The organism is Streptococcus tangpeifui (assembly GCF_011038795.1).
GTDB classification, from domain to species: domain Bacteria; phylum Bacillota; class Bacilli; order Lactobacillales; family Streptococcaceae; genus Streptococcus; species Streptococcus tangpeifui.
Window position 1 is genome coordinate 1 of record NZ_JAAKDU010000006.1, and the last position, 57,671, is coordinate 57,671.

General features: G+C 41.2%; 55 protein-coding genes, 1 other RNA gene and 3 pseudogenes. 44 read left to right on the forward strand and 15 right to left on the reverse strand.

The features are described 5' to 3' along the window. The first annotated feature begins 542 nt into the window (after window positions 1–542). The gene (locus G7Y32_RS06245) at window positions 543–1,010 is read left to right on the forward strand and encodes a CtsR family transcriptional regulator (protein WP_165212123.1); all 468 of its coding nucleotides are present in this window, start codon (window positions 543–545) and stop codon (window positions 1,008–1,010) included. Beyond that, window positions 1,003–3,444, forward strand: a complete 2,442-nt coding sequence (locus tag G7Y32_RS06250) for an ATP-dependent Clp protease ATP-binding subunit (RefSeq protein WP_165212125.1) — start codon at window positions 1,003–1,005, stop codon at window positions 3,442–3,444. Before G7Y32_RS06245 ends, G7Y32_RS06250 begins: the two co-directional genes overlap by 8 nt. A gap of 422 nt (window positions 3,445–3,866) precedes the next feature. Here G7Y32_RS06250 and G7Y32_RS06255 read toward each other — a convergent pair whose 3' ends face one another. Genes G7Y32_RS06255 through hslO form a run of 3 tightly spaced genes read right to left on the reverse strand, consistent with a single transcriptional unit; the run spans window position 3,867 to window position 6,643 of the window. Then, window positions 3,867–4,766 carry an SLAC1 family transporter gene (locus G7Y32_RS06255; protein ID WP_346773317.1) on the reverse strand — a complete coding sequence of 300 codons (900 nt, stop codon included), beginning with the start codon at window positions 4,764–4,766 and terminating at the stop codon, window positions 3,867–3,869. A gap of 37 nt (window positions 4,767–4,803) precedes the next feature. After that, window positions 4,804–5,784 carry a tRNA dihydrouridine synthase DusB gene (dusB, locus tag G7Y32_RS06260; RefSeq protein ID WP_165212127.1) on the reverse strand — a complete coding sequence of 327 codons (981 nt, stop codon included), beginning with the start codon at window positions 5,782–5,784 and terminating at the stop codon, window positions 4,804–4,806. Beyond that, the gene (gene hslO, locus G7Y32_RS06265) at window positions 5,771–6,643 is read right to left on the reverse strand and encodes an Hsp33 family molecular chaperone HslO (protein WP_165212129.1); all 873 of its coding nucleotides are present in this window, start codon (window positions 6,641–6,643) and stop codon (window positions 5,771–5,773) included. Before hslO ends, dusB begins: the two co-directional genes overlap by 14 nt. 185 nt (window positions 6,644–6,828) lie before the next feature. On the opposite strand from hslO, the gene yajC reads away from it, so the two are divergent. Beyond that, on the forward strand, window positions 6,829–7,176 hold the full coding sequence (gene yajC, locus G7Y32_RS06270; RefSeq protein WP_165212131.1) for a preprotein translocase subunit YajC: 348 nt from the start codon (window positions 6,829–6,831) through the stop codon (window positions 7,174–7,176). 37 nt (window positions 7,177–7,213) lie between these two features. Here the strand turns inward: yajC and G7Y32_RS10495 are convergent. Then, a pseudogene (locus tag G7Y32_RS10495) lies at window positions 7,214–7,459 on the reverse strand (hypothetical protein); the annotation flags it as partial. Between the two features lie 356 nt (window positions 7,460–7,815). Here G7Y32_RS10495 and uppS point away from each other — a divergent pair. The 21 genes and pseudogenes from uppS (at window position 7,816) to G7Y32_RS06375 (ending at window position 27,366) form a co-directional block, all read left to right on the forward strand. Next, complete coding sequence (gene uppS, locus G7Y32_RS06280; protein WP_165212133.1) at window positions 7,816–8,571, forward strand: undecaprenyl pyrophosphate synthase; 756 nt, start codon at window positions 7,816–7,818, stop codon at window positions 8,569–8,571. 12 nt (window positions 8,572–8,583) lie between these two features. Then, a complete protein-coding gene (locus G7Y32_RS06285; RefSeq protein ID WP_165212135.1) occupies window positions 8,584–9,378 on the forward strand; it encodes a phosphatidate cytidylyltransferase in 795 nt (264 codons plus the stop codon). A gap of 43 nt (window positions 9,379–9,421) precedes the next feature. Then, window positions 9,422–10,687, forward strand: coding sequence for an RIP metalloprotease RseP (rseP, locus tag G7Y32_RS06290; RefSeq protein WP_165212137.1), 1,266 nt, complete (start codon window positions 9,422–9,424; stop codon window positions 10,685–10,687). Between the two features lie 71 nt (window positions 10,688–10,758). Then, the gene (locus G7Y32_RS06295) at window positions 10,759–12,621 is read left to right on the forward strand and encodes a proline--tRNA ligase (RefSeq protein ID WP_206221359.1); all 1,863 of its coding nucleotides are present in this window, start codon (window positions 10,759–10,761) and stop codon (window positions 12,619–12,621) included. Window positions 12,622–12,747: 126 nt separating this feature from the next. Next, window positions 12,748–13,527, forward strand: a complete 780-nt coding sequence (locus tag G7Y32_RS06300) for an MBL fold metallo-hydrolase (RefSeq protein ID WP_165212139.1) — start codon at window positions 12,748–12,750, stop codon at window positions 13,525–13,527. Next, complete coding sequence (gene tadA / locus G7Y32_RS06305) at window positions 13,524–14,021, forward strand: tRNA adenosine(34) deaminase TadA (protein WP_165212141.1); 498 nt, start codon at window positions 13,524–13,526, stop codon at window positions 14,019–14,021. Before G7Y32_RS06300 ends, tadA begins: the two co-directional genes overlap by 4 nt. A gap of 41 nt (window positions 14,022–14,062) precedes the next feature. After that, an RNA gene (gene ffs, locus G7Y32_RS06310) (signal recognition particle sRNA small type) lies at window positions 14,063–14,143 on the forward strand. Window positions 14,144–14,538: 395 nt separating this feature from the next. Further along, entirely contained in the window at window positions 14,539–15,888 is a 1,350-nt protein-coding gene (locus G7Y32_RS06315; protein ID WP_165212143.1) for a glucose-6-phosphate isomerase, read from the forward strand. A 397-nt stretch (window positions 15,889–16,285) separates the two neighbouring features. Further along, complete coding sequence (locus G7Y32_RS06320) at window positions 16,286–17,086, forward strand: SDR family oxidoreductase (RefSeq protein ID WP_165212145.1); 801 nt, start codon at window positions 16,286–16,288, stop codon at window positions 17,084–17,086. Window positions 17,087–17,236: 150 nt separating this feature from the next. Further along, a complete protein-coding gene (locus G7Y32_RS06325; RefSeq protein ID WP_165212147.1) occupies window positions 17,237–19,102 on the forward strand; it encodes a BglG family transcription antiterminator in 1,866 nt (621 codons plus the stop codon). Next, entirely contained in the window at window positions 19,102–19,575 is a 474-nt protein-coding gene (locus tag G7Y32_RS06330; protein ID WP_165212149.1) for a transcriptional regulator GutM, read from the forward strand. The genes G7Y32_RS06325 and G7Y32_RS06330 overlap by 1 nt, the downstream gene beginning before the upstream one ends. Before the next feature lie 61 nt (window positions 19,576–19,636). Further along, complete coding sequence (gene srlA, locus G7Y32_RS06335) at window positions 19,637–20,182, forward strand: PTS glucitol/sorbitol transporter subunit IIC (RefSeq protein ID WP_165212151.1); 546 nt, start codon at window positions 19,637–19,639, stop codon at window positions 20,180–20,182. A 23-nt stretch (window positions 20,183–20,205) separates the two neighbouring features. Next, window positions 20,206–21,204 (forward strand): PTS glucitol/sorbitol transporter subunit IIB, encoded by a 999-nt coding sequence (gene srlE, locus G7Y32_RS06340; RefSeq protein WP_165212153.1) that lies wholly within the window; start codon window positions 20,206–20,208, stop codon window positions 21,202–21,204. Window positions 21,205–21,231: 27 nt separating this feature from the next. Further along, complete coding sequence (locus G7Y32_RS06345) at window positions 21,232–21,600, forward strand: PTS glucitol/sorbitol transporter subunit IIA (protein WP_165212155.1); 369 nt, start codon at window positions 21,232–21,234, stop codon at window positions 21,598–21,600. Window positions 21,601–21,787: 187 nt separating this feature from the next. Beyond that, window positions 21,788–23,356, forward strand: coding sequence for a BglG family transcription antiterminator (locus tag G7Y32_RS06350; RefSeq protein ID WP_165212157.1), 1,569 nt, complete (start codon window positions 21,788–21,790; stop codon window positions 23,354–23,356). A 26-nt stretch (window positions 23,357–23,382) separates the two neighbouring features. Beyond that, window positions 23,383–23,754: pseudogene (locus G7Y32_RS10395) on the forward strand (PTS sugar transporter subunit IIA); the annotation flags it as partial. A 90-nt stretch (window positions 23,755–23,844) separates the two neighbouring features. Continuing rightward, complete coding sequence (locus tag G7Y32_RS10400) at window positions 23,845–24,153, forward strand: PTS sugar transporter subunit IIB (RefSeq protein ID WP_004225481.1); 309 nt, start codon at window positions 23,845–23,847, stop codon at window positions 24,151–24,153. 26 nt (window positions 24,154–24,179) lie between these two features. Next, window positions 24,180–25,463, forward strand: a complete 1,284-nt coding sequence (locus G7Y32_RS06360) for a PTS sugar transporter subunit IIC (protein ID WP_165212161.1) — start codon at window positions 24,180–24,182, stop codon at window positions 25,461–25,463. A 32-nt stretch (window positions 25,464–25,495) separates the two neighbouring features. Further along, window positions 25,496–25,894, forward strand: coding sequence for a tetratricopeptide repeat protein (locus G7Y32_RS06365; RefSeq protein WP_165212163.1), 399 nt, complete (start codon window positions 25,496–25,498; stop codon window positions 25,892–25,894). Between the two features lie 2 nt (window positions 25,895–25,896). Then, window positions 25,897–26,754, forward strand: a complete 858-nt coding sequence (locus G7Y32_RS06370; protein ID WP_165212165.1) for a class II fructose-bisphosphate aldolase — start codon at window positions 25,897–25,899, stop codon at window positions 26,752–26,754. Between the two features lie 9 nt (window positions 26,755–26,763). Beyond that, window positions 26,764–27,366, forward strand: a complete 603-nt coding sequence (locus G7Y32_RS06375; RefSeq protein WP_165212167.1) for a P-loop nucleotide/nucleoside kinase family protein — start codon at window positions 26,764–26,766, stop codon at window positions 27,364–27,366. 462 nt (window positions 27,367–27,828) lie between these two features. Here the strand turns inward: G7Y32_RS06375 and galU are convergent, their stop codons facing one another. Beyond that, window positions 27,829–28,731 carry a UTP--glucose-1-phosphate uridylyltransferase GalU gene (gene galU / locus G7Y32_RS06380; RefSeq protein WP_165212169.1) on the reverse strand — a complete coding sequence of 301 codons (903 nt, stop codon included), beginning with the start codon at window positions 28,729–28,731 and terminating at the stop codon, window positions 27,829–27,831. A gap of 36 nt (window positions 28,732–28,767) precedes the next feature. After that, window positions 28,768–29,796: an NAD(P)H-dependent glycerol-3-phosphate dehydrogenase gene (locus tag G7Y32_RS06385; RefSeq protein ID WP_165212171.1), complete on the reverse strand. Its 1,029-nt coding sequence runs from the start codon at window positions 29,794–29,796 to the stop codon at window positions 28,768–28,770. Between the two features lie 462 nt (window positions 29,797–30,258). Between G7Y32_RS06385 and G7Y32_RS06390 the strand changes: the two genes are divergently transcribed. From G7Y32_RS06390 to G7Y32_RS06425, 8 genes are all read left to right on the forward strand, one after another. Then, window positions 30,259–30,705, forward strand: coding sequence for a dUTP diphosphatase (locus G7Y32_RS06390; protein ID WP_165212173.1), 447 nt, complete (start codon window positions 30,259–30,261; stop codon window positions 30,703–30,705). A gap of 24 nt (window positions 30,706–30,729) precedes the next feature. Next, the gene (gene radA / locus G7Y32_RS06395; protein WP_165212325.1) at window positions 30,730–32,094 is read left to right on the forward strand and encodes a DNA repair protein RadA; all 1,365 of its coding nucleotides are present in this window, start codon (window positions 30,730–30,732) and stop codon (window positions 32,092–32,094) included. Then, the gene (gene rlmB / locus G7Y32_RS06400) at window positions 32,091–32,828 is read left to right on the forward strand and encodes a 23S rRNA (guanosine(2251)-2'-O)-methyltransferase RlmB (RefSeq protein WP_165212175.1); all 738 of its coding nucleotides are present in this window, start codon (window positions 32,091–32,093) and stop codon (window positions 32,826–32,828) included. Before radA ends, rlmB begins: the two co-directional genes overlap by 4 nt. A gap of 354 nt (window positions 32,829–33,182) precedes the next feature. Continuing rightward, on the forward strand, window positions 33,183–33,695 hold the full coding sequence (locus tag G7Y32_RS06405) for an NYN domain-containing protein (protein WP_165212177.1): 513 nt from the start codon (window positions 33,183–33,185) through the stop codon (window positions 33,693–33,695). 150 nt (window positions 33,696–33,845) lie between these two features. Next, window positions 33,846–34,706: a DegV family protein gene (locus G7Y32_RS06410; RefSeq protein WP_004229784.1), complete on the forward strand. Its 861-nt coding sequence runs from the start codon at window positions 33,846–33,848 to the stop codon at window positions 34,704–34,706. 845 nt (window positions 34,707–35,551) lie between these two features. Beyond that, window positions 35,552–36,007: a hypothetical protein gene (locus G7Y32_RS06415; protein ID WP_165212179.1), complete on the forward strand. Its 456-nt coding sequence runs from the start codon at window positions 35,552–35,554 to the stop codon at window positions 36,005–36,007. Window positions 36,008–36,022: 15 nt separating this feature from the next. Then, entirely contained in the window at window positions 36,023–36,733 is a 711-nt protein-coding gene (locus tag G7Y32_RS06420) for a CPBP family intramembrane glutamic endopeptidase (RefSeq protein WP_165212181.1), read from the forward strand. A 34-nt stretch (window positions 36,734–36,767) separates the two neighbouring features. Then, on the forward strand, window positions 36,768–37,451 hold the full coding sequence (locus G7Y32_RS06425; RefSeq protein WP_165212183.1) for a CPBP family intramembrane glutamic endopeptidase: 684 nt from the start codon (window positions 36,768–36,770) through the stop codon (window positions 37,449–37,451). A 420-nt stretch (window positions 37,452–37,871) separates the two neighbouring features. Here the strand turns inward: G7Y32_RS06425 and proC are convergent, their stop codons facing one another. Then, on the reverse strand, window positions 37,872–38,642 hold the full coding sequence (gene proC, locus G7Y32_RS06430) for a pyrroline-5-carboxylate reductase (protein ID WP_165212185.1): 771 nt from the start codon (window positions 38,640–38,642) through the stop codon (window positions 37,872–37,874). 62 nt (window positions 38,643–38,704) lie between these two features. Next, window positions 38,705–39,770: pseudogene (gene pepA, locus G7Y32_RS06435) on the reverse strand (glutamyl aminopeptidase). 99 nt (window positions 39,771–39,869) lie between these two features. Here pepA and G7Y32_RS06440 point away from each other — a divergent pair. From G7Y32_RS06440 to G7Y32_RS06455, 4 genes are all read left to right on the forward strand, one after another. Continuing rightward, window positions 39,870–40,160, forward strand: a complete 291-nt coding sequence (locus G7Y32_RS06440; RefSeq protein WP_165212187.1) for a DUF4651 domain-containing protein — start codon at window positions 39,870–39,872, stop codon at window positions 40,158–40,160. Then, entirely contained in the window at window positions 40,153–40,470 is a 318-nt protein-coding gene (locus G7Y32_RS06445; protein ID WP_165212189.1) for a thioredoxin family protein, read from the forward strand. The genes G7Y32_RS06440 and G7Y32_RS06445 overlap by 8 nt, the downstream gene beginning before the upstream one ends. A gap of 21 nt (window positions 40,471–40,491) precedes the next feature. After that, window positions 40,492–41,118: a YtpR family tRNA-binding protein gene (ytpR, locus tag G7Y32_RS06450; protein WP_165212191.1), complete on the forward strand. Its 627-nt coding sequence runs from the start codon at window positions 40,492–40,494 to the stop codon at window positions 41,116–41,118. A gap of 377 nt (window positions 41,119–41,495) precedes the next feature. Next, window positions 41,496–41,891 carry a single-stranded DNA-binding protein gene (locus G7Y32_RS06455; protein WP_165212193.1) on the forward strand — a complete coding sequence of 132 codons (396 nt, stop codon included), beginning with the start codon at window positions 41,496–41,498 and terminating at the stop codon, window positions 41,889–41,891. 204 nt (window positions 41,892–42,095) lie between these two features. Here the strand turns inward: G7Y32_RS06455 and G7Y32_RS06460 are convergent, their stop codons facing one another. Genes G7Y32_RS06460 through G7Y32_RS06475 form a run of 4 tightly spaced genes read right to left on the reverse strand, consistent with a single transcriptional unit; the run spans window position 42,096 to window position 45,906 of the window. Then, window positions 42,096–43,715: an ABC transporter transmembrane domain-containing protein gene (locus G7Y32_RS06460; RefSeq protein WP_165212195.1), complete on the reverse strand. Its 1,620-nt coding sequence runs from the start codon at window positions 43,713–43,715 to the stop codon at window positions 42,096–42,098. Between the two features lie 45 nt (window positions 43,716–43,760). Then, on the reverse strand, window positions 43,761–44,783 hold the full coding sequence (locus G7Y32_RS06465; protein WP_165212197.1) for a hypothetical protein: 1,023 nt from the start codon (window positions 44,781–44,783) through the stop codon (window positions 43,761–43,763). Continuing rightward, window positions 44,776–45,294, reverse strand: coding sequence for a hypothetical protein (locus G7Y32_RS06470; RefSeq protein ID WP_165212199.1), 519 nt, complete (start codon window positions 45,292–45,294; stop codon window positions 44,776–44,778). The genes G7Y32_RS06465 and G7Y32_RS06470 overlap by 8 nt, the downstream gene beginning before the upstream one ends. Before the next feature lie 27 nt (window positions 45,295–45,321). After that, window positions 45,322–45,906, reverse strand: a complete 585-nt coding sequence (locus G7Y32_RS06475; protein WP_346773318.1) for a hypothetical protein — start codon at window positions 45,904–45,906, stop codon at window positions 45,322–45,324. Between the two features lie 169 nt (window positions 45,907–46,075). Here G7Y32_RS06475 and G7Y32_RS06480 point away from each other — a divergent pair, with 169 nt between their 5' ends. The 4 genes from G7Y32_RS06480 (at window position 46,076) to groL (ending at window position 50,032) form a co-directional block, all read left to right on the forward strand. Then, the gene (locus G7Y32_RS06480; protein ID WP_165212201.1) at window positions 46,076–46,672 is read left to right on the forward strand and encodes a TetR/AcrR family transcriptional regulator; all 597 of its coding nucleotides are present in this window, start codon (window positions 46,076–46,078) and stop codon (window positions 46,670–46,672) included. A gap of 297 nt (window positions 46,673–46,969) precedes the next feature. Further along, entirely contained in the window at window positions 46,970–47,761 is a 792-nt protein-coding gene (locus G7Y32_RS06485) for a Cof-type HAD-IIB family hydrolase (RefSeq protein ID WP_165212203.1), read from the forward strand. A gap of 163 nt (window positions 47,762–47,924) precedes the next feature. Then, window positions 47,925–48,209: a co-chaperone GroES gene (groES, locus tag G7Y32_RS06490; RefSeq protein ID WP_165212205.1), complete on the forward strand. Its 285-nt coding sequence runs from the start codon at window positions 47,925–47,927 to the stop codon at window positions 48,207–48,209. 197 nt (window positions 48,210–48,406) lie between these two features. Then, the gene (gene groL / locus G7Y32_RS06495; protein WP_165212207.1) at window positions 48,407–50,032 is read left to right on the forward strand and encodes a chaperonin GroEL; all 1,626 of its coding nucleotides are present in this window, start codon (window positions 48,407–48,409) and stop codon (window positions 50,030–50,032) included. 386 nt (window positions 50,033–50,418) lie between these two features. On the opposite strand, the gene G7Y32_RS06500 is transcribed toward groL, so the two are convergent. Together G7Y32_RS06500 and G7Y32_RS06505 are read right to left on the reverse strand one after the other, a co-directional pair. Beyond that, window positions 50,419–51,117 carry a DUF975 family protein gene (locus G7Y32_RS06500; protein WP_165212209.1) on the reverse strand — a complete coding sequence of 233 codons (699 nt, stop codon included), beginning with the start codon at window positions 51,115–51,117 and terminating at the stop codon, window positions 50,419–50,421. Between the two features lie 186 nt (window positions 51,118–51,303). After that, complete coding sequence (locus G7Y32_RS06505) at window positions 51,304–52,176, reverse strand: RluA family pseudouridine synthase (RefSeq protein WP_165212211.1); 873 nt, start codon at window positions 52,174–52,176, stop codon at window positions 51,304–51,306. Window positions 52,177–52,244: 68 nt separating this feature from the next. Here G7Y32_RS06505 and pbp2a point away from each other — a divergent pair, with 68 nt between their 5' ends. From pbp2a to secE, 3 genes are all read left to right on the forward strand, one after another. After that, window positions 52,245–54,590: a penicillin-binding protein PBP2A gene (gene pbp2a, locus G7Y32_RS06510; RefSeq protein WP_165212213.1), complete on the forward strand. Its 2,346-nt coding sequence runs from the start codon at window positions 52,245–52,247 to the stop codon at window positions 54,588–54,590. 180 nt (window positions 54,591–54,770) lie between these two features. Beyond that, complete coding sequence (gene rpmG / locus G7Y32_RS06515; protein ID WP_081478736.1) at window positions 54,771–54,923, forward strand: 50S ribosomal protein L33; 153 nt, start codon at window positions 54,771–54,773, stop codon at window positions 54,921–54,923. A 26-nt stretch (window positions 54,924–54,949) separates the two neighbouring features. Next, on the forward strand, window positions 54,950–55,138 hold the full coding sequence (gene secE / locus G7Y32_RS06520) for a preprotein translocase subunit SecE (protein ID WP_165212215.1): 189 nt from the start codon (window positions 54,950–54,952) through the stop codon (window positions 55,136–55,138). Window positions 55,139–55,309: 171 nt separating this feature from the next. On the opposite strand, the gene G7Y32_RS06525 is transcribed toward secE, so the two are convergent. Next, window positions 55,310–56,389 carry a hypothetical protein gene (locus tag G7Y32_RS06525; protein WP_165212217.1) on the reverse strand — a complete coding sequence of 360 codons (1,080 nt, stop codon included), beginning with the start codon at window positions 56,387–56,389 and terminating at the stop codon, window positions 55,310–55,312. A gap of 199 nt (window positions 56,390–56,588) precedes the next feature. Here G7Y32_RS06525 and nusG point away from each other — a divergent pair, with 199 nt between their 5' ends. Beyond that, complete coding sequence (nusG, locus tag G7Y32_RS06530; RefSeq protein WP_004227945.1) at window positions 56,589–57,131, forward strand: transcription termination/antitermination protein NusG; 543 nt, start codon at window positions 56,589–56,591, stop codon at window positions 57,129–57,131. The last annotated feature ends 540 nt before the right edge of the window (window positions 57,132–57,671 follow it).

A 57,671-nucleotide genomic window follows, 5' to 3' on the forward strand; every position in this document is an offset into this window, starting at 1 on the left:
TGGTAGTAGCGCATGACTGTTAATCATGATGTCGTAGGTTCGAGTCCTACTGGTGGAGTAGAGATGTGACTGGAGGGAGTTCTTAAGGGAACTCTTTTTTTATTTATTAGACTTGCTTGGACAGGTCTCGGCTCTTTGTCAACTGTAGTGGGTGACTTATAGTCTGGTATGGGAGGAAGACTAAGCTCACCTTCTTTTTGTCAAGTGAATGAGAAGAGAAGCTACCAATTTCGATGAAGATGAAAGGGATTTTAGAGTCTTTTTAAAAGCCGTATTTGATCCGTTTGTGGGGTGATTTGTATATTCTTGGAATGCTAAGGTATAACTATTCTTGTTCAAACTATAATCTTTATTTAGCCGTTATACATGTTAATGCTTGCTCTCAGAGAAGTGAAAAAGGAATGAGTCAATGGAGAGAGATAATAGGGGCATCTTTCTTTTGGGGTGGTTTTCCTCTTGTTGAGTTCTTGCTTTTAGCTTTTAAAATTTTCTCTTTTAAGGTATAATAGTCAAAGTTAGTCAAAGATAAGGAAGGGGAGTCTATGCCTGTAAAAAATACTTCGGATAGTATCGAAGAATATATTAAAAATATTTTGGCCCAGTCGGGGATTGTGGAGCTTAAACGTTCTCACTTAGCGGACTCTTTCGATGTTGTTCCTAGCCAGATTAACTATGTTATCAAGACTCGTTTTACTGAAAGTCGTGGCTATGTGGTTGAAAGTAAGCGGGGTGGAGGCGGTTATATCCGTATTGCTAAAGTTGCTTTTTCGGATAAACACCACCTACTTAATGCTCTGGCCAATTCTATTGGAGAAGCTATCAGCAGTCAAGTCTTTGATGATCTTATCCAACAGCTCTATGATCAAGGAATTATTAGCGAGCGAGAAGGAAATATTATCCTGGCTTCATCCTCTGATGATGTCCTAGGTGCTGATGCTCCACAAATTCGCGCCCGGATGCTTAAGAAAATTATTCAACGAGTAGATAGAAAAGGAAATCCAGATGACTGATTATTCTCTTAAAATGCAAGAAATCTTTAGCCGAGCTCAGTATCAAGCCACTCGTTTTCAAAGTCGATTTTTGGAAACTTGGCATGTTTTTTTGGCTATGGTCGATACTGATGAGACGGTGGCTCACCTGGCTTTGATGGATTTTGCTGATCAAATTGATTTAGACGAGTATGAGGATGCAGCTGTCTTGGTGATCCGCCGCAAGCCCCTTAAAACTGTCAAGGTCCAAGAGCTTTTACCAGCTTCAAGAGCCTTGGAGCGTGTTTTGGCTTATGCTGGTCGGATTGCTCGAGCGGTTAAGGCACCTGAAATTGGCAGTGAGCATGTTCTTTTATCTATGATGTTTGGCCGCGATAATCTAGCAGCGCGGATTTTAGAGCAGGTTGGCTTTCGTTTTCAAGACGAAGGTAAAGATACACTGCGTCTGATTGATCTGCGTAAGGTCTTAGAGCGTTATGCTGGTTTTTCTAAGGAAGATGTTAAAGCCATTTTTGACTTGGCTAAGCCTAAGAAATCTGGTAATAACAACTTTAGTAATATGATGGGTCCTCAACCCACTGCTGGTGATTTAGCTGATTTCACAAGAGATCTGACAGCTTTGGCCAGTCAAGGTCAATTGGATAGAGTTGTAGGCCGTGATGAAGAAATTACTCGTATCTTACAAATTCTCAGCCGTAAAACTAAAAATAATCCTGTTTTAGTCGGTGATGCTGGTGTTGGTAAAACAGCCTTGGCTTACGGTCTAGCGCAGAGAATTGTTGAGGGAGAGGTCCCTTATGAACTAGCTGAATTCCGAGTTTTAGAATTGGATATGATGTCAGTTGTAGCGGGCACCCGTTTCCGAGGCGATTTCGAAGAGCGGATGAATCAGATTATTGCTGATATCGAAGCAGATGGTCATATTATCCTCTTTGTTGATGAAGTCCATACTATCATGGGATCTGGAAGCGGAATTGATAGCACTTTAGATGCTGCCAATATTCTCAAACCAGCACTTTCAAGGGGAACCCTCCACATGATTGGAGCAACGACTCAGGAGGAATATTCTAAGCACATTGAAAAAGATGCCGCCCTTTCGCGTCGTTTTGCCAGAGTTTTAATTGAAGAACCTTCAGTTGATGAGGCCTATCAGATTCTTTTGGGACTTAAAGGAAGCTATGAGGTCTACCACAATGTTATCATCTCTGAACAAGCTATTTTGACGACTGTAAAATCGGCCCATCGCTATTTAATCAGCAAGAATCTTCCGGATTCAGCTATTGATTTACTGGATGAGACCAGTGCCATGGTGCAAAATACGGTTAAACGTTCTCTGCCAACATTCCTAAGTTCAGCCGACCAAGCCCTCTTATCGGGAGATCTAGGAGCAGTTGCAGATCTACTTCGTGCGGAGGATAAGCAAAAGATTCGTAAACCTGTTGTTGTCGGAGAAGAAGACATTCTGCGGACCCTTAGTAAGCTGTCTGGTATTCCGCTAGAGAAGATGACTCAGGCTGACAACCAGCGCTACCTCAATCTAGAAAGGGAACTCCACAAACGGGTTATTGGTCAAGAGGATGCCGTATCTGCTGTGTCTAGAGCGATCCGCCGGAACCAATCGGGCATTCGAACAGGTAAGCGTCCAATCGGCTCTTTTATGTTCTTAGGGCCAACTGGGGTTGGTAAGACTGAGTTGGCCAAGGCTCTAGCTGAGCTCCTCTTTGATGATGAGTCGGCTTTGATTCGCTTTGATATGTCTGAGTACATGGAAAAATTTGCTGCCAGTCGCCTCAACGGGGCTCCTCCGGGTTATGTTGGCTATGAAGAAGGTGGCGAGTTGACTGAAAAAGTTCGGCAGAAACCCTACTCTGTTCTCCTTTTTGATGAGGTAGAAAAGGCCCATCCAGATATTTTTAATGTTCTCTTGCAAGTTTTGGATGATGGGGTATTAACTGACAGCCGCGGCCGTAAGGTTGATTTTTCTAATACTATCATCATCATGACTAGCAATCTGGGAGCAACTGCCTTGCGTGATGATAAGACTGTTGGGTTTGGGGCCAAAGCCATTAGTCATGACTATGAAGCTATGCAGAGTCGGATTATGGAAGAACTCAAGAAAACCTACCGTCCGGAATTCATTAATCGAATTGATGAGAAGATTGTTTTCCATAGTTTGACACCAGATCACATGCGTCAAGTTGTTAAGTTGATGATTAAGCCGCTGGAAGTTACTTTGGCTGAAAAAAATATCGTTCTAAAGGTTCAGCCGTCTGCTCTCAAACTTTTGGCAGAGCATGGTTATGACCCTGAAATGGGAGCTCGTCCGCTACGTCGGACCATCCAAATAGAAATTGAAGATAAGTTATCTGAATTGCTCTTGTCTGGCCAATTAAAACCAGGTGCAAACCTGAAAATTGGCAGCCATAAAGGAGTCTTGAAATTTAATCTGGTATGAGATAAAAAAACCAACCTAGAAGTTTAATTCTAGGTTGGTTTTAGTCTATAGAGTTTAAATGACTAGTTTCACTCCTTTTAGTTATCGGCGAGTCGCTCTAGCCTATATATATAAAAGTACCGAGTCATGTAGGCGACTCATTTGTTTGTACTAGCTCCGGCATAATTAAGAAATAATCAGAGTGAAGGTGCTTGTGGTGAATTTTACTCTCCCTCTGAATGTGAGTAGTAAAAGGGGGCCTGTGTGTTCCCGTTGAACCTTTTTCCCAGACCACGACTCTTATATAAAGATTTAAAAAACTGGATATGAGATAAATGATGGTTAAAAGAAGATAAGGGTTACGATTACAGTCAAAGTCATACCATTAAGCCACGAACTATGCTATTCCTATAAATCGAGTAGAAATTGCTTTTGAGTCCAAGTTAGTTTCGAGATCTAAGGAGATAGAGGCAATAAGCAAGAGTAACATAGACAACAATAACTGTAGCTAAACTAATTTCAAAAGTACTCAAACCAATAAACCAGTTCTGAGATAAACGTAGTCTAGTCAAACTTAATTTTAAGGCCGTCGCTGTACTGACACTGGGGAAGGTGAAGGCTGAAAAACTGGGAGCAAACCAAGTTTTGATATGGCATACAAGATAGAGAAAGGTTCCCCAATAAAATCCTTGCGATAGTAAGAGTAGGAGAGTTAGAAAAACAGGTTGTCCAAAAGGGTGAAGCTGTAAGAAGGCTAAAAGTAGGAGAGAACTCGGAGCAGCCATGATGGCCATGTTGGGTAATTCCTGCTCACCCAAAGGCCACTGAGATAATCGATAGAGCAAGGCAATCATCAGTACCAAATAAGCTAGAAAGGTCAGATAAAAAATCATCTGCCCAAGAAGTAGCTGTCCAACAGCTCTAGCTGTTATAGAAGCAGCGGCTGGTCCAACATAGATAACAAACCAACCTGGATAGACTTGCTCCCAAGTTGCTTGTCTTTTAGCCCTTATACTAAAAATTGCCAGAAAGACCAAGTGTCCAAATAAACCGACAGCCCAAATGCTAAGTAGGTAAGGCTTTGCTAGAGGAAGAATCAAAGGAGCAAGCATCATAGCCATGAAATAGGTTGGAAAAGTTGAAGCTGCTAAGAGGCTGGTCAATTGTTTTTGACAGTCTTGCTTCTCCAGACAGAGATAAGCTGTTAAAAGAAGCCACAGCCCTAGACTTAGAAAGAGCAGTCCTTGAGCTGCGAGCTGATTGACAAATTTTAAAATTAAGTTAGCCAGAGCAGTCAGTCCCAGTAAGAGCCCTGTTAAGGCCAACGGTAGTCTATTTTTCATGAATCTTCCCATTCAAATGCTTCGGAACAGAAATCTCTTAGGTTGGAATACCATCAAAGATTTCCTTGACCTGAGCTAGGTTTTCAGCCCGAGCGACAGCTCCACGGATTTTAGCAGCACCAGAGGTTCCTCGCAGATAGTAAGGAGCTAAGCCGCGGAATTCTCGTACAGCAATCTTTTCACCCTTAAGAGCAACTAGACGGCTGAGGTGGTCATAGGCAATCTCTAACTTTTTAACGAAGGTAAGATTAGGTAGGATTTCCCCAGTCTCGAAGTAGTGGTTGATTTGGGTAAAGAGATAGGGATTGTTGAGGGCTCCACGACCAATCATAACAGCATCGGTGCCGATCTCTTCCAGCATGAACCTAGCGTCTTCAACGGTCTTAATATCTCCATTACCAATGAAAGGAATTGTTTTGAGGGTTTCGGCTACTCTAGCTAGGGTTTCATAGTCACAGTGACCAGTGTACATCTGCTCACGGGTCCGACCGTGCATGGCCAAAGCAGCCACCCCAGCTTCCTCTGCAGCCAGAGCATTTTCCACAGCTAAGGAGCTGTCAGCCCAACCTGTCCGCATTTTAACAGTCAGTGGGATATTGAGGACAGACTTAACAGTTTTTACCACCTGATAAATCTTTTCAGGATCCTTGAGCCACATGGCCCCAGCTTCATTTTTGACAATCTTATTGACAGGGCAGCCCATGTTGATATCAACCATATCAGTCTCAGTATTGGTTTGGATAAATTCAGCAGCTCGTGCTAAGCTATCGCCGTCGTTACCAAAGAGTTGGATGGAAACAGGGTGCTCACCTTTGTCAATGTGAAGCATGTGGAGGGTTTTTTCGTTATTGTAGAGGATTCCCTTATCAGAAACCATCTCCATAACAGCTAAACCAGCTCCAAATTCCTTAGCGATAGTTCGAAAGGCTGAATTAGTCACACCAGCCATGGGAGCTAGAACTGTACGGTGGGGAATTTCTACATTCCCAATCATAAAGGACGAGTTAAGCTTGGTCATCAATAATTTCCTCCAGATCTTTTTCATCAAAGTTGTAAGTTTTACCACAGAACTGGCAGGTGATTTCAGCACCATGGTCTTCATCCTTCATGGCCTGTAGTTCATCTTTACCCAGACTGGCCAGAGCAGCCCGAAAACGTCCCTTGCTACAATCGCAGGCAAAACTCAACTCTTCCTCAGCCAAAATCTTGTAAGAGTCGTCACCATAGAGGGCATCGATCAAAGCCTGAGTGTGGTTGTCGGACTCTAAAAGAGTGGAAATGGCAGGCATCTCTTGAATACGTTTCTCGAAACGAGCAATGTCTTCTTCTTTGGCATCTGGTAGGACCTGAAGCATAAATCCTCCAGCTACCTTGACTTGATCCTTGTCATCCAAGAGGACATTGAGGCCTACAGCAGACGGAGTCTGTTCACTTTCAGTCAAGTAGTAGGCAAAGTCCTCACCGATTTCTCCGGAAATCAATGGCGTTGCCGAAGTATAAGGACGACCTGTTCCATAGTCAATGATGGAGACAAATTGTCCCTGCCCCATGAAAGGTCCCACTAAGACCTCACCAGTCGCAGTTTTCTTAATATCAACACCGGGATTTTGGATGTAGCCTTTAACATGACCAGCCGTATCTGCGACGGAAATAATATGGCCAAAAGAACTGTTGCCGATAACCTTAACCGTTACTTTGGCTTCACCTTTTTGATTGGCAGCTAAAATTTGATTGGCAATTAAGGTTCGTCCCAAAGCGACCGTTGATGATGACAGGGTGTGGTGTTTGTCTTGGGCATCCCGAACAGTTTCGGTACTATCCAAGATATAGGCCCGGAAAGAGCCAGATGTTGCAATTGTTTTAATCAGTTTATCCATAATGCCTCTATTATAGCATAAAACCGGGATTGAAAGGGTCTGCTGGATATGAGAAAGAAGGGAAATAGATCGCTACAAACGGTACTGATTTAGGATCTTTACCTTAGTTATATCTAGCAAGTTTTCTTGCCCGCCTTGGCAAAATTTGATATAGTTATGATTAGTTATATTTTGGAGGGATTTTTATGCAATACACTACAATTCTTATTTTAGCCATCTTTCTCGGAGGAATGATATTTGTTAATTCACGTGCCCAAAAGAAGCAAAGACAAGCACGTGATGATATGCAAAATAAGCTAGTCAAGGGAGCAGAAGTCGAAACTATCGGTGGTTTAATTGCGACCGTTGATGAAGTCGACCAAGCCAACAACCGTATCGTTCTTGATGTTGAAGGGGTTTATTTGACTTTCGACCTGAGCCGTTCAATTTTAAAAGTCAATGCCTCGCCAGCGGATACTTCTGTAGTTTCAGCTGAGTCAACTGATGACCAAGCGAACGATAATGATGAAGTAGAATCAGCTATTGAAGACTAAGGAATTTATTTAAAATCTGGGGCTGCTCAGTCTATCACCACTGAGCTGTTGATGGCAAACCCGGCGTAAACTTATTAAAGCGACTCAGTTCTCGCTTAGAGATAACGTGATAGCCTGATTTAATCGTTGACATATATTCTTCCTGAGTGGTAAAATACAGGGGAGTAATGGCAGGAAAATCAGGTTGAGAACTCTCAACAGGCTTCGATGCTGCCCTTGAAGCGTTAGCTTCTAAAGAATCGGGATTGCGATGTAAATCGCCCGCATGACTAAGCTCTTGGCTTTAGCTAAGAGTTTTTTTCTTGTTATTGTCACTAGGATTTATTCAGCAAGTTCCTTTATCTGCTGTTGGATTGATTCTTATTCAAGTCAGTCAATAGTCAGGTTCAAGATTCGCTGTTGCTGGGCAAAACAATTTTCATTTTGGAATTTCTTTGCCACTATTCCATATTTCTTAATACTAAAAGCCAAAAATGAACAAAATTAGAATTTTCTTCATCAGAACTCTAACTTTGTTCGTTTTTTAATGCTGTCGATGGACTTTTTATAAGAGCAGGACAGCCAACTTTTTGAAGTTACTGATTGCGTGCCACAACTAAAAGTGCAATCTCCCTTGATTTATGGTAAAATTCTAAGAGTATGGCTGTATTTAAGTTTAAGAAAAAACAAGAGACGCAAAGTCTGGAAAAAATTCCTAAACATATTGGGATTATTATGGATGGTAATGGCCGCTGGGCTAAGAAACGCCTGCAACCACGTGTTATGGGACATAAGGCTGGTATGGATGCTTTGCAAAGAGTGACCATCAAGGCTTCTGAGCTAGGCATTAAGGTCCTGACGGTCTATGCCTTTTCAACAGAAAACTGGTCACGACCTGCTGATGAAGTTAAATTCATTATGAACCTACCGGTTGAGTTCTTTGATAAATATGTTCCTGAACTCCATCAAAACAATGTTCGGGTTCAGGTTATCGGGGATACCAGTAAGCTGCCTCAGGCTACTTTTGAGGCTATGGAGCGGGCCTGTGCTAAGACCCGGCATAACTCAGGGCTGATCTTAAATTTTGCTCTCAACTACGGTGGCCGAGCAGAGATTACAGCAGCTGTTAAGACTCTGGCACAAGAGGTGAAAGATGGCCACTTGCAACCTGAGACTATTGATGAGGAATTGCTTGCTAAGCATTTGATGACTAGCGCACTTCCTTATTTGTACCGCGATCCTGATCTGATTATTCGAACGAGTGGAGAGCTGCGACTTAGTAACTTCCTGCCTTGGCAGGCAGCCTACAGTGAGTTTTACTTTACCAAGGTGCTTTGGCCTGATTTCAATGAAGACGAGCTAGTCAAGGCTATTGCAGAATTCAACCACCGCCAAAGACGTTTTGGTGGTGTCTAAGAGGAGACAAGTATGCGTGAACGTGTAATTTACGGAGGGATTGCGGGCGTCATTTTTCTGGCTTTTTTAGTGCTGGGGCACCTCCCCTTCCAATTATTTGTCGGAGTTTTGGCTATGATTGGTATCTCCGAGCTTTTTAAGATGAAAGGGTTAGAAATTTTTTCTTTTGAGGGAGTTCTAGCCATGTTGGCAGCCTTTGTCCTGACGGTTCCTATGGGGACCTATCTGACCTTCTTGCCCCTAGATGCTAGTTGGACCTGCTTTGGTTTACTTAGCTTTATAATTTTGGCTGGCACGGTACTCAATAGTGATACTTATTCTTTCGATGATGCGGTCTTTCCAATTGCTTCAGCTGTCTATATTGGTTTTGGTTTCCAAAATTTGGTCAATGCTCGGCTGGATAGTATTAATAAAGTTCTTTTCGCCATCTTTATTGTCTGGGCAACTGACATCGGTGCCTATATGATTGGTCGGCAATTCGGTCAAAATAAGCTCATGCCAAAGGTATCCCCCAACAAGACTATTGAGGGTAGTCTGGGAGGAATTCTCTCAGCCTTGATTGTCTCTTTGATTTTCATGCTGGTGGACAAGTCTGTTTACAGTCCCAAATCCTTCCTAATTACCATGATTTTAGTTGTTGTCTTTAGTATCTTTGCCCAATTTGGCGATTTGGTAGAAAGCGCCATTAAGCGTCATTTTGGTGTTAAAGATTCTGGGAAATTAATTCCTGGCCACGGTGGTATCTTAGACCGTTTCGACAGTATGATTTTTGTTTTTCCAATTATGCATTTCTTTGGATTATTCTAAGAACTGGGGGTTAAGCCTACCCAGCATTATTTAGAGGTTATCAATGCTTTTAAACATTATTATTTTTATCATCGTCTTTGGTGTCATCGTGACGGTGCATGAATTTGGTCATTTTTATTTCGCTAAAAAATCTGGCATTCTGGTTCGTGAATTCGCCATCGGGATGGGGCCAAAGATTTTTGCCCATATTGGGCAGGATGGAACGGCTTATACCATCCGTATGCTACCTCTTGGCGGTTATGTTCGGATGGCTGGATGGGGCGACGACAAGACAGAAATTAAGACAGGAACACCCGTCAGCTTGACTTTAAATGATCAGGGTCTTGTCAGTCGGATTAATCTGTCTGATAAACAACTGGATACTGACAGCCTGCCCATGAATGTGACCGCCTACGATTTGGAAGATCAGTTGCACATCACGGGTTTGGTTCTTGATGAAACCAAGACCTATTCGGTTGATCATGATGCTACAATTATTGAAGAAGACGGGACTGAAATTCGGATTGCTCCGCTGGATGTTCAGTATCAGAATGCCAGCGTCTGGGGACGGATGATTACCAACTTTGCCGGTCCCATGAATAATTTTATTTTGGGAACTGTGGTTCTCATTATCATGGTTTTCATACAGGGGGGAGCACCAAATCCTAATACCAATGCTATTCGTGTTGCTGATGGCGGACCAGCTCAAGCGGCTGGAATTAAGTCTGGCGATAGGATTTTAAGTATTGCGGATAAAAAGGTTGAGAATTGGAGTGACCTAACTGAGGCAGTTGCCAGCTCGACCAAGGGGTTAAAAAAGGACGAGCAGATTAATCTCACTATCCAAGATAAATCTAAGCACATTAAAAAGGTGAAGGTCAAGCCCAAAAAGGTTAATGGCAGCTATCTAATTGGTGTTCAGCAAGCTATGAAAACCGATTTTTGGGGGAAGTTAGTTGGTGGCTTCAATTTAGCCCTGACTGCCATGACCCAATTGATTCGGGCTGTGGGGAATATTATTCTCCATTTCAGCCTCAATAAGTTGGGAGGGCCTGTCGCCATGTACCAAATGGTCGGTCAAGCAGCCCACTCAGGCTTTGTGGATGTCCTTTTCTTGATGGGGATGCTGTCTATGAATCTGGGAGTGGTCAACCTTTTCCCTATCCCAGCTTTAGATGGCGGTAAGATTCTCATTAATATCATTGAGGCGATTCGCCGTAAGCCGCTTAGGCAGGAAACAGAAACCTATATCACCTTAGTTGGTGTGGCTATTATGTTGGTACTCATGGTTGCCGTCACTTGGAACGACATCATGCGGGCCTTCTTCTAAAAATTAGTTTCCCTACAGTCATTACTCTAGTTGAAAGGAAAGCCTTGTCCAGCGATAGGGCGAAAAAACTCATGAAACAGTCTCAAATGTTGATTCCAACCTTGCGTGAAATGCCAAGTGATGCTCAGGTTATCAGTCACGCTCTCATGGTTCGGGCTGGTTATGTCCGCCAAGTTACCTCAGGCGTTTACTCCTACCTCCCTCTGGCTAATCGGGTTATTGAGAAATTCAAAACCATCATGCGGGAAGAATTTGATAAGATTGGTGCAGTGGAAATGCTGGCACCCGCTCTTTTGACGGCAGACCTCTGGAAGGAATCCGGTCGTTACGATACCTACGGTGAAGACCTCTATAAACTAAAAAATCGTGATCAGGCTGACTTCATCCTAGGACCAACCCATGAAGAAACCTTTACAGCCATCGTGCGAGATGCGGTAAAATCTTACAAACAGCTGCCAGTAAATCTCTACCAAATTCAGTCTAAATATCGTGATGAGAAACGTCCTCGTAATGGTCTCTTGCGGACGCGTGAATTTATTATGAAGGATGGTTATAGCTTCCATGCTAATTACGACAGCTTGGATGACACCTATGAAGATTACCGCAAGGCCTATGAAGCCATCTTTACCCGAGCTGGTCTTGACTTCAAGGGCATCATCGGTGATGGCGGTGCTATGGGCGGTAAGGATAGCCAAGAATTTATGGCGGTTACTCCTGACCGAACTGATCTAGAGCACTGGTTGGTACTGGATAAATCTATTGCTTCTGTGGATGAAATCCCAGAAGATGTTCTGGTCCAAATTAGAGAAGAACTCAATAACTGGTTAGTTTCAGGAGAAGATACGATTGCCTATTCTGACCAATCCAACTATGCGGCTAATCTGGAAATGGCTACTAGCCTTTATAAACCCAGTCAGGCTGTCACAATTCAAGAAGACCTGACCAAGGTTGAAACCCCAGGATGTAAGACTATTGATGAGGTGTCAGCCTTCCTGCAAGTTGATGAAGGCCAAACCATCAAGACCTTACTCTTTATGGCAGATGAACATCCAGTTGTCGCTCTTTTGGTTGGCAATGACCAAGTCAATGATGTTAAGCTCAAAAATTATCTGGGAGCTGATTTCCTTGAGCCAGCCGATGAAGAACAGGCTAAGGCTATCTTTGGAGCTCATTTTGGTTCACTGGGGCCAGTTGGTATCCCAGAAGAAGTGACTATCATTGCTGATCGTAAGATTCAAGATCTGGCTAATGCTGTTGTTGGTGCCAACGAGGATGGTTATCACTTGATTGGTGTCAACCCAGAACGCGACTTTACGCCTCAAGCGTATGTTGATATTCGTGAAGTTAAGGAGGGAGAACCATCGCCAGACGGCCAAGGAACCCTTAAATTTGCACGTGGTATTGAAATCGGTCATATCTTTAAATTGGGTACCCGTTATTCAGATAGCATGGGAGCCAATATTCTCGATGAAAATGGCCGTTCGGTCCCAATCATTATGGGGTGTTACGGCATTGGTGTTAGCCGAATTCTCTCAGCGATCATCGAGCAGCACGCTCGTCTCTTCGTCAACAAGACACCAAAAGGAGCTTACCGCTTAGCTTGGGGAATCAACTTCCCTAAAGAGCTGGCTCCATTTGATGTTCACCTGATTACAGTTAACATTAAAGATCAAGAAGCGCAAGATTTAACAGCTGTGCTGGAAGACCAGTTGACAGCAGCTGGCTACCAAGTACTGACTGATGACCGCAACGAGCGGGTTGGCTCTAAATTCTCAGACAGTGACCTGATTGGCTTGCCAATTCGTGTTACCGTTGGCAAGAAGGCTGCCGAAGGTGTTGTTGAAGTCAAAATCAAAGCGACTGGAGACACCATCGAAGTCAATGCCGAAAATCTCTTAGAAACTCTGCCAATTCTAATGAAGGAAGCGGATTGAGTTATAAAATAAATAAAGGTCATCGTCCAGTGATGGCCTTTTATCGCAAAATCAGGACTGGATTTGCTGCCTATTTTTCATCTGAGTTTTGTTATAATAGACCTACTAAGAAAAGAAGGTGATTCTATGAAATTAACAACTTTGGGGTGCTGGGGAGCCTATCCCTACCAAGATGGAGGGACGACGTCTTATTTGGTAACAGGCCATGATGGCTTTCAGTTACTCATGGATTGTGGCAGTCGGGCCGTAACCGAGCTGGAAAAGGAAATCAGTCCGCTGGATTTGGATGCGGTCATCATCAGTCATTACCATCCCGATCATGTGGCTGATCTAGGTGTGTTGCGTCACTATTTCCAACTCTATCCCAAACACCTCTGGGAACCAAAGGTACTTCCCATCTATGGTCACGATGAAGATAATGATGAGTTCACCAAGCTGACCATGGACGGAGTCTCTCAAGGATATGTTTACGATGTGGCAGGGACTCAGCAAATTGGTCCTTTTGACATCAGTTTTATCAAGACGGTCCATCCTGTTCCCTGCTATGCTTTTCGGATTATGGAAAGAGAAACTGGACAAACCCTAGTTTTCACTGGAGATACGGGTTATTTCGATGGTCTAGCTGATTTTGCCAAGGGAGCAGACCTCTTTTTAGCGGATGTCTATCTTTATGAAGGAAATGAAAATCACCCAGCTCACCTGACTTCTAAGGAAGCTGGGACGATTGCCCAGCAAGCTAGCGTGAAAAAATTAGTCCTGACCCATGTCCCACCTCTACCCCCGCAAGGGATCGATCCCGACCGGCACTTGGAAATTCTGCAGGAGCAAACTCAGGGATATGCTGGAGTAATTCCAGTAGAATTAGCTGAACCCCACAAGGCTTGGGCTCTGGGAGCTAACGGATGACGGAGTTTACCCAGAATCAAAAAGAAGTCTTCATGCGAGAAGCTCTCAAGGAGGCGCAGAAGTCTTTAGCTAAGGAAGAAATTCCCATCGGCTGTGTTATTGTTAAGGACAGCCAAGTTATTGGCCGAGGTCACAATGCGCGTGAGGAGCTCAACCAAGCCATCATGCACGCCGAGATTATGGCTATCAATCAGGCCAACCAAGCAGAAGGAAACTGGCGGCTTTTGGACACGGCCCTCTTTGTCACCATTGAGCCCTGTGTCATGTGCAGCGGGGCTATCGGGCTGGCTCGGATTCCTCAAGTCATTTATGGAGCTCCTAACCAAAAATTTGGAGCTGCCGGCAGTCTTTATGATATTTTGAGAGACCAGCGCCTCAACCATCGCGTTCAAGTTGAGGCTGGTGTTCTGGAAGCAGACTGTGCTAGGATTATGCAGGATTTCTTTCGCAAACGACGGGAGAAGAAGTCCCAGCCCAATCTTAGCCGGACTTAATTTTCAAGTTTGCAGGCTGTTAAAATTATGCTATAATAATCATCGGAGCGACACTTTCGCGTGAAGTGGGTCAGGGGAGGAATCCAGCAGCCCTAAGCGATGTTAAGTGTGTGCTCTTTTTACGTATAGAAAATAATCCTATGAAATCGGGCTTTCATAGGATTTTTTATCTTATCAATTATCAAAACGGACAAAAATTTTATAAATTAGCCTATTCTGTAAAAATAAAAAATAGTGTATGGGGCAATTGATTATAGGCTGATTAAACTTAATCTAGTTTATCTGTAAAAGTCTTAAATCTGCCGAATGATGTAAGGAAGCAGTTAATCTTATTGTTTACACCTACCTAAAGAGTGTCAAAGAAGGAGACAAGAACTGATATAATGTGCTAGGCAAATGAGTTTGACGGAGAAGCAGCTGGTCTGTTACCGTTTTCTTTTTTTATCAAAAAGGTTGAAAAATCAGTGATAAAAGGGTACACTGTATAAGAAATATTGTTTTTTAAAGGGAGTACGTAATGGGACACATTAAATTTGATTATTCAAAAGTGCTTGATAAATTTGTAGCAGCTCAGGAAATTGATTATATGCAGCCACAAGTATCAGCGCTTGATAAAATCTTGCGCGATGGATCAGGTCAAGGCGGAGAAATGACTGGCTGGCTTAATTTACCGGAATCCTACGATAAGGAAGAATTTGCCCGTATCCAAAAAGCAGCAACTAAAATTCAATCGGATAGCGATGTACTTGTTGTTATCGGTATTGGCGGTTCTTACCTTGGTGCTCGTGCTGCCATTGACTTTTTGAATAATGCGTTTGTCAATTTGCAACCAGCTGATAAGCGTAAAGCACCGCAAATTCTTTATGCTGGGAACTCCATTTCTTCAAATTACTTAGCCGATTTGGTTGACTACGTAGCTGATAAAGATTTTTCTGTCAATGTTATCTCTAAATCTGGTACAACGACAGAGCCTGCTATTGCTTTTCGTGTTTTTAAGGAGCTCTTGGTTAAAAAGTATGGTCAAGAAGGAGCTAATAAGCGCATTTATGCGACCACAGACCGTTCTAAGGGTGCTGTTAAGGTGGAAGCGGATGCTAATGGTTGGGAAACATTCGTTGTTCCAGATAGTGTCGGAGGTCGTTTCACTGTCTTGACACCAGTTGGTCTTTTGCCAATTGCCGTTTCAGGAGCTGATATCACTAAATTGATGGAAGGCGCTAATGCAGCTCGTAAGGCTTACTCATCAGATAAAATTGAAGAAAATGAAGCTTACCAGTATGCTGTTATTCGTAACATCCTTTACAGAAAAGGTTATGTGACTGAGATCTTAGCTAATTATGAACCGTCTCTCCAATACTTTAGCGAGTGGTGGAAGCAGTTGGCTGGTGAATCAGAAGGTAAGGATCAAAAGGGTATTTACCCAACATCTGCCAACTTCTCAACTGATTTGCATTCACTCGGTCAATTTATCCAAGAAGGGATGCGCAATCTCTTTGAAACGGTTATCCGTGTTGAAAAGCCTCGCAAGAATATCACGGTTCCAGAATTGACAGAAGATCTTGATGGGCTGGGCTATCTCCAAGGTAAAGATGTTGACTATGTCAATAAGAAAGCAACTGATGGTGTGCTCTTGGCTCATACAGATGGCGGTGTTCCAAATACTTTCTTGACTCTTCCAGAACAGGATGAGTATACACTGGGTTACACTATTTACTTCTTTGAACTGGCTATCGGTCTATCTGGTTACCTCAATGGTGTCAATCCATTTAACCAGCCAGGTGTAGAAGCTTACAAGAAAAACATGTTTGCCCTTCTTGGTAAGCCAGGTTTCGAAGAACTAGGCGCTGAATTGAACGCCCGTTTGTAAAAGTATCTCCTTATTAAAACTAATCAGAAGCAGTTCCCTTGAGGGTCTGCTTTTTTTGTGGCAATTAGTGCACGATTTTTTATGGAATTGCAAAAAAGAGTGTCTTAATTATTTTTTGTAAGCGCTTTATAATACAGTTAGAAAGAAACTGATGCACTCGTTCTACTCTTGTGAAAAAAAGACCAATCTTCCTTGGATTTTTATCATTCATCGTCAGGTTCTCTATTTTTCTCTGGAGTGCTTCACCGTTTAGTATCTTGTTTCTTGTTCACCAAACACGAGCTAAAATCTTAGTAAAAAAGATAAACGTCCTTGTGCCTTAATGGCACAGTGTTAGTTTCCCGTTTTTATACAGATTTTTAAAAGCTCTTTATATCTTAAATAAAGGAGTAAGAAGATGAAAGATTGGTTAAATATCGCTGGAAAAACGGTTATCGTTACAGGTGCCTCATCTGGAATTGGTCACGCCATTGTAGAAGAATTACTTGATTTAGAGGTTAACGTTGCCAATTTTGATATTAGTGACAATGATGTCAAGCATGATCACTATCTCTTTGTGAAGGTTGATGTGACTTCGCGTCAAGAAGTTGAGGCAGGTGTTGCAGCAGTCCTTGAGCGTTTTGGTACGGTTGATGCAGTCGTCAACAATGCTGGGATTAATGTTCCTCGTCTCCTAGTTGATCCTAAGGATCCTCACGGTCAGTATGAACTGGACGATGCAACCTTTGAAAAGATGACAATGATTAATCAAAAGGGTGTTTTCTTAGTTAGTCAGGCTGTTGGTCGTATTCTGGTTGATAAAAAACAAGGAGTAATCATCAATATGGCCTCTGAAGCAGGTCTTGAGGGTTCTGAAGGTCAAAGTGCCTATGCAGCAACCAAGGCAGCTGTCTACAGTTACACGCGATCTTGGGCTAAGGAACTCGGTAAGCACGGTGTTAGAGTTGTCGGAATTGCGCCAGGGATTATGGAAGCGACTGGACTGAGAACGCTTGCATACGAAGAAGCTCTTGGTTATACTAGAGGAAAAACAGTAGATGACATCCGAGCAGGTTATGCTTCAACGAGTACAACGCCACTTGGTCGTAGCGGTAAGTTGAGTGAAGTGGCTGATTTAGTTGCTTACTATATTTCAGATCGCTCGAGTTATATCACTGGAATTACAACCAATGTGGCCGGAGGTAAGACTCGTGGATAAGATAATTAAAAACAGATACAGAGGGTGTCCGCGGATAAAATCAAAATAGGGAGTGGAGTACGATGACGAATCACTAAAGATTCTAGGAAAACTCATCTTTTTAGCACAATCCGCAGCCCGTCTTCAATGAAATTAGAAGGATTAGGAAAAGTGGCAGTAGTTAATCGCTGGTATCGAATCTTAGATATCCTAGTTGCTCAACACCATGTTTCGGTAGATGATATGCGGAAGATGCTTGGGATTAGTCCTCAAACGCTTCAAAGCAGCATTGAACAGCTAAACGATATTTTGGACCAAGATATTCAAATTAGACAAAAAGATAATACTTTGTATCTAGATGTGCTTGACTATGCTCGTTTAGAAGATATTTTATTGGGGCAATTGAGAAAAGAGACAGATTTCAATTCTTCTAGCAAGCGGGTGTCCTATTTGATTAAACGCCTTTTGCAAACAGCTCAGCCCCTTCTTATTGATGACTTGGCAGAGGATATGGGGGTTAGCCGCTCAACTATTAATAAAGATTTGAAGAAGGTTAAACAGCTGTCTAGCGATTATCAGATCACTATCACAGGTACCCCTAATCGAGGTTTAGAAGCAGAAGGGAAAGAATTAAATCTCAGACTCTTTTACATTGATAATGTTTATACCTATTTTGAATCCAGTCACTTAAAAGATGAGACTCAATTATTCCTAGATCAGCTCCGAGAAAGCTATCTCCTCCCCAAAAATACAGAGGATTTGCTCAAAAAAGTTTTAGCGATTACCGTCTCGCGTATCAATTGCCAGCGTTTCCTATCTGATGAGATTCCCTACTTCACTAATGAACTAAGAGAATCTGAGATTATGGCAAAGTTAATTTACCATGTGGAATTAACTTATCAAATCTCTTTGAGTCAGTACGAACAAGACTTCCTCAGTTACCCGCTCAATATTCAGTTTATTGACGGGCTGGATTATCATCCTTCTTTGTCCGATCATCTCAAGCTCATTTATCAGTCCATGGTTGACCATGTAAAAGAGGCGCTTGATATTGATTTTGATCAAGACAAGCTCTTCCAAAACTTACAAACACATTTTAAATTCATGATCAATCGCTTGATTTTTCACGCTCAAGCTAACGATATTTTTCATGGTGAGATTCGTTTAAAGTACCCCTTTGCCTATGAGATGTCACGAGTGGCTGTCGAAAAGCTGCAGACCTATTTTAAGTATCAGGTTGCTCCCTCAGAAATCAGTTATCTTGCCCTGTATTTCGAATTAGTGTTAAATGAACGGGATTTAGAACAGACTGCTCTGCGTCCTCAAATTGCGGTTGTTTGTACAACTGGACGGGGAACAGCAGCGATGATCAGTCACCAACTCACACATGTCTTAGGAAATGATGTTGAGATCACCCAATTTTCTGAGGAAAGCTTTAATCCGCAAAACGATGATAATTATTTCGCTATTTTTACAACTATTCCTTTAAAACTAGAACAGTTAAAATCTCCCGTTATTAAAATCAGCAATCTCTTTGATGACCAATGGTTGCGGGATGAATGGCAGAAGATTAATGCTTACCATCAGAGCCGTTTGGAGACCGTCCAGCTGAGATTTGTCAAGTTGTCTCCCGGTCCGTCCTATCTGCACTATCTAGAAACAATGTGTCAGTTACTTGCAGATGAAGGGCTGGTCGATAGTGATTTTAAAAGGCGTATTTTGAGTCGTGAGCAAAGGCAGTCAACCATTTTTAGTAATGCTATTGCTTTTCCTCATGCTATTAATCAAGCGAGTAGGCAAACAATTTTAATGTTAGGTGTGCTAGAGGAGACCTACAAAAGCGATGATGATTCGGTTGATTTCATCTTCATGGTAGCTATTTCTGAGCAGGTGGATGAACGAACCGAGACAGAGCTCTTAGATCTTTATGATGATATTTTCCGCATTGCTAGTGATCAGTCCATTAAGGATGAGTTGAAGTTGGTTGAAACTCAGGAAGATTTTCTCGATTTCGCCAAAAGCAAAGGAGTATTCTAATGAATTATATCTATACTTTTGCAGTCTTTGTGGTATTTGCCTACCTTGTGCAAATAATCTTAGGCCTGCGACAACTGAAACATTTCAACCAAGTTTATGCCAGATTGCGGAAAAAAGGCCGTGTTGCGATTGGTCGTAATTCGGGTCGGATTAAGGCTGGAACCATTGTCATGTTTGCTATTGATAAGCAGGGGACGGTCCTAGAAGCTCAAAAAATGCAAGGAGTCACGATAGCAGCTAAATTTAAACCTATGCCAGCTTATCTTGGTCAGGACATCCATTACTTTGATCACTATAATCCTTTGGTTCGCCAAGAGAATAAATTGCTGCAGGCGGCCATTGAAGATGCTCGGGATGTCTTCTTAAAAACCGAGGCTGGTGTTTATCGCGATGCTCCACAATCTAGTCCGTTTTCAGAACTCGGTTTGCGCGCCAAACTCTTCTTAGCCCGCTTGAAAAATCATATACAGTAAATTTAACTGAGTGTTTAAAATCATCACATACAAAACTAAAAGATCATATAAGGAGTTTCTTATGAATTACGTTACAAAATTTGCTGAGGGCTTTATGAAGCTCTTTCAGTCAGGCGGTGACACCTTCATGTCTTGGATGACAAGTATTGTTCCGGTTGTCCTCATGCTTCTGGTTGCCATGAACGCCTTGATTGCTCTTCTAGGTGAAGAAAGGGTTAATAAGCTGGCTGCAATTTCTGCCAGTAACCCGATCAGTCGTTACATGATTTTGCCCTTTATCTCGGCTTTCATGCTGGGGAACCCTATGGCAATCAGCATGGGGCGCTTCATGCCAGAATATTATAAGCCTAGCTATGTTGCCTCACAAATGCAATTCTGTCACACCTCGAACGGTGTTTTTCCTCATATCAATCCAGGTGAGCTCTTCGTTTGGTTAGGGATTGCCTCAGGTATTAAAACCTTGGGATTGAGCCAGATGGATCTGGCTATCCGCTATATGTTGGTGGGGATTATTATGAATTTCTTTACTGGCTGGATTACCGACTTCACAACCGCTTGGGTTTGTAAGCAACAAGGTGTTAGCTTGAGCAAGTCATTGAACAATTGATGTGAGTGAGAAAGAGGTTTCTTATGAGTTACAGAAGTATACAGGTTGTCAAAGGGAATGGTGGTTTCGGCGGCCCTTTGGTTATTACCCCAACGGACGAAAAACATAAATTTATCTATATCACAGGTGGCGGAGAAAAGCCAGACATTGTGGATAAAATCGTTGAATTAACCGGGATGGAAGCTGTCAATGGTTTTAAGACTTCTATTCCAGATGAAGAAATCGCCCTTGCGATTATTGATTGTGGTGGGACTCTTCGATGCGGTATCTATCCAAAAAAGGGCATTCCAACTATCAATATTGTGGCTACTGGTAAAAGCGGACCACTGGCCCAATACATTACAGAAGATATCTATGTTTCAGCCGTAGGTCTCAATCAAATCACTGCTACCGATGCAGTTGGGCAAACTAACCAGTCTGTCGCTGCTAGTCCTGAAAGCACATCGACAAGTACTTATGATACCAGTAAAAAAATTACAGAGCAACGGGCCGAAACGAGCTTTGTGGCCCGAATTGGTATGGGAGCTGGTAAGGTTGTAGCTGTTTTTAATCAGGCTGCGCGTGAAGCAATCCAAACCATGTTAAATACCATTCTCCCTTTCATGGCTTTTGTGTCACTCTTGATTGGTATTATCAATGGTTCGGGAATCGGGAACTGGATTGCTAAGCTGATGATACCTCTAGCTGGCAATATTTGGGGGCTAATTCTCATTGGATTTATTTGCTCCCTACCATTTCTCTCTCCCCTTTTGGGGCCAGGAGCCGTAATCTCCCAAATTATCGGGACCCTGATTGGTGTTGAAATCGGTAAGGGTCATATTCCTCCACAAATGGCCTTGCCAGCTTTATTTGCTATTAATACTCAGAATGGCTGTGACTTTATTCCAGTAGCTCTCGGTTTGTCTGAAGCTAACGCTGAAACAGTTGAAGTCGGGGTGCCGTCTGTCCTGTATTCTCGTTTCTTAAGCGGTGTTCCTCGTGTTATCGTCGCTTGGCTGGCCAGCATCGGTTTGTATCAATAAGAAAGGTAAGTTAGAAAAGAGGTCCGCATGGCGAAGATATTTGAAACAAAAGTACTTGAAGTTGGTCCAGAGGCCCAAGGGATGATTGACGGGGCCGATATGATGATTCTCTTTGGAGAAGGAGCCCCGCAGGATTTGGCGGAATACTGCTTCACAATTGATAATAAGCATTTAACTGGCCCAATCAAAGTTGGCGGTCGCCTAGTTGTTGATGGAGAGGATTTTCCCATCACCTCTGTTGGTGAGGTCGTTGAAAAGAATCTAGTCAACCTAGGGCATATCACGATTGCCTTCGATGGTGATAGAGAAGGGAGTCTGCCTGGCACCTTGCATGTTTTGGCTCCAAACAAGGTCCAACTGGGGTCGGGCTCAATCATTCAGCTGTTTAGTGATTAAAAATATTACAGTCAATCAGGCTTGATTTCAAGTCTGATTTTTTTAAATCAACCTTCATCAATCAGAAAAGGTGGAGGTTTTTGCCATTTATTTTGGAAAAAACATCTACTTTTTAATACGATGAAAACGCTTTATAATTGAAACAGATGGGAGAAAGAATCGTATGAAGGACAGAACGCATGCCATCTTGAATCGCTTGTTAGACTCTGAAATTCCGCTAACGGTCAGGTATCTTTCAACAGAATTTAAGGTTAGTGAAAGAACCATTCGTAATGAAATAAGGGTTATAAACGAGTTGTTGAGACAATGTCAGCTACCTTTAGTAAATGCCATCCGCTCCAAGGGGCTAGAATTAAATCTATCTCAGTTTGACAGAGAACGGCTAATGGCTTTTATTGGCCAACATTCAGGCTTCAAGTATCTTAGCCGAGAAGAAAGAGTATTAGATTTAATTTTGGATATAGCCTTTGGAGACGCGCCCGTCTTTTTAAAGAAAAAGGAGGAATGTTATCAGGTGTCAAAATCTTCTATTGATGAAGATATTCGGCAGGTAAGAAAAAATTTAGCCTATTACCAAATAAAAGTTATCAGCTTACCTAAGCAAGGGTTCAAGTTTCAGGGCAAAGAACAATTTATCAGGACCATGCTTTTTTCTATTGTGAGTTCAGTTTTAGTAGCTGAGGAACAAGGGAAGAAAGAGCTTGTTTATAAATATGTTAATAAAGAACGGTTGCATCATTTAGACACCATATACAGTAATGTCATTTCGCAGGTGGAAGTGAGTCCTTATCGGATAAACTTTAACCTCTTGACTTATATTTGGATTAATCGTCTCAGTCGTGGTCACTACATTTCGCCTTCTAGTAAAAGCGAGAGTCGCCGAGAGAAAAATGATCGCATTTCAGCTTATATCAGTAGGGTTGCGAGTGAGTTTAAAGTTGGAGCTAGCACAGAGGAAGAGCGTTATATCTATTTCTTACTGAATAGTTTGAATAAGGAAAAAACGTATCATCCCTCCAATTGGCTGGATCTTCAACTATTAATCATGCAGCTTATCCAGTTTGTGGAGGAAGAAACAGGCATTCCTTTTAATAAAAAGGAAGTTCAGTTACAAGAAGCCCTATACAGTCATATGATTGGCATGGTTGACCGCATTAAAAACGGTCTCCAATTGGTCAATCCTCTTAAAGATAAAATCAAGCAAACGTATGGTGTCGTATATGCCGTTCTTGAAAAATTTTTAAGAAGAGAGCAGGACCAACTTGGTGGGATTATTACTGATGATGAGATTGCCTTTTTAACCATTCATTTTTCTACAGCTTTGAGCGAAATTAACCAGAATAATCAGTATTGGTATCGTGCCATTGTCATTTGTAACCATGGGATTGCAACCGGTCGTTTGTTGGCAGAAAACCTGAAAGAGTACTTCAATATAGAAGTTCTAGCCGTTTTAAGCAGCCGCGAGATTGACTTGGTCGAAAAATTTGATGTTGATCTAGTTTTTTCAACAGTAAAACTGAATTATAAAGCCAAGCCTATCATGATTATGGATACTATTTTCAATGAGGAAACAAAACTGATGGTTCACAATTTTTTAGAAGCGAATCGACAGCATCAAAGGTTGATTACGAGGAAAAGCGACTATACAGAAATGTTCCAAATTCTGCTCAAAACGATAGAATCCCAGTTTGGAAAGTTGACTAAAAATTTTTACAACGATTTGGAGAACCTATTTCGGAAAAATGGGCTAGGCTAACAATCAATCAAAAGGAGGTACAGCCTATGATTCAAGATGTGCTATCTGATGATAATATCTTGTTTGAAAAGGGAGATTTTACATGGCAGGAGGCCATTGAGCAGGTGGCAAAGCCGTTATTGGAGAAAAAGAATATCACCGAAGGATATGTTCAGGCCATGATCGAGGATGTCAAAAAGTACGGCCCTTATATTGTGATTGGTCCTCATCTGGCTTTAGCGCATGCTCGGCCAGAGGACGGTGCAAATCAGCTGGGGTTAAGTCTGGCTATTTTTCAAACTCCCGTTCACTTTGGTCACGAATTCAACGACCCTGTGAAAGTTATTTTTTGCTTATCTGCGGTAGATTCCTATTCGCATTTAAATATTATGAAGAGTTTAGTCAGCCTAATTAGAAAGGAAGATAATTTGAAAAAACTAGCTGACGCCTCAAATATTCAAATGGTTAAAAAATTTTGTTTACAGATGATTCAGAGGAGGAAAAATAATATGGCTAAAAAATTAAATATCCTGTTTGTTTGTGGAGCAGGATTAGGTTCTAGCTTTGCTGCTCAAATGGCTGCAGAGGATGTCCTAAATAAATACGGTATAGACGCTAAATTGGATCATGTTGATATTTCGACAGCCGCTTCTGTTGGTCCTGATGTTATCATCACTGCTCAGAATTTTGAAAAACAATTTGCCCAATTTTCAATTGACCCAGAAAAAACGGCCTTGGTTTTTTTGAAGAATATTGTTTCCAGTCAGGAAATAGAAGAAAAATTACTGCCGGTTTTGCGAGAACGTAACTTCATCTAGGTCATTACCATAAAGGAGGTAACACTATGGGAGTCATTAATTTTATTATCAATAATATTTTGACCCAGGCCTCAATTACGATTGCCTTAATTGCTATGCTTGGGTTGATCCTACAGAAAAAATCCATAGGTCAAATTATTTCAGGGACTTTAAAGACGCTGCTCGGTTTTCAAGTCTTGAGTGCGGGTTCTAATATTATTGTTTCCAGTTTAACCTACTTTGGCAAAATTTTTCAAAAGGGATTCCATACCCACGGTATTGTCCCTTCTATTGAGGCTATTAATGGTCAAGCGATGAATGATCTTGGTTTGGGAAGAGAGATAGCTCTAACTTTTCTGGCCATCTTTATTGTTAATATTTTAATTGCCCGTTTTACAAAGTGGAACTATATCTTTTTAACTGGTCAAGCCTTACTCTGGATGGCTACCATGACCACGGTATTTGGTTATTTTGCTGGCTTACGAGGCTTCTTACTAATTGTGATTGGTGGTATTGTTGGAGGAATTTTCGCAGTCGCCATGCCTGCCCTAGCTCAGCCGATTATTCGTAAAGTAACCGGTAATAATGATATTGCTCTTGGACATTTTTGTACCATTGGTTACTTATTTGAAGCTGGGGTAGCAAAAATTTTTGGAGAACGTGGAGACAAAAAGAAGTCTATTGAGGACATCGAAATGCCTAAATCCTTTGAGTTTTTGCAAGATACTTACCTGTCTGTAATGGTGGTTATGGTTCCGCTATATCTCATTACAGCAGCCTTTGCAGGATCAGGAGCGGTTAATACTGGCAGTCAAAACTATTTAATGTATGCTTTCTTGCAGTCTATTCAGTTTGTTGTTGGGATCTATGTCTTGCTTGCAGGTGTTCGCCTCCTACTTGGGGAAATTGTTCCTGCCTTCCGCGGTATTGCGATGAAGCTGGTTCCAGATGCTATTCCTGCTTTGGATTGCCCAGTCTTCTTCCCTTATTCTCCTAACGCTGTCATCCTAGGTTTTATTACAACAACTATTGGTACCATCGTAGCCATGTTTATTCTGCCAGTATTTGGATTGGCCATGATTCTCCCAGGAATGTTGACCAATTTCTTTGCTGGCGGCACCGCTGGGGTATTTGGAAATGCTGTAGGTGGACGCAGAGGAGCGATTATTGGAGGGGTTGCTCATGGCTTTTTCATCACGCTTTTGCCCGCCTTATTGGTTACAGCCTTTAGTTCATTAGGCTTTGTCAATGCAACAGCTACTGATGTTGATACGGTTACAGCAGCTCTCCTCTATTACTGGATCTTAAGTCCCATTTTCAAAATGTTTTAGCTAACCTATCAGCTTAAGAAAGGAGGATAACCGTGTTCAAATTTTTAAAGAAAATCCCTAAACCTAGTCCAGAAAGCCAAACTGCTCTCCCAAAATACAGTGAGGAAGAGCTCGAAAAGTTTAAGCAGGAACTTGAAGACTTGCTGCAGGTAAAAGAAGAGCACCTAGACGATGCTCAATATTTCGAAAAGTTAGGTTTGCTCTATGCCCAAGTGTCTCAAGAAGAGGAGGCAATTAAAAATCTTGAAAAGAGCCTGTCCATTAAATTATCTATGGGAGACGGTTATAAAAAACTGATGTCACTTTACAATCAAAAAAGAAGAGAAGCAGCCCGTTCTCATGATGATGAATTGATAGAGTACTATATGGGGAAAATGGATGATATGCGAAATATCGCTAAAAAAGTGACCCTAACAGCTAAGGAGGATTAAAGATGTATAAAACCTTAAAAGAAATTACAGATAAGGCAGACCAATTAAATATGACTGTCGGTGCCTTTAATATGCATAATTTAGAGATGCTTCCTAGCATGATCAGAGGTGCCCAAGAAGTTGGACTGCCAATAGTGATTCAAACCAGTGTAGCAACAGCCCAATACATTGGCTATGATGTCATTGTAGCGGTGTGCAAGCAGTTAGCCAATAACGATTTGGTTGATGTTGCTCTTCACTTGGATCACGCCAGAGATTTTGATGCAATTAGAGCTGCTATTGAAGCCGGCTATTCAAGTGTTATGTTCGATGGTTCAAATCTCCCCTTTAAAGAAAATATTGCAAAAACCAAAGCAGTCGTTGATTATGCGCATGCTAGAGGCGTTTCTGTAGAAGGAGAACTGGGCACTATTGGGGGAACAGAAGAAGGTATCTCGGTTTCTGAAGATGATAAAGAATATACGAGACCTAATGATGCTGTTCGATTTTTAGCAGAAACTGGTGTTGATGCCTTAGCTGTCGGGATTGGGACAAACCATGGCCAATTTAAATCTAAAACCAATGTCAAGATTCCTCTACTAAAAGAAATTCACAGTCTTGTTGATGTTCCGCTTGTTATACATGGAGGAACGGGTGTCAAAGAAGAGGATTATCCAGAATTAATTAATAATGGGATTAGAAAATTCAATGTTGGAACTGAACTATTGGTCGGCTGGACAGCGGTTGCTAAGGAAACGTTTGGAGCAACTGAGGTTAATAAATCCCTGCGTTACAATATTATTCCATGCAATGATAAGGTTAAGGAGATTGTTAAACACAAACTAAGCCTCTTTATGAATAGTGACAGTCCTCTAAAATAGGAGGAGTCAATGAAAGAAACCTTACTTTTAATAGCTGGTCCGCCGGCGACAGGAAAATCTTATTTAGTCGGTTTAATTGAAAAAATTCAGCCAAGCTTATACAAAATAACACCTGATGAACTAAAAGAGGCAATTGCTGACAGCAAAGGATTTAACAGTTTAGAAGAAAAGGCGGCTTTGGAAACCACTGTTTGGAAATCTTATTACCAAGCTTTGGAGGCTTATATGATGGTCGGTAAGAAGATTGTTGTCAGTGAGTATCCTTTTTCCGACAAACAAAAGCCTGCTTTGCTAACGTTAGCTGATCGTTATTCATACGAAATCATTACCGTTCGCTTGGTCGCTGATTTTGAAGTTCTATGGCAAAGACGCTATCACAGAGATCGCGAAGCCAGCAGGCATCTGAGCCATATTATGACGCATTATCACTACGGCGACCAGTTATTCCAGCGCGAATTAGCAGACAATCATATTACAAAAAACGAATTTTGGGATATCCTCAAGAAGAGAGATTACAATCATTTTCAACTAGGCCAACTATTTGAATTTGATGTCAGTGATTTCGCAAAGGTAGATTACACTGACCTTTTGGCCTATCTTGCTAAGCTATAATTTACGGCTTCTCTTTAAGAATCAAAACGATACGTTGCGTTGTTGACTCCAATTTGTCGGACAAAGAATGGCCTGAACCTTAGATCCTGTCCACCTTAATTTTCTTTGAGTAGGATTTAATAGAATTGCCCAACTTTTAACAAAATCGTCAAATACTACAAAGGCCCCATTCGTTAAGGTGGGGCTCTTTGTAGCGTACTTAGTAATAACTAAATGAAAGAAGAGAGGATGTGATATGAAATTGTATTATTATCTTTCCAAATAATTTTAGAAGAATAAAAGAGGTTTTTGTGAACGCTTGTTTGATACGTTTTGCTCTTATATTATGATAGGCAAGGAAGGTACCACTAGTATAGTAAAGTAACCATGCACTATAATGAGATCCAGCCCAAATTACTTGTGGCTGATTTTACAAAAAGGCTTGAAGCATATCACTTCAAGCCTTTTGATTTGTTATAAATTTTAGTCTTCTTGCTTTCCAGACAGTTCTTTCCCCAGTTTAATGATGTAATCTTTAAGATCATCTTTAACTTGAGGATGCTGTAAAGCATAATCAATGGAAGTTTTCATAAAGCCAAACTTATCGCCGACATCATAGCGTTTACCGGTAAATTCACGCGCAAAGACGCGTTGGGTTTTATTGAGGGTATCAATGGCATCGGTTAATTGAACTTCGTTGCCTGCTCCCGGCGCTTGGGTTTCCAAGATTTCAAAAATTTCCGGTGTCAGGAGGTAGCGCCCGATGATGGCTAAGTCACTTGGAGCCTCTTCGGGTTCTGGCTTCTCGACAAAAGTTTCAACGGAATACAGGCCCTTATGCCCTTCACCTTGGGGAGCAATGACCCCGTAGGCAGAAACATCTTCGTGAGGGACAGGCATAACGGCGATAGTGGAGGCGTGAGTTTCTTTATAATCATTGATGAGCTGCTGAGTCAAAGGAACAGCTTTGTCATCGGTAATGTCCATCAGATCATCACCTAACATAACGACAAAGGGTTCATTTCCAACGAAAGCTTTGGCTTGCAGGACAGCATCTCCAAGACCGCGTGGGTGACTCTGGCGGATAAAGTGGAGGTTAATAGCCGTTGTGTCATTAACCAATTTAAGTAGGTCAGTTTTGCCCTTCTGCTCCAAGTTGTATTCTAATTCAAAGTTAGAGTCAAAGTGGTCTTCGATGGAGCGTTTGGCTTTACCGGTTACCACCAAGATGTCTTCAATCCCTGATTTGAGGGCCTCTTCAACAATAAATTGAATAGTCGGTTTGTCTACAATTGGTAACATTTCCTTGGCTAAGGCCTTGGTTGCTGGCAAGAAACGAGTTCCTAACCCGGCAGCTGGAATGACGGCTTTTCTTACTTTAGTCATACTGTCTTTCATTTCCTTCTTATTTATTCTTTTAGTTTATTTTTTATCTTCCTGCCATTCATTTTCTGAACGCAGTTCATTAGACATCATATTAAAGATGGATTCCTTAAAATCAGCACCTTCATAGATAGCCTTATAAATAGCTGTGGTGATTGGCATATAGACGCCGAGTTGCTGGGCCAATTCATAGGCCACCTTTGTCGTTGAAATGCCTTCGATTACCATCCCCATGTTGCGCTCAACATCTTCTAATTTTTCACCGCGTCCTAGGGCATCACCGGCCCGCCAATTGCGAGAATGAACAGAAGTCCCAGTAACAATCAAATCACCGACTCCAGACAGACCGCTATAGGTCAGAGGATTGGCTCCCATCTTAACACCCAGACGAGTGATTTCAGCCAAGCCACGAGTGATAATAGCTGCCTTGGCATTGTCACCATACCCCATACCATGCAGAGCACCAGCTCCAACGGCAATGATATTTTTCAAAGCCCCAGCTGTTTCCACTCCAATAACGTCTTGATTGGTATAGAGGCGGAAGTAATGATTGCTGAAGATAGCCTGAACATATTTAGCAGCTTCCAAATCTTTAGAAGCGGCTGTAATCAGAGTGATATCACGGACAATAGTTTCTTCAGCATGACTTGGTCCAGAAACAACCACGATTTCGCTGCGTAAATCAGCAGGAATCTCTTCTTCCAGAATGGTTGATAGGCGTTCATGGGTACCAGGCTCTAAGCCTTTAGAAGCGTGCATGATGACAACCTTGTGGTCGAGAATTTCAGCTACCTGTTTAGCTACTAGACGTGTCACCTTGGTTGGTACTACAAAAAGAATTGCATCAATGCCATCCAAAGTTTGCCTTAGGTCCTTGTAAGCTTTAATCTTATCATCCAGCACAACATCCTTGAAATACAAGGTATTGGTATGCTGGTCATTGATTTCATCAATCTGTTCGGGGATATTTCCCCAAATGCGGACCTCATGCCCGTTGTCATTCAGTACCTGAGCGAGAGCAGTCCCCCAAGAACCCGGTCCCAAGACAGCAACTTTTTGTTTTGTCATAATAGGTCTCCATATCATAGTATCACTTTCATTATATCATAAAATGAAGATACCACGGACAAAAGCAAGTTAAATAATTCAAATGACTGATGAGGAGTGGACAAACAGTCATGATAGCTTAGCCCTCACCCACAAAGCATTGTAATCTCTGAAGATTACGTATAAAAAATTGGTAAATCGTTGTGAAATGACGATTTTGATTTTCCTCGCTCTCCCATTTTGAGGATCAGACCTCTACGCTCCCTTGTTTTAAGGCGGCAGGTCTTTGGCAGGCTGTCCTCAGATCACAAAATCGAGGGTTCAGTTTTCGCAAGGTCCTAGTCCAATCAACTCAAGGACAATTAATCCAGCTTGTTCGAAGATTTTCTTGAGAAATTCATAGACTAGGCTGGCTTTTTCCTTTTTAATGACGAATATCTTAGTGTATAATAGGAAACAGTAAAAACTGATGCGAGGTTAGTAATGACAAAAATTCGTGGTTTTGAGCTGGTCAGCTCTTACAGCAATCAAGATCTCTTACCCAAACGTGAGACAGCTCATGCAGCTGGTTATGACCTGAAGGTGGCAGAAACTACCAAAATTGAACCGGGAGAAATTGTTCTCGTGCCAACAGGGATCAAGGCTTATATGCAGCCGGGAGAAGTCCTTTATCTTTATGATCGCTCTTCTAATCCGCGTAAAAAGGGTTTAGTGCTCATCAATTCAGTTGGGGTTATCGATGGTGACTACTATGGCAATCCCAATAATGAAGGGCATATTTTTGCGCAAATGCAAAATATCACGGATAAAATGGTGACCTTGGAAGTTGGGGACCGCATTGTCCAAGCTGTCTTTGCCCCCTATCTGGTAGCAGATGGTGATCAGGCAGTGGGAGTTCGCTCAGGTGGTTTTGGTAGCACAGGCCGATAAGCAAGCAGAAGGAGGACGATAACGATCGCTAAGAAAAAATCAATCTTTGTCTGTCAGGAATGTGGTTACAATTCCCCCAAATATCTGGGGCGTTGTCCTAACTGTGGCTCTTGGTCCTCTTTTGTTGAAGAAAAGGAAGTCGAGGAAGTCAAGAATGCTCGAGTGTCTTTGACAGGGGAAAAAACAAAGCCAACCAAGTTAAAAGATGTCTCCTCTATTGATTATGCCAGAACCAAGACGAACATGGAGGAGTTTAACCGAGTCCTCGGTGGCGGTGTCGTGCCCGGCAGTCTGGTTCTTATTGGTGGAGATCCTGGTATCGGGAAGTCAACTCTCTTGCTGCAAGTCTCGACCCAGCTGGCCAATAAGGGAACGGTGCTCTATGTGTCAGGGGAAGAATCGGCCGAGCAAATCAAGCTGCGCAGTGAGCGCCTAGGCGATATTGACAATGAATTTTACATTTACGCTGAAACGAATATGCAAAATATCCGCTCTGAAATCGAGCGCCTGAAACCGGATTTTCTGATTATTGACTCTATCCAGACGGTCATGAGTCCTGAAATTACCAGTGTTCAAGGTTCTGTTTCTCAGGTGCGGGAGGTGACGGCTGAGCTTATGCAGCTGGCCAAGAGCAATAATATTGCCACCTTTATTGTGGGTCATGTCACCAAGGAAGGGACCTTGGCTGGTCCGCGGATGCTGGAGCACATGGTCGATACGGTTCTCTATTTTGAAGGGGAACGTCATCATACCTTTCGAATATTGCGGGCGGTGAAAAACCGCTTTGGCTCAACCAATGAGATTGGGATTTTTGAAATGCAGACGGGCGGTCTGGTTGAGGTCCTCAATCCTAGTCAGCTCTTCTTGGAAGAACGCTTGGATGGGGCGACAGGCTCGGCTATTGTTGTCACCATGGAAGGAACACGTCCGATTTTAGCTGAGGTTCAAGCCCTAGTCACACCGACGGTTTTTGGCAATGCCAAACGAACCACGACAGGACTCGATTTCAATCGGGTTAGCCTGATTATGGCCGTCTTGGAAAAACGCTGCGGTCTCCTTCTGCAAAATCAAGATGCTTATCTCAAGTCAGCTGGTGGGGTCAAGCTGGACGAGCCAGCTATCGATCTAGCGGTGGCAGTCGCTATTGCTTCCTCCTACAAGGAAGCACCGACCAATGCTCAGGATGCCTTCATCGGTGAAATCGGTCTGACAGGAGAAATTCGCCGTGTCAATCGAATTGAGCAACGCATCAATGAGGCTGCCAAGCTTGGTTTTACCAAAATCTATGCACCCAAGAATGCCCTGCATGGGATTGATATCCCAAAAAACATTGAAGTTATTGGAGTTTCAACGGTTGGGGAAGTATTAAAGAAAGTATTTAAGTCATGACAGAAAAACAAGCCAATGATGTGGTCTATGGGGTTCATGCTACCCTAGAAGCCCTAGAAGCCAATACAGGTAATAAACTCTATATTCAAGATGATCTAAGAGGCAAGAACGTCGATAAAATCAAAGCCCTAGCAGCTCAGAAAAAGGTTGCTATTTCGTGGACTTCTAAGAAAATTCTGTCCGAGATGACTCAGGGAGCCGTCCATCAAGGTTTTGTCCTGCGGGTTTCCGCATTTGCCTATAGTGATTTGACGACAATTTTAGCCAAGGCAGATCAGAAAGAAAATCCGCTGATTTTGATTTTGGATGGTTTGACAGATCCTCATAATTTTGGTTCGATCCTACGAACAGCCGATGCGACTGGTGTTGCTGGTGTTATTATCCCCAAGCATCGGGCAGTTGGCGTTACTCCAGTTGTTGCCAAAACATCAACGGGAGCGGTAGAACATATCCCCATTGCCCGTGTGACCAACCTCAGTCAAACCTTGGATAAACTGAAAGAGTCTGGCTATTGGATTTTTGGAACTGATATGGATGGCACGCCCAGCCAAAAGTGGAATACAGCTGGCAAGCTAGCCCTGATTATCGGCAATGAGGGCAAGGGGATTTCCCCCAACCTCAAAAGGCAAGTGGATGAAATGATTACTATCCCTATGACTGGTCATGTGCAAAGTTTAAATGCCAGCGTAGCTGCGGCTATCCTCATGTACGAGGTTTTTCGGCATAAGCTCTAAGCAAAGTATGGAAATCTGATCTCCATCCGTTTAGAGGTCAGGCACAACCTTGTCCAATATTCCTTTTTTTGGAATAAACTCTTAGCGCAGTGGTTGCTTAGCAAGAGATGGGGCAAACAGTTTGGGAGACTGTTTGAGAAAACCAATATCAACTGTGCGGAAGTGGGCGTGAAATGCCCCAGTGGAGTTTGTCAGTCGGGGATAGACTGACAAAGCCTGCCGTCTTAAAACAAGAGTTCGGCAGCAGTCTAAGCCTTAAAATGGGAGAGCGAGGAAAATCAAAATCACCATTTCACGACGATTTACCGATTTTCCCCACTCCTTTTTAGCTCCCTAAGAAAAGGAGGCCTTTTCGTGAAAAAGAAAATTCTTTTAGTTGATGGCTACAATATGATTGCCTTTTGGCAGGAAACCCATCGTCTCTTTAAAACCAACCAGCTGGATGCAGCTAGAACTATTCTGCTACGGAAACTCAGCCATTATGCTAGTTTTGAAGGTTTGGAAATTATCTGTGTCTTTGATGCTCAGTATGTTCCTGGCAGCCGCCAGAAATATGATGACTACGCTCTGACAGTTATCTTTACCGAGGAAGATGAGACAGCTGATTCTTATATCGAGCGGACGGCTGCTGAGCTGAACAGTCCCCTCAATCGGGTCGAAGTAGCTACTAGCGACCTCAATGAACAATGGACGGTCTTTTCTCAAGGGGCTCTGCGAGTCTCTGCTCGAGAACTTGAAGAACGGGTTAATGTGGTCAAGTCAAACTTGGACAAGATGTCTAAAAATATTGATCTCTATACCCCTCGACTAGGATCTCTAGATAACGAACAGCTCGCCAAACTCCGATCTTATTTGGACGATCTTTAACTAGAGAGCAGGAAGAGTAAGCCGATTTTCTTTCATTTAATCAACACTATTGGCACGGTGCTTTTTAATGAAAGAAAATCATTTACAAATGCTTCAAAGTCGGTTATGCTAGTCTTTGGAGAGAGAACCATCATAAAAACGGAGGTTGGCATGACTTTTAAAATCATTACTGATTCGACTGCCGATTTAGACGAAAACTGGGCTCAGGCCCAAGATATTGATATTCTCGGATTAACCATTACCTTAAACGATAAAACCTATCCCACGGTTGGTCCTGAACGCGTGACAAGTGAGTTTCTTTTGCAGGCCATGAAAGCTGGTGCTCAGCCGACGACTAGTCAGGTTAATGTTGGTCAATTTGAAGCTAGTTTTAAAACTTATGCCCAAGAAGGGCGGCCAATTCTCTATCTAGCCTTTTCCTCGGTTCTTTCAGGGACTTACCAGTCCAGCCAGATTGCTAAAGATCTGGTCCTAGAGACCTATCCAGAAGCAGTCATTGAAATTATTGATACTAGGGCCGCTGCTGGAGGGGAAGGCTATCTTTCTATCCTCGCCGCTCAAATGCGGGACCAAGGGGCTAGCCTTGAGGAGGTCAAGGCAAAAATTATTGATGTTCTGCCTCGCTTGCGAACCTTCTTTTTAGTAGATGACCTTTATCACCTTATGCGAGGGGGGCGTCTATCTAAGAGTTCTGCTCTGATTGGCAGTTTAGTTAATATCAAACCCCTGCTTTGGCTGGATGCTGAGGGCAAGCTAGTTCCCTTAGCAAAGTTGCGGGGGCGTAAGAAGGCTATAAAGGAAATGCTGGTTCGGGCAACTCAGGATGTGGAAACCAGCACTGCTGTTGTTGCCTATTCTAACGATGAAGCCAGTGCCCAAGATCTCAAGGCTAGATTGCTGGAAAATTCCGCTATTTCTGAGGTACTCATGATGCCGCTGGGACCAGTTATCTCGGCCCATGTTGGCCCTAAGACCTTAGCCATCTTTACGATTGGTCATGAACCTCGCTAGGCGGGCCAGTACTGACAATTTTCGATGGCGAAATGGCTTTGACTGATTTGTAAACGATGAGCTTTAACCATAAAAAACTTCAAGTTCTTGAACCACAATATTCAGGAGCTTATTTTTTTATGAAAATGACCTTGTAGAATGGCCTTTGTTATGTTATCATGGTACAAAATTTAAATGAAGCTTTAAGAAAAGAATACTATGACAATGTAAAAACTGCGCATGTCTATTAGGTTAGTCTGGAAATACTGGTCGTTACTGAAATCTTCATACGAGGACTGGGTTGCTTTATCGCTATTTGATTGCCCTTGTCCAAGATGGTGCCCTCCTTCTTATTTGCTGTTTTTTTTCAGTGAGAAATTTATAGTTCTGTACGAAGGTGCTATTGGATTTTGACGACAAGTAAGCTAGTTTTATACGCAATTTTCAGAGCTTACAATATTTTATGGGTAATTGCGCAGCAATCACGGCTGTCTGTCCCCTTATCGTGTCCTCTTTATTAGGAGAAATTACCTTCATCGCAAGATTTGTTGGCATCTTCCTTATCCATTGGTCTTGCAGCGAGTATTCTTGAAGGGTATCTTTTTATAGTCCTGATTCTAGGCTATTTGAGTAAGGAAGAAGTCCTGCCATAAGCAAAATCAAATAGGCAGTAACTTTTCAGGTCTTAGCTTTAGTAGCGGTATACGTGTTAACGTACTGGTTTGTACCAGTCTTGCCTTGATTTACTTTTTGTCCTCCTGTGTTGTAAGAAATTAGAGGAGCTCTACCCAATTTCTGGAAAATCCAGGTAATGCAGAAGTCAGCGAGGTTCTAAATTGTTAAACAAGAAAAAACAAGGAGAGGAAATGATGTCTGGAAAGATCAAACGAGGTCACCTAAAACTTTGGCAGAAAGCTACTGTAGTCTTGACCGGTTTGGTAACACTGCTAGGAGCTGCTGTCATAATCTATACCCTATTTAGTGAGGGTTCCACATCTCCAAAATCCATTCAGAATGACTTTTTAATGGTTTTAACAGGGATTTTTATGATAGTAATGCTGATCTTTGTGGTTCTCTTACTGCTGGGAAAAGGCTGGGAGCAACTGGGGCCAGAGGAAATGTCACCGCAGGAGCGTAAGTTTCGCTTTCGCTGGAGTAATTTCAACATGGGTAACATAATCTTGATAGTCTTACATCAGATTTTTCATCTACCTTATTGGCTGGCTGTTCTAATTGATGTCATTGTACTCATCAACTTTTGTATTCTAATCTATGTCATGCTGACCCATAAGACTATTCGCTCAGACGAGAATTCACTGTAAAAACGGAGATTTATTATGAAAGTATTTTTAGAAAAACTTAAATGGATTGGTCTTGCTATTGGCCTCTCTCTGGCTGAGCAAGCAGGGATGCTTGTTATTAGCTTTGCAGCTGTTGTTAAAACAGTAGCAAAGTATGGCCGACAAGCCGATCCCAATCATCTTTTACCGGCTGGACCAGTTGGTGTTGGTTTAGCTGTCCTAGTGGAGCTAGGAGCTCTAGCCTTGGCCGTTTGGCTCCTTTATAGGTGGGATTTTATTAAGAAAAAAAGGCTGAACTGGAAAATCTTAGTTTTTGGTCTTATTCTTGCTTATGTTTTGGTGACAGGAATTGAGCAGGTGGCTAGTTTTATCATGCAGCTGGAAGATAAAACCAATACTTCCAACCAACAGGCTGTAGAAAGTATGCTGTCCTACGTTCCAGCTTTCTTTATGATTATTGCGGTGGCTATCACAGCACCGGTTATTGAAGAATTAATTTTTCGTGGTTTTATTCAGCAAAAGCTCTTTCGCAATCCTTGGCTGGGCTATCTCTTTGGCAGTCTAGCTTTTGGTTTGGCGCATACCCCTGATTCTTGGGGAGCAGCGCTGGCTTACATTGGTATGGGAGCTGTTATAGGTTTCTTTGCCTTTAAATACAAACGGCTGGAATATGGTATTGTTCTGCATATCCTCAATAATTTTATTTCTGTTTTAATCATGTACCAAATGATTAGCCTTCCTTGGTAGGTCAAGTTAGTAATTAAATGGGAAAGGAAAAGATATGAAAATTGCTAAAATTGCTTTTAATAAGTTGAAATGGCTGTTGTTAGCCTTCCTACTTTTTTATCTGGATAATGCTCTCCAAGTTTGGTTTATCCTTGGGAAAAACTTAAGCAAGACAGGAACCTCTCTAACGGCTACACTTGTATTTTTACTGGCAACTCTCCTTTTGTTTTTACTCTTTAAGTTTTTGAGAGAACCTCTGTCCATTAAATCCTTGACCAGCACTAAGTTTGCTTGGTATTTATTAGCCCTGCCAGCTGTTTTTATCACCAATGTTATTGGCAGTTTGGTTCAACAACTGTTAACACATTCTAGCGCCAGCGCCAACCAAAATGCCTTGATGAACTTAGGGATGCCCTTTTATTTAGCGATTGCTTTTTTGGTTATTTTCGCTCCTGTTACTGAAGAATTGATTTTCCGCAAGTGCCTCTTAGAAAAGGTTTTTGGCTTTGAGGGCTACTGGAAATGGATTGGTTGGCTGGTGACGGCCGTCCTCTTTGCTGCCATTCATCTCATTCGGGATCCTGCTAATATTGGCGGTTGGATTACCTATGGAGGTATGGGCTTGGTCTTTGGTTTTGTGGCGATGCAATCCAAGCGGGTTGAATATAGCATCGCTATTCACATGTTTATGAATGCTTACGCTACCTTCATCATGATTTTGATGACCTTAGGTCAATAAGGGTTAAAGAAAAAAGCTGAAGGGCGAACGTCCGACTAAGCGGGCTAGATGTAATTGATAGCTGGCACGCCTGATTCTAGGCTCTATCGCATTGGTAACCCCTGCTAGGCCCAACTTTACGGGATGCTTGCCTGATGGCAGGAAAATACTAAAACTCCTCAGAAACCAGTATTTCTGAGGAGTTTTGTTAAAGATAATATCTAAAGAAAATCAAAATAGACAAAGCGGACCTTCGTTAAATCTGCTGTCTCTGAATTTAACACGTCAAGTTTTATAGGATCGTGTCTAAGCCTCCATTAAAACACACCGATGACAAAGCATTGATTGCTAGGGCTCGTGTCATAAGGTCCTTATAGGCTGGGCTCACTTCTACCCATTTAGCCAAAGGTAGAAACGGGGAGTATTAACATTAAGTCAGGCTCAGAGCTCTTTAGCTCGAGCGATAGTGGCATCAATGCTGGAAATGGCAGAAGCGGTTAAACCAGTCTTTTCCAAATCTGCCAAGCCTGCGATGGTAGTACCGCCAGGACTGGCAATCTTATCAATTAAATCATGGGGACTTTCCTGTCCCTGACTGAGATTCTGTGCACTGGCTAGGACAGTTTGTGTAACAATGCTCAGGGCTTGATCCTTAGGAAAGCCATGCTTGACACCAGCCAGAGCTAAGGCCTCCATGAAGAGGTAGATGTAGGCTGGACTTGAACCAGCCAAAGCAGTGAAAGTATCAAAATCCTTCTCAGCAATTGCAAAGGTAGACCCGAAACAATCGGTGATGGTTGTAGCTAAGTCCCAAACTTCCTCATCAACATACTGATTGGCACAGATGGCTGTGGTACTCTGCAAAATCTGGGCATTGATATTAGGCATAATCCGAATCAGAGGTAGGCTAGGGTCGGTTAGCTCGGCCAAGCGTCTTAGGCTGACCCCAGCTGCCATGGATATGATGGGCTGATGAAAGTCCAAGGGTTCAAGAACAGTAGGCAAGACCTGAGGCTTGACTCCCAAAATGATGAGATCGGCCTCTGCAACTAAATCAGTTTGTTTTGCCAAGGCTCTGACTCCCAATTGTTCAGCTTGACGGGCTGTTTTTTGCGGGTCACGCCCGGTCACTAAAAGATCAAAGTCTGTTTTCTCTAGCCCCTTGATGATAGCTGTGGCCATCTTTCCAAGGCCGATAAATCCAATTTTCATAGCTGATAACCAAGACTTTGCAGCCTGCAGCCTAACCAGTTGCGTTAGCAAAGTCCCTTTCCTTAATAGTTTTTGATTAGATTGACTGTGGAGCGATCCAATTTTCTAATAATTGCTTGCAAGAAAGCCTGAGCCTGATAGAAGTCGTCTATATTGTAGAGAGTTTGGTGGGAGTGGATGTAGCGAGCACAAACACCAATGGTAGTCGCAGGCACCCCGCTGTTTTGTAGGTGGGCAGCTCCAGCATCAGTACCGCCCTTGGCTGCATAATACTGGTACTTGATGCCGGCTTCTTCAGCTGTTGTCAAAAGGAAGTCTCGCATATTAGCCAGCATAACATGACCTGGATCGTAGAAACGAATCAAGGTACCGTCACCGATTTTACCTTGGCCACCGTAAACGTCGCCTGCCGGTGAGCAATCAACGGCAAAAAAGAGTTCAGGGTCAAACTTGGTCGTTGAAACATGAGCTCCGCGCAGACCAACTTCCTCTTGAACATTGGCACCAGCAATCAGGGTATTGTCCAGTTGGCTTGTTTTCAGCTTGTCTAAGAGCTCAGTCACCATGAGAATTCCATAGCGATTATCCCAAGCCTTGCTGATGACGTTTTTTTGATTGGCTGTCAGAATAGCTTGACTATCCGGCACAATAATGTCACCGGGAGTAATGTCAAAGCTTTGCGCCTCATTCTTATCACTAAAGCCGCCATCAAAGATAATATCAGCAACGGCTGGTAGGTTAGTCTGACCATTTTGTCCCCGCAAGAAATGTGGAGGAACTGATCCTGAAATAATCGGTAACTTCTGACCCGAGCGCGTGATTAAAGTAAAACGCTGCGAGGAGAGAACCAATGGATTCCATCCTCCTATAGCTACAGCTCTCAGAGTCCCATTTTCCTTGATTTCACTGACCATAAATCCGACTTCGTCCATGTGGGCAGCCACCATGACTCGCGGAGCATCAGACCTTGCACTTTCTTTGATCCCAAAGAGTCCTCCCAGACCGTCGGTTTCAATTCTGTCGACATGAGGTTCAATAGCCTGACGCAGATAGTCTCTCACTTGGCTTTCATGACCAGCCAAGCTTAAGATTTGTCACTTCTTGAATTTTTGTAAATAAGTCTGTCATTGCGTCCTCACTTTCTTAGTCTTATTTTAGCATAAAGCTGGTTGGTCAGTCCTATTCTGTCTGTCGCCAAAGGCCTTTATTTATGATAAAATGAAAGGCATGAAACATAAGAAATTACTGCTAACAACAGGTCTGGCAGGTCTAGCAGGCTTGACAGCTCTGGGCTATGGTCTGCAACAAAAGATGGCTGACCGTAAGCAGGCCCGCCTTGTAGCTGAAATTAGAGCTTATTTTAGTCAGATGGGGGATATTCAGGTCCTCTATATCAAGGATTATGAGACAGAAGGCTCCAGTTTATCAGGCGGTCTGGTCTTTGAAGATGGCCGCGTCCTTGATTTTATCTATGATGACGGCCATATTTCCTATAGTGAGGAGCAAGAAGATGCTTAAACCAGAAACTTACGAAGAATTAGCTGCCTATTTAGAACAAGATGGCCGTTTGGTCTTCTTATTCACAGCGGATTGGTGTCCCGATTGCCAGTTTCTCTATCCGTTTTTGGATGAGTTAGAAGCCGACAATCCTCATGTTACCTTTGTTCAAGTAGATCGCGACGCCTTTATGCCCCTGGCTCAGAAATGGGATATTTTTGGGATTCCTAGTCTGATTGTCGTGGAAAATGGTCAAGAGATTGGCCGTCTGGTCAATAAACTTCGTAAGACCAAGCAGGAGATTAACAGTTTTTTAGCAGGATTGAATTAAACAGAAGGAAGTCAGATACTCATGATTTTTGCTTATAATAAAGAACAAGTCGGCGATGTCCTCATGGTCATCCTTCAAGATACCAAGCCAATTGCCCGTCAAGTTGAGCGCAAGGGCAAGGTTGCTCGTGTTTATGCAGAAAATGACGGACGTACCTTAGCTTGGAATATTTTTGAAGTTTCCAGTCTGATGGAGCTGACTGGAAATGGTCAAGTCTTTCCGAGCGAAAAGGATATAGAGATTCTCAATCAAGAATTAGCCAAGGAAGGCTTTGAGGAAAGTTTAGAAGCAACTCCTAGTCCAGTTTTTGTTGTTGGACAAATTAAGGAAATGGAGTCTCATCCAGATAGTGATCACCTCAATATTTGTCAGGTAGCTATTGGCGGGGACCAGACCGTTCAAATCGTGGCTGGAGCTCCAAATGCTGCTGTTGGCCTTAAGACCATTGTAGCTCTGCCCGGAGCTATGATGCCCAGTGGCAGCCTGATTTTTCCAGGTAAGCTTCGAGGAGTTGATAGTTACGGCATGATGTGTGCTCCTCGGGAATTAGCCCTGCCAAACGCTCCGAAGAAACGCGGTATTATTGAACTGAATGATTCTGCTGTAGTCGGTGAAGCTTTCGACCCAGCCAAACATTGGCAAAACTAGGCCTGCTAACGTTTCATTTGTTAGAAATATCTACAAGAATCAGGAAAATGGAATAGACAACTGGCAGCGTCCTTCTTCACACAATACTATATTTTTTGATGTTGACGTATAAGAAATCTGTAGATGAGGAAGCTTGATTTTTCTTACTCTTTAATTTTTGAAATTAGGCTGCAATTTGCCTACTGGAGCATTTTAAGCTCACCTCTTAGAAATGCTTTGCCATTAATCCATGCATGATATGGAAAGTCAAAAAGCGGACAAGATTAGAGTTCTACTACGACAATTCTAAAATGTTTGCTTTTTAATTTATTATTGTTTTTTATCCTAAACCTCTTTTTTCATTTCTTTTACGAATAAGAAAGTAAGGAGGTGAAGATATGTATAATAAAGTCATTCTTATCGGCCGTTTGACAGCAACTCCCCAGATGGTTAAAACCCCTTCGGATAAATCCGTCTCCCGCGTGACTTTAGCTGTCAATCGCCGTTTTAAAACTCAGGATGGTGAACGCCAAGCTGACTTTGTCACTGTCGTTTTCTGGGGCAAGTTGGCTGAAACACTCGTCTCTTATGCTGGCAAAGGGAGTCTGGTCTCTCTTGATGGTGAGATCAGGACGCGTCATTATGAAAAGGATGGACAGACTCGCTATGTAACCGAGGTCCTGGCTCAATCCTTCCAGCTGCTGGAAAGCCGTGCCCAACGAGCCTTACGTGAAAATAACGGCACCGGCGACCTAACAGACTTAGTCCTCGAAGAGGAAGAACTCCCTTTTTAATTCTAATATCCTAATTCCTACCTTGATCATAGTGCAGTTTCATTGAAGTCATCTATGCTCACGTAACAGTCTCCCGCCCAGAATATCTATTTCCAAATTTATATTAAAGATTGACGTATTTATCAAACATCATCAAAGCACTCTAGCCCTTGTCTTTCGAGAGACTCAAAAATCGCATGAAGCTATTATCCTTCATGCGATTAATTATTTGATAGTGTTATCATGAATTTTTAATACTCTATCAAAATTTATTCCTTTTATAATATGGTGATCAACAATTAATAAAATACTATCTGGAAGTTTTGATTTTATAACAGATAGTAAACTATCCATTGACGTATAATCTATATTAGAAAAAATTTCATCCAAAATCAATAGCTTGGGCTTATATGATATCGCTCTAGCAATTCGTAATTTTTGAAGTTCACCTAAACTAAGATAATTTCGTAATTCCTGACTAGAAATATTCAAGCCTTTATCTAAGGACAGAATTCTCTCGTATATACCCACAGATTTTAATAAATCATAAATTTCTTCATCAGAAGATAAAAGTGATGAGAACTCCTCTTTTAATGTTTTTAACGGGAATCCTTGATTATTAGATAAATAGACAATTTGATGAGGTCCCAATTTCTGCGAACTATTTAGTTTTAGATATAAACTATCCCCATTTTTTTCTTCTAAACGAATACAACCTGTATAATTATTGTATATGTTGGCAAGAGATTTTAAAAATAATGATTTACCAGTACCATTTTCCCCTTTCAATAAAATACACTCTCCATTATGAAGAATCAGATTAATACCCCTTAAGATACTACTATTTCCACTATACACCGAAAAATCAGATAACTCTATAGCACTTAAGTTATCAAAATTAACTATATAAGAACTATCTGTTACCTTATTCAAATACAATAATATCCTTGCTTCATAAGTTCTGCTGATTGATAAAACAGCCCACAAATTAATCAGTTGAGTAACAGGACCAAAAATCAAACCACTATAAGAATTAAAAGCTACCAAATCTCCAATAGAAAAAATTCCATTTCCTATAAAATTTACTCCTAATACGAATATCAAAATTGTAGTAGAAGAAACTATTCCTGTAGAAATAATCTCAATAAAATTTTGAAAACCTCGTATTTTTGAATTAATAATGAAATTATTATTAATTACGTTCCAAAAATCAGAACGAATCTTATCGAACATTCTAAATACTCTTATTACTTCTAAATTAGTTGTTATATTTTTTAAAGTGTTAAGCAACTGATCTCTGCTAAATTGTTGCTCAAAACTAAAGGTTTTCAATTTTTTTCCGGCATAAATAATCCACAACACATATGTAGGAATGACTATCAACACTGGCAACGTTAATTGGATATTTAATCTTAAAAGCATTATTAAATACCCCATAAAAAGACCAATACTTGATATAAAAGTCACAACAATATTTTCAATATTAGATACGTAAAGCTCAGAGTCATTAAATATCACAGTAGTTATATTTGAATTATCCGATAATGACTCAATATTGTTCTCTGACAAAATTTGTTTACGTATCTCTAATAAGAATCTTTGGAAAAAGGTAGCAGATAAGATGGAATTTATCCTCCCTACTACAAATTGAAAAAAAAGAACAACAACTATAAGTATAATATAATAATATAAAGAGTTGAACTGCTTTAATATTAAAACTTTATCGATTATCATCTTAGAGATATAAGGAATTGGCAAAGATAACAAATTACCTAATATAATTAGAAAAACAATCAAAGTGAACTGAAACTTATGGTATCTAATGAATTTTCTGAAAATAATCATAGCTAATCCTTAATCAAATATACACCCTTAAAAAGGTAATTAAAATTAATTAAGTATCGAATTATAAATAACCACCTTTTCTAAATATCTAGTCAAAACTTCCTCTTTGACAGATTCGTAATTATCTCTTATAGTTCCTAGCAACTGTTTATTATTATATAAATATGCACAATAAAGACATTTATGAGCGAAAAATGGAGCTTCTTTCCCCATCCACTTAGACGCTGTTTCTACAATTTTTTTAGGTCCATCAACAAAGATCCAAGCTTTTAAAAAGTCTCTATGGTGACTAGATAACACCTTATTCAATTCCACTCTGTCAATTTTACCTAAGTGCAGCTCACTAATATCATTGGAGGTTAACCCACAACAGCCAACTACATCACCACGGGGTTCCAAAGCAACTGTATCAAATATTCCATCACAACCTTCATTATTACCTGATAAGAGTTTTTTGTCGAACTTATAAACTGTATTCGTATGAAAAGAAACCCATATTGTCGGCATGACCTTCAAAAGTTTTGAATATTTTTGACCTTGTATATACTTAGTGTAAAGTGGATGATTTACAAAATCCTCTACTTTAAATTTCTTACTGCTATTGGTTTCAACTGCAATACAAGTCAACATTCCTTGTTCCACACTAGCTATAGCACAATGCAAAACACATTCTACCGGAATAAACTTTTGATGACTATCCCCAGTTGAAAAATTAATTTCATTTAATCCATTATATTTTAATATTTGAATCTTTTCTCTAGCAGATTCTATACTTGTACCCCAAAAGCCATTAGTGACACATCTTGTTAGAAAACCTAAATCATGTGCATATCTAATACTTTTGACTAACAATTTAAAATTAATAAAACACTCGCCACCTGAAAAAACAACAACTTTGATACTCTCAATATGTTTAATCTTGTCCAAAAATGATTTTATTTTACCAAAATTTAAAGAATTTCCTTTCAATCGCGGTGAGCAAGAAAAACAACATTCATCACACTCAGCAACGCATTGATATGTCATTAGTATAGCTGCTGTACGCGGATTAGGTTCTAAATTATTCATTAATTTCTCCTAAATTATTGTATTCTCTAACAATTTCAACAAATTCTTCGATTACACTTCTTAAATATGATATCCCACCAATTTTCAATGCTTTCTTAGAAATTTTAGATAAGAATTTATTATCAATTTTTTTGAAAAACTCTTCACTTTTATCAGGATCAGAAGCTAATACGCCTAATGCAACAGCAACAAGTGTGGCTGCTCCTACTACTGTCGTTACTCCTGCTACTACATTAGCTCCGGCTGCAACCTCATGTAAGGCCACATAGGATACAGTATAGAGCCACCCTTTGCTGTATTCTACAGTAGGCTTTAACGAATACACTTCATCTTTAGACATATCATAATTAAGTCTTTCATTTTCTATAAAATCATAAGGACTTAATAAATCTTGACCAGATAAAACATCTAAAGTCATCACATCTGCAATATTTTCTGGCATATCTAAACTAAATTTAGATTCTTTATCCATATTTCTTAAAGAATCACCAAAAATTCGTTTGTCACTCATAACACATACTCCTTTCAATTATATGAATTAATTGGTTGGTCCGAAAATTAACAATAGGCAAAATATAATTAATATCAGAACAAATGCACTTGCATAAATTATACGCCCTATGGGATGCTTAGGATTTATAGCTATACCAAATTTTCTAACCTCTGAAAATGTCTTAGAGGTTTGAAATCTATTAACTTCAAATTTATATCCTGCTGCTACCATACAGAATATTGAAACACACAATAAACAGGCTAGTAACTTTTGACTTTTTAGGGGAAGACTATTATTAAAGCAAATCATTATAATCATTATTATTAATTCACAAGCAAGAAAAATAAAGAACAAAAATAATGGCATACTGGTTCTTTTATGTTGCTTAACTTTTAAAGATTTGGACTCTCTTTTTTTATGAGTATTCCCAGAATAATTTCCCAGAAATAATAGGATCAGCAGACCCATTATTACTATTAGATTTTCAGTAAAGCTAATCTCAAAATGAATATTAAAGGCGGCTAATGAAATGAATCCTACCACTATTAAGATATTAAGCATTTTTGTCTTCTGTTGCATAACAATATCACCTTCACCTAACCATATAAAAAATCCTTTGATTTCTCTCATAATTATCATAATTTCTAATTAAATATTATTCCTAAAACACCAAACATTCAATAGTGATTTTTTGACAGAGTGTAAAAATATTAATTTGCAAAAAGCCCTTAATTGCTATAAACTTACTGTAATATGATGTTATTTAGTTCACAATATGTAAAAAAATAGGAGTAAACCAATGACAAAAGGAACTCGAGAAAATATCATCAATGCATTTTTTATATTGGCTTCAAAATATCCTGAACGTTCATCTTTCTCTCTTGCTGAAATAGCTAGAGAAGCTGGTATAACTAGACAAACTATCTACAAAAATCACTTTAATAGCTATGAAGAAATTATTGATTATATCCAATTTGCGACAGATAGAAAAATTGATAGTCTATTTTCTGAATTTGATGGTAGCCAAACAATTGATTGTTTTTTATGTTATGTGATAATCCCAGAATTGTATAACAACAAAAGCTGGCTAAGATATCTCTATTCAACTGCGGCTGATCCCAAATGGAGAAAATATCTTCAACAAAAGTATTATAAATGGATACTAAAAGAGCTGACGATCAACTGTCATAATTTTCAATTAGATAATATCTTTATTTCTAAATGGTTAGTTAATAGCGTTTTAGCACTTATCGAGATATGGATATCCGAAGAATTTCCAATTCCCCCAGAAAAATTTTCAAAAGAATTTTTAAATTTGATAAATAGCCCACTTTCCGATTTCTTTTTACGTGAAAACTCTCAACAGAAAAGGTTAACAAATAGAAAAGCTAACTAATTTTTTTACGTTACACAATATTTTTCCATCAACATAACTATAATTCATTACAATAATTTGGTAATGCTACTTCAAACTACGATATTAAGCGGAGACCATTTAATCACTGGATTAATCAATAAATTTTTACAATCAATGGTCCATCAAGATAATATTTTAATTTCCGCCTCCTCTTGACAATACTATATGCTTTTGTTGTACATTTATATAACGGAATGATTATGGCCTTAGAAATCATACGAATACAAGCTTAGAAAATGTTATAATAAAAGTAATTTAGGTCAAGGAGGCTGATTTATGCAAATAATTTTCAGTGATATAGATGGTACTCTTCTTAACCAAGACCATCAGGTAACCCCAGCGACTGCCCGAGCTATCAAGTCTTGTGTAGATAACGGGCTCTATTTTGTGCCAGTGTCTGCTCGAATGCCTGAAGCCATTCGCCCAATTATTGATAACATCGGTATTCTCAGTCCCATTATTGCCTACAATGGTGCCTTGATTCAGGCTCAAGACGGGACAGTTGTCGACAGTAAGACTATAGCCATGTCTGAGATTCGATCAGTCTGCCAGACGGTTGAAAATCTGGGGCAGGATCTGGCTTGGAACATCTATAGTTATAGTGATTGGTACTCATCCCATCAGGGCCATGATTTGGTTCACGATGAAGAAGTGGTGGTTAACTTAGAGTCGCAAGTTGCTGACCTTGATCAGTTGGACAGTCTTAAAGAAGCCCACAAGGTTTTAGTCATGTGTCCACCTAATCGGACCGACCAAGTTTTGCAGGCCCTCAAGCGGGGCTATCCTGATCTATCCATCGCTAAATCTGCTGCTCATCTGATTGAAGTCATGGCAGCAGGAATTGATAAAGGTCAGGCAGTTAAGACCTTAGCTGACTACTATAGAGTTCCTATAAATGAGACTTTGGCTTTTGGCGACAACTATAATGATTTAGAAATGTTGGAAACTGTCGGTTATGGCGTCCTCATGGGCAATGCTCCCAAAGCTCTGAAGAATCGAATTGGCAAGGTTACCTTGGACCACAACCACGATGGCATTGCCAAGGTTCTACAAGAAGAAATTCTCTAAGAGTTCACGCGGAGAATTCTGAGGATGTCTAACTTTTAGCATGCAGAAAAACTTTACCAATTGGTAGAGTTTTTTCTTGACTAATTTTGACCAAATGCTACAATAATAAATGTAATTAGCACTCGAACTGTTGAAGTGCTAAAAAATTAATGGAGGTCAGACAATGTTAAAACCTTTAGGTGATCGTATTGTTGTAAAATTTGAAGAAGTAGAAGAAACCACAGCTAGTGGTTTTGTTTTGGCAGGTAGCTCACATGAAGCTACTAAAACAGCAACTGTTTTAGCCGTTGGGCCAGGCTCTCGGACACTGCATGGAGATTTGATTGCTCCGAGTGTAGCTAAGGACGATAAAGTTCTGGTTGAAAATGGTGCTGGTTTGGATGTTAAGGATGGTGATGATAAAGTTTCCATCGTCCGTGAATCTGATATTTTGGCTATTCTTAGCTAAGAGTAAGGCCGAATCCCATTCAAAATTGTCAGCTTACTAGTATCTAATATAAAAAGAACCTTAGGTCGGTTTTGTTGGAGAAAAAATGCAAAGTTCTAGGTGTTCTTGAACATGGAAACGTGAAGAATTCCGAGGGCTACCTCTCCTAAGGTTACTAATCTAAGCAATATATAAACAAGAAAGACAGGTAATAATAAATGGCAAAAGATATTAAATTTTCAGCAGATGCGCGTTCTGCAATGGTCCGCGGAGTCGATGTTTTGGCTGATACCGTTAAGGTAACGCTTGGCCCTAAAGGCCGTAATGTTGTTTTGGAAAAATCCTTTGGTTCACCTTTGATTACAAATGACGGTGTAACTATCGCTAAGGAAATCGAGTTAGAAGATCATTTTGAAAATATGGGAGCCAAATTGGTTTCAGAAGTTGCTTCAAAAACCAATGATATTGCTGGTGATGGTACAACAACTGCCACCGTTTTAACCCAAGCCATCGTTCGCGAAGGGCTTAAAAATGTAACAGCAGGAGCTAATCCAATCGGTATCCGTCGCGGTATCGAAAGAGCTGTTGCAACAGCTGTTGAAGGTCTAAAAGCTATCGCTCAACCAGTTTCTGGTAAAGAAGCTATTGCGCAAGTTGCCGCTGTATCTTCACGTTCTGAAAAAGTTGGTGAATACATTTCAGAAGCTATGGAAAAAGTTGGCAACGACGGTGTCATCACCATTGAAGAGTCTCGTGGTATGGAGACTGAATTGGACGTTGTTGAAGGGATGCAATTTGACCGTGGTTACCTTTCTCAATACATGGTAACCGATAACGAAAAAATGGTTGCTGATCTTGATAATCCTTACATTTTGATTACCGATAAGAAAATTTCAAATATCCAAGATGTCCTTCCTCTTTTAGAAGAAGTGCTTAAAACTAGCCGTCCTCTTTTAATTATTGCAGACGATGTTGATGGTGAAGCCCTGCCTACTTTGGTTCTTAATAAGATTCGTGGTACCTTTAATGTCGTAGCTGTTAAGGCGCCTGGCTTTGGTGACCGCCGCAAGGCTATGCTGGAAGATATCGCTATTTTAACGGGCGGTACTGTTATTACGGAAGATCTTGGTTTGGAACTTAAAGATGCTAGTATCGCTTCGCTAGGTCAAGCTGCTAAAATCACTATTGATAAGGATTCAACAGTTATCGTTGAAGGAGCTGGCCAAGCTGATGCAATCGCAGAACGGGTCAATGTGATTAAGTCACAATTGGAAACAACAACATCAGATTTTGACCGTGAAAAATTGCAAGAACGTTTGGCAAAATTATCTGGCGGTGTTGCAGTTATCAAGGTTGGTGCTGCGACTGAAACAGAATTAAAAGAAATGAAACTTCGCATTGAAGACGCCCTTAATGCAACCCGCGCTGCCGTTGAAGAAGGCATCGTTGCCGGTGGTGGTACAGCCCTTGTTAATGTTATTGAAAAAGTTGCCTCTCTTGATGTGAAAGGGGATGAAGCAACTGGCCGTAACATTGTTCTGCGTGCGCTTGAAGAACCCGTTCGTCAAATTGCCCGTAATGCTGGCTATGAAGGTTCCGTTATCATCGAAAAACTTAAAGCTAGCGCTGTTGGTACAGGCTTTAATGCAGCCAATGGAAGCTGGGTAGATATGGTTGAAGCAGGAATCATTGATCCTGTCAAAGTTAGTCGTTCAGCCCTGCAAAATGCAGCTTCTGTAGCCAGCCTCATTTTGACAACTGAAGCCGTTGTTGCCGATCATCCAGAAGAAAAAGCTCCAGCTGCCCCAGCAATGGATCCAAGTATGATGGGCGGCATGATGTAATAGAAAAAAATTATCTAAGCAGCAAAGAAGGCTGATAGTTAACGGGAGTGGGATCAACCCAAAAGTTGAAAATTTTGGCTCTCACCATTTCTTAATTTCTAGAGTGACCTGAAACGGTCTCTCTCCAGATCGTTTCACTCCCACCCCTGTGCAAGAGGTTAGGAACACTGGACGAGTTTTGTCCAGCCTCCATCTCTCTTACTAATTCAAAAGAGACAGTGTTATCAGCTGTCTCTTTTTTGTATCGTAAGGTTAATGGCTTTCTAGTTATCAACACTAGCTGAAAGATTAGGCTGGCTTGCTATGATGAAGGAACTATATTCCTCACTAACTTATAAAAACGGAAGGCTCATCTGAACCTTCCGTTTTCAATATGGGAGTAGCTTTTAATCTGCTAAGACAGTCGGATTTTGAGCAATGAGGCAGCGATAGAACTCGGCGCGTGTCGTTAGGATGTAAGGGTAGAGCCAGAGATAGCCGATTCCAAGGGTTAGGGTTGCTAAGAACCACCAACCAAGAAAACTGAGATCAAGGACGAAAAGTTCCCATTTGTGTCCCTTCATCAAATGCTTAGATCTGGTAATTGCTTCAGTAGCGGATAGATTTTTTCCTTGCCGTTTAAGATCATCAACGATATAAATAGACATGGCATAAGAATAAGCTTTGATGATGCCAGGAATAATGAGGAGCAAAGTCCAAAGTAGTGTAAAAATATATTGAAGAATCCAAGTCAGAATGAAGGCCCAAATACGACCTTCCGTAAATCCTGCGAAAACGCTGGTCAGAACATTTTCATCCTTACGGTTGTCACTGAAGTGCAGGAAGCCCAGAATAGTACTAGCAGCAATCAGGCCAAGGACTAGGCCTCCGGTCTGTACCAAGGGTGAAGCATAAAAAGTGAAATGTACATCAGTGATAAGGCCATTATGATGAGTAAGCAATTCCTTTGTGGTTAGGATATCATGGATGCTATTCATTTGAAGACAAATTTGAATAATCCAAACGATGGCAACAACCCCGATAGCCCATTTCCAATTACCAGAAAGCTTTTGTTTGGCTCGGGATTTTAATTCACTGCGTTTCATAATTGTTCTCCTTCGAACGATAATTTTTTGTGGGAAGTAAAGATAGCATAAGTTATTTAGTGTTGTTGTCTAATTGAACTATTCTCTTGCTACAATAAGTGTAATGGATCTTCTGAAATTTGTAAAGCCCTAAATTGAAAAATTCTCCTAAATCGAAATCTGCTGGAAATAAAAAAAGGGCTTGCCTTATTTGGGCAAGCCCTTTTCAAAGCTAGGAGATTGAGCCTTGACGGTGATTGTTTCCCCGCTGAAAGGATGGAGAAAACTGAGTTCATGTGCATGAAGCATGAGCCGTTCAGCAGGGACCTTGCTGTAGAGCGGATCCCCAATAATGGCGTGACCATGGTGGGCAAGATGAACTCGGATTTGGTGGGTGCGACCAGTTTCCAACTGACAGTTGAGCAAAGTGCAGGTTCCTTTAGGACCAATAAATTCCTTTAGCTTACGAATATGGGTGATGGCAGTCTGTCCTTTGGCGGTTACCAGCCGTTTTCGCCGATCGTGGCGATCTCGGCCAATTTTATCACGATAGGTCATGGATTCTTTTGCTAACCTTCCTTGAACAAGAGCCCAGTACTGTCGGGAAATTTTCTTATCTTCCAGCAATCGATTAAGAATAGGCAGGACAAAAGGATTTTTGGCAAAGAGGACTAAACCACTGGTCTCCTTATCCAGCCGATGAACCACATAGCAGGTGTCTCCGACATAAGCTGAAACATGGTTGAGGAGGGCAATTTCATTGGGGTGGTTAGCGTGCGTCTTCATCCCTTCAGGTTTATTGACAATAATCAAATGTTGGTCTTGATAGAGGCAGTCCACCAGTTGAGCTTGCCCCATTGGGAGATTTTTCTTGGGATAATCTTCTTCATCAAAAATCAGACTAATATTGTCTCCGGCTTTAACTTGGCTTTGCCAGTGAATGCTTTGACCATTGACTAAGAGATGCTTCTTGGTCCTAAGAAAATGACGGATTTTTCGCGGGACCAGCCAATGATTTTCCAAGAGATCTTTGACAGTCGTTGGCGGAAAGGAAGTTGGCAGTTGGATGAGAAATTTCATGACTTTGATTTTAACACAAAAGACGTTTTCTCTCTAGGTTTTTGGAAGAAACTTGCTATAATAAGGCTATGAAATTTTTAGAAATGATCAAAAAGGGAGCCAAGAAACTTGGCAGTAAGTTCTTGACTTTGATTTCAAATAAGAAGCAAAATAGGAAACCATCTGTTAAGGCTGGACCATCTGATAAGGATAATGGCCTGTCCATGACTCAAAAACTGGAGTCGGTTCCAGTTCATGAAAGTGACTATCATCGTAGTCGAACCCATCATCAGAGCCGGCTAGATAAGTTAGTTGAGAAGTATCCCAAACTAGCTTTTCTTAAGGTTATTATTCCTGACAAGCAGTCTTGGATTCGTCGATTCTGGCGTCGCTACAATCTCAGCCGAATTTTACTGTTAGGAGTTAGCCTTTTTGTCCTCTTTACAGCAGCCTACCTCTTTTATCTGGCCAAGACGACCAATGTCTCTGACCTTCAGGATGCTCTCAAGTCCTCAACGGTTATTTATGATCGTAAAGGTAAGGAAGCAGGTACCCTCATGGGTAACAAGGGAACCTATGTTGAACTGGATCGGATTTCCGATGACTTAGAAAATGCGGTTATTGCAACGGAAGACCGCAGTTTCTACAAAAACCATGGGATCAACTACAAGCGGTTTTTCTTGGCAGTCTTTACAGCCGGTAGGTTTGGTGGCGGTTCAACTATTACCCAGCAGTTGGCTAAAAATGCTTACCTTAGTCAGGAGCAGACGGTTACGCGGAAGGCCAAAGAATTCTTCTTGGCTGTTGAGCTCAATAAGAAATATTCTAAGAAACAAATCCTGACTATGTACCTCAACAATGCTTACTTTGGTAACGGAGTTTGGGGAGTTGAGGATGCCAGTCAAAAATATTTTGGCACCTCAGCTGCCGATTTAACCATTGATGAAGCTGCAACCTTGGCAGGTATGCTTAAGGGTCCAGAAATTTATAATCCTCTCTACTCAAAAGAGAATGCGACCAACCGCCGTGATACTGTCTTGCAGAATATGGTCAATGCCGGTTTCCTCAAAGAAGCTGATGCTAGATCCTTTAAGGCGGTGAATGTGTCCAGCCGTCTGCAGGACACCTACTCGGGTAAGAATGAGTCCTATAATTATCCCTCTTATTTCGATGCTGTGGTCAATGAAGCCATCAATAAATATGGAGTGTCTGAGAAAGATATTCTCAATAATGGTTATAAGATTTATACAGAATTAGATCCTGACTATCAAGAAGGGATGCAGACAGTCTATTCAGATGCTTCAATCTTTCCAACTTCTCCTTACGATGGCTCATCAGCCCAATCGGCCAGTGTTGCTGTCGATCCGTCGACAGGTGGGGTCCGCAGTTTGGTTGGCCGCCTTAATTCGACAGAAGATCCAACCTTTAGGGCTTACAATTATGCGACTCAATCGTCGCGGAGTCCAGGCTCGACTATTAAGCCTCTGGTGGTTTATTCCCCAGCTATCTCAGAGGGTTATGATATTGACGAAGATCTGCCCAATACGGTTCAGGATTACGATGGCTATGCTCCGTCTAACTATGCAGGTATTGAGTCTGATAAAATTCCTATGTATCAAGCTTTAGCCAATTCTTACAACATCCCAGCTGTCTACCTCTTGCATGAAATGGGAGTGGACACTGCTTTTGACTATGGTAAGAAGTTTGGTTTAAATATGGATAAAGTTCCGAAAAATCTCGGAGTTGCTCTGGGTGGTAGTGTGACTACTAATCCTTTGGAAATGGCTCAGGCTTATTCGACCTTCGCTAATGATGGAGTCATGAATGAAGCTCACTTTATTACTAAGATTGAGACCGCCTCAGGGAAACCTGTAGCGGAATACAAGAAAGCTTCTTCTCGTGTTATCAGCAAATCGGTCAGCGACAAAATGACCAGCATGATGCTGGGCACTTTCTCCAATGGTACAGCGGTCAGTGCCAATGCCTATGGTTATACCATGGCGGGTAAGACCGGGACCACTGAAACCAGCTTCAACGAGGATCTGATTGGTGATGAGTGGGTTATTGGTTACACGCCTGATGTGGTCATTGCTCAATGGATGGGCTTCGAGCATACCGATGAAAATCATTATATTGTTGATGACTACGGGGCTTCGGACAATGTCTTTAGTCAGACAGCCAGCTATATCCTCCCTTATACCAAGGGAACAGAGTTTACGCAGCAGAACGCCTATGCATCAGACGGTCAAAGTCTAACCTACGATGCTAGTAATAAAGATAGCAGCAGTAATTCTGATGAATCCAAAGATATTATTGATAAGATTCAAGATGCTGCGGAGGATGCTAAAAATAAGGTTAACAAGGCTGTTGATGATTCTGGTTTGGTGGATAAAGCTAGAGATGCTTGGGATACCGTCAAGGGCTGGTTCCAATAAAGGGCTAGCCGTCAGCAGCAAGCTGAGCAGTGTTAAGAAGTGCAGGTGTCAGAAAACAAACTTTTTACTGCCTCACTTAAAATGACTGAATCAAATATGATACCTCCCTGCCTGGTGCCTCAACTTGCCTATCAGCTAAAATCATGGTAAAATAATTGGGATTAAAAGGGGAGGCCAGCTATGGCGCAGAAAAAAGCAAGCCTAGCCTGTTCGGAATGTGGCTCACGAAACTATTCAATTGCTGTGAGTTCTACTCCTAAACCGACACGCTTGGAAGTCAATAAATATTGTAAACACTGTAAAAAATATACCTTACATAAAGAAACTCGCTAACAAACGAGCAGAAGGAGAGAGACATCGTGAAATTTTTAGCAGGAATTTTTCAAATCCTAGAGCACACCAATTGGCCAACGCCTAAACAACGCTGGAAAGATTTTCTGGCTATCTTAGAATATACATTCTTCTTTACCGTGATCATTTACGCATGTGATCTAGCTCTTCATTGGGGAGTTAATTATCTGCTTAACTATGTGAACCTACCTTTCTAGGAGAAAAATTAGCAAATAAAAGAAATGACCTAGCCAAATGCCAGGTCATTTCTTTTTTTATGATTAAAAAGAACGAATCGATAATCTCTTTTGACTGAGGAACAAGTGGCTCAGTCAGTGTGGCTTGCTCTACTAAAAAATCCTTGAGACGAGTCTCAAGGATTGGGATTTTTAACCTGCTTGGAAGTCGCTGTTATCAGAGTCATCAAGATTTGAATAGTCATCTGAATCATTGCCATTGACTTTATTGTAGAAATCTTTGTAGGAAATATAGTAGTCTTTAGCATTGCGCTTAGCTTTTTTAGCTCGAGCCCCTGAGATTGACTTGTAAGTTTCCTTGAAATAAGGCTGATCATCATCGTAATAAACAATAGTCAGTTCTTGATCCTTGACAAAAAATTTAGCTTTCAAATCATCGAACGGAACATGATCTTCCATTTCAGCAGGGTAATAGTTGAAGTAGTCATCATCATCAATTCTGACTTCAACGGCCTGCCCTTTTTTATTAATATTGAAAGTCAAAGAAGGATGGGCAGGAGAAGCGAAGGCAAAAATGTAATCCCCATTATAGGTTGAAACTGTAGTCGCGTTATAAGAAACGAGGCCCCCGTTTTTGCTGGTCAGATAGGTATCGAATTGAACATTTTCATAATCTGATTGAGAGTCGCCATCAACAATCTTACCATCCCGTGAGAAGGTCGTCCAGTCATCACTCTTGTAATAGGCGGTTTCAGTCAGCTGCCAGTCACCAGAGATATCTTTTTGTGAAGCTTTCTCTTGGGAACTGTGGCCAAAAATCCCTAAGATTAAGAGAACCAAGGCGATGACCACCATAATGCCAATATTGAGCCAGAGAGGCCAACCTTTATGGCCGTCTTTTTTCTTGAAAGCCTGTCCCATTTTTTTGAAAACTGATGGCTTAGCTGGAGCAGCTATTGGAGCCATCTCAGGAGCAGATGGTACTGGTCCATTGGCGGGAGCAGTGACTTGAGGCTGACTAGGGGTTGGGGCTGTTCCTGTTGCAGCTGTCGTTGGCTGGGGCTGGAGGTTTTGCTCAGTAGGACTTGTAGCAGCTGGATCCTTGGGCTCTTGTTGCTTGTTCAGCTCTTCAGCTGGAGTTTGAGTAGCCGGTTCAATAGTTTGATCAGGCTGATATTCACCAGCCAAAGCAGCTTTTTGATAATCCTCAGGCTGAGGTTTTCGTCCTTGAGTTAGTTCAAAAAACTCAGCCCATTCTTTTTCATTCATCATAGCAATGGTCTCCTTGGTTAAATTTTCTTCTAAAAGAGTTAGATAGAAATAGTATATCATTTTTTAAGAAATTTTGAAAATCTGCTAAAAATTCTTTGCAAGGTCCAGAAATATGCTATAATAGTGAGGAAATGAAGCCCAAAGAAGGCTTTTTTATATTGCTCTTAGTTAGCTGAGAAGGAAAGAAAGGAAAATTGAGATGCTAGATTCATTTGATAAGGGCTGGTTTGTTCTGCAAACTTACTCTGGTTACGAAAACAAGGTTAAGGAAAACCTTTTGCAACGTGCTCAAACCTACAACATGACAGAGAATATTCTGCGTGTGGAAATCCCAACTCAAACCGTTAATGTTGAAAAGAACGGAAAGGTTAAGGAAGTTGAGGAAAATCGCTTCCCCGGTTATGTCCTTGTAGAAATGGTAATGACCGATGATGCCTGGTTTGTCGTACGTAATACCCCTAATGTTACCGGTTTTGTTGGCTCCCACGGGAACCGTTCAAAACCAACGCCGCTCTTGGAGGAGGAAATCCGTGCCATCCTTGTTTCTATGGGACAAACTGTTGATGTGATTGATACCAACATCAAGGTTGGTGATGTCGTACAAATTATCGACGGTGCTTTCATGGGACAAGAGGGGCGTGTTATTGAAATTGAAAATAACAAGGTCAAAATCATGATCAACATGTTTGGTTCTGAAACGGCTGCTGAAGTTGAGCTCTACCAAATTGCAGAATTAAATTAAGAGGTTAGGGTGTTAAAAAAGACGTATGATTTTAGGGATTTCTCAAAAAATACTGATTTTAGAGAGAAGACATCTAAATTATTAGTCTTTTAATCGGAGAAACTAAGATACAACGCCAACGCCGTTAACGTCCTAAAGGAGAATTGGCGAAGAAATGACTTCTAGCCTTATTTTATCTTTCCCCACAGAGGTTTCGGCGGTTCAGTTATTAAGGTGTATATGGCAAAGTTATTTAGTTACGACAATAACAAATGTCCAAAAGTGAATGGAATAAAATCACTATAGTTAGCTATCGAATTTATTGTCTCATTCCTACAAAGATGATGATTAGATTAACCACTAGGGATAAGAAGCTCCCATCACTTCTTGCATCAAAGTGTTCATCGAGTTAAAGCTAGAAGGAGTAAGGCTTTTTCTCAGCTTATTAGTCTTACTAGCTTCGTGGAGATGACACTGTTGGTTATCTCGGTTTCATATTGCTCCTAACCAAGCAAGTTATACCAGTGTTTGAAAATCACTAATAAAAACTGAGTCTAGGAA

Bases quoted from the DNA above. Each gene is read 5' to 3' on its own strand.
- G7Y32_RS06245 (WP_165212123.1), top strand. From the start codon at position 543: ATGCCTGTAAAAAATACTTCGGATAGTATCGAAGAATATATTAAAAAT.
- G7Y32_RS06250 (WP_165212125.1), top strand. From the start codon at position 1,003: ATGACTGATTATTCTCTTAAAATGCAAGAAATCTTTAGCCGAGCTCAG.
- G7Y32_RS06255 (WP_346773317.1), bottom strand. From the start codon at position 4,766: ATGAAAAATAGACTACCGTTGGCCTTAACAGGGCTCTTACTGGGACTG.
- dusB (WP_165212127.1), bottom strand. From the start codon at position 5,784: ATGACCAAGCTTAACTCGTCCTTTATGATTGGGAATGTAGAAATTCCC.
- hslO (WP_165212129.1), bottom strand. From the start codon at position 6,643: ATGGATAAACTGATTAAAACAATTGCAACATCTGGCTCTTTCCGGGCC.
- yajC (WP_165212131.1), top strand. From the start codon at position 6,829: ATGCAATACACTACAATTCTTATTTTAGCCATCTTTCTCGGAGGAATG.
- uppS (WP_165212133.1), top strand. From the start codon at position 7,816: ATGGCTGTATTTAAGTTTAAGAAAAAACAAGAGACGCAAAGTCTGGAA.
- G7Y32_RS06285 (WP_165212135.1), top strand. From the start codon at position 8,584: ATGCGTGAACGTGTAATTTACGGAGGGATTGCGGGCGTCATTTTTCTG.
- rseP (WP_165212137.1), top strand. From the start codon at position 9,422: ATGCTTTTAAACATTATTATTTTTATCATCGTCTTTGGTGTCATCGTG.
- G7Y32_RS06295 (WP_206221359.1), top strand. From the start codon at position 10,759: ATGAAACAGTCTCAAATGTTGATTCCAACCTTGCGTGAAATGCCAAGT.
- G7Y32_RS06300 (WP_165212139.1), top strand. From the start codon at position 12,748: ATGAAATTAACAACTTTGGGGTGCTGGGGAGCCTATCCCTACCAAGAT.
- tadA (WP_165212141.1), top strand. From the start codon at position 13,524: ATGACGGAGTTTACCCAGAATCAAAAAGAAGTCTTCATGCGAGAAGCT.
- G7Y32_RS06315 (WP_165212143.1), top strand. From the start codon at position 14,539: ATGGGACACATTAAATTTGATTATTCAAAAGTGCTTGATAAATTTGTA.
- G7Y32_RS06320 (WP_165212145.1), top strand. From the start codon at position 16,286: ATGAAAGATTGGTTAAATATCGCTGGAAAAACGGTTATCGTTACAGGT.
- G7Y32_RS06330 (WP_165212149.1), top strand. From the start codon at position 19,102: ATGAATTATATCTATACTTTTGCAGTCTTTGTGGTATTTGCCTACCTT.
- srlA (WP_165212151.1), top strand. From the start codon at position 19,637: ATGAATTACGTTACAAAATTTGCTGAGGGCTTTATGAAGCTCTTTCAG.
- srlE (WP_165212153.1), top strand. From the start codon at position 20,206: ATGAGTTACAGAAGTATACAGGTTGTCAAAGGGAATGGTGGTTTCGGC.
- G7Y32_RS06345 (WP_165212155.1), top strand. From the start codon at position 21,232: ATGGCGAAGATATTTGAAACAAAAGTACTTGAAGTTGGTCCAGAGGCC.
- G7Y32_RS10400 (WP_004225481.1), top strand. From the start codon at position 23,845: ATGGCTAAAAAATTAAATATCCTGTTTGTTTGTGGAGCAGGATTAGGT.
- G7Y32_RS06360 (WP_165212161.1), top strand. From the start codon at position 24,180: ATGGGAGTCATTAATTTTATTATCAATAATATTTTGACCCAGGCCTCA.
- G7Y32_RS06370 (WP_165212165.1), top strand. From the start codon at position 25,897: ATGTATAAAACCTTAAAAGAAATTACAGATAAGGCAGACCAATTAAAT.
- G7Y32_RS06375 (WP_165212167.1), top strand. From the start codon at position 26,764: ATGAAAGAAACCTTACTTTTAATAGCTGGTCCGCCGGCGACAGGAAAA.
- galU (WP_165212169.1), bottom strand. From the start codon at position 28,731: ATGACTAAAGTAAGAAAAGCCGTCATTCCAGCTGCCGGGTTAGGAACT.
- G7Y32_RS06385 (WP_165212171.1), bottom strand. From the start codon at position 29,796: ATGACAAAACAAAAAGTTGCTGTCTTGGGACCGGGTTCTTGGGGGACT.
- G7Y32_RS06390 (WP_165212173.1), top strand. From the start codon at position 30,259: ATGACAAAAATTCGTGGTTTTGAGCTGGTCAGCTCTTACAGCAATCAA.
- rlmB (WP_165212175.1), top strand. From the start codon at position 32,091: ATGACAGAAAAACAAGCCAATGATGTGGTCTATGGGGTTCATGCTACC.
- G7Y32_RS06410 (WP_004229784.1), top strand. From the start codon at position 33,846: ATGACTTTTAAAATCATTACTGATTCGACTGCCGATTTAGACGAAAAC.
- G7Y32_RS06415 (WP_165212179.1), top strand. From the start codon at position 35,552: ATGATGTCTGGAAAGATCAAACGAGGTCACCTAAAACTTTGGCAGAAA.
- G7Y32_RS06420 (WP_165212181.1), top strand. From the start codon at position 36,023: ATGAAAGTATTTTTAGAAAAACTTAAATGGATTGGTCTTGCTATTGGC.
- G7Y32_RS06425 (WP_165212183.1), top strand. From the start codon at position 36,768: ATGAAAATTGCTAAAATTGCTTTTAATAAGTTGAAATGGCTGTTGTTA.
- proC (WP_165212185.1), bottom strand. From the start codon at position 38,642: ATGAAAATTGGATTTATCGGCCTTGGAAAGATGGCCACAGCTATCATC.
- G7Y32_RS06440 (WP_165212187.1), top strand. From the start codon at position 39,870: ATGAAACATAAGAAATTACTGCTAACAACAGGTCTGGCAGGTCTAGCA.
- G7Y32_RS06445 (WP_165212189.1), top strand. From the start codon at position 40,153: ATGCTTAAACCAGAAACTTACGAAGAATTAGCTGCCTATTTAGAACAA.
- ytpR (WP_165212191.1), top strand. From the start codon at position 40,492: ATGATTTTTGCTTATAATAAAGAACAAGTCGGCGATGTCCTCATGGTC.
- G7Y32_RS06455 (WP_165212193.1), top strand. From the start codon at position 41,496: ATGTATAATAAAGTCATTCTTATCGGCCGTTTGACAGCAACTCCCCAG.
- G7Y32_RS06460 (WP_165212195.1), bottom strand. From the start codon at position 43,715: ATGATTATTTTCAGAAAATTCATTAGATACCATAAGTTTCAGTTCACT.
- G7Y32_RS06465 (WP_165212197.1), bottom strand. From the start codon at position 44,783: ATGAATAATTTAGAACCTAATCCGCGTACAGCAGCTATACTAATGACA.
- G7Y32_RS06470 (WP_165212199.1), bottom strand. From the start codon at position 45,294: ATGAGTGACAAACGAATTTTTGGTGATTCTTTAAGAAATATGGATAAA.
- G7Y32_RS06475 (WP_346773318.1), bottom strand. From the start codon at position 45,906: ATGAGAGAAATCAAAGGATTTTTTATATGGTTAGGTGAAGGTGATATT.
- G7Y32_RS06480 (WP_165212201.1), top strand. From the start codon at position 46,076: ATGACAAAAGGAACTCGAGAAAATATCATCAATGCATTTTTTATATTG.
- G7Y32_RS06485 (WP_165212203.1), top strand. From the start codon at position 46,970: ATGCAAATAATTTTCAGTGATATAGATGGTACTCTTCTTAACCAAGAC.
- groES (WP_165212205.1), top strand. From the start codon at position 47,925: ATGTTAAAACCTTTAGGTGATCGTATTGTTGTAAAATTTGAAGAAGTA.
- groL (WP_165212207.1), top strand. From the start codon at position 48,407: ATGGCAAAAGATATTAAATTTTCAGCAGATGCGCGTTCTGCAATGGTC.
- G7Y32_RS06500 (WP_165212209.1), bottom strand. From the start codon at position 51,117: ATGAAACGCAGTGAATTAAAATCCCGAGCCAAACAAAAGCTTTCTGGT.
- G7Y32_RS06505 (WP_165212211.1), bottom strand. From the start codon at position 52,176: ATGAAATTTCTCATCCAACTGCCAACTTCCTTTCCGCCAACGACTGTC.
- pbp2a (WP_165212213.1), top strand. From the start codon at position 52,245: ATGAAATTTTTAGAAATGATCAAAAAGGGAGCCAAGAAACTTGGCAGT.
- rpmG (WP_081478736.1), top strand. From the start codon at position 54,771: ATGGCGCAGAAAAAAGCAAGCCTAGCCTGTTCGGAATGTGGCTCACGA.
- G7Y32_RS06525 (WP_165212217.1), bottom strand. From the start codon at position 56,389: ATGATGAATGAAAAAGAATGGGCTGAGTTTTTTGAACTAACTCAAGGA.
- nusG (WP_004227945.1), top strand. From the start codon at position 56,589: ATGCTAGATTCATTTGATAAGGGCTGGTTTGTTCTGCAAACTTACTCT.